General features: G+C 31.1%; 59 protein-coding genes and 2 pseudogenes (2 of these 61 cut by a window edge). 49 read left to right on the top strand and 12 right to left on the bottom strand.

Going from position 1 to position 57671, the window contains the following annotated elements:
• The 7 genes from B4H69_RS07855 to B4H69_RS07885 all read left to right on the top strand — a co-directional run.
• Positions 1–1209 carry the 3' portion of a glycoside hydrolase family 3 protein gene (locus B4H69_RS07855; protein WP_244957955.1) on the top strand. It extends 546 nt beyond the left edge of the window, so 1209 of the gene's 1755 nt are visible here — the last part of the coding sequence; the start codon falls outside the window, past its left edge; the stop codon is at positions 1207–1209.
• A 44-nt stretch (positions 1210–1253) separates the two neighbouring features.
• Entirely contained in the window at positions 1254–2336 is a 1083-nt protein-coding gene (locus tag B4H69_RS07860) for a serine hydrolase domain-containing protein (RefSeq protein WP_244957954.1), read from the top strand.
• A gap of 23 nt (positions 2337–2359) precedes the next feature.
• Positions 2360–3496: an N-acetyl-alpha-D-glucosaminyl L-malate synthase BshA gene (gene bshA, locus B4H69_RS07865; protein WP_180904859.1), complete on the top strand. Its 1137-nt coding sequence runs from the start codon at positions 2360–2362 to the stop codon at positions 3494–3496.
• A 47-nt stretch (positions 3497–3543) separates the two neighbouring features.
• A complete protein-coding gene (locus B4H69_RS07870; protein WP_180904858.1) occupies positions 3544–4713 on the top strand; it encodes a hypothetical protein in 1170 nt (389 codons plus the stop codon).
• Between the two features lie 54 nt (positions 4714–4767).
• Positions 4768–5376, top strand: a complete 609-nt coding sequence (locus tag B4H69_RS07875; protein ID WP_280045345.1) for a hypothetical protein — start codon at positions 4768–4770, stop codon at positions 5374–5376.
• Between the two features lie 189 nt (positions 5377–5565).
• Complete coding sequence (lon, locus tag B4H69_RS07880) at positions 5566–8004, top strand: endopeptidase La (RefSeq protein ID WP_180904856.1); 2439 nt, start codon at positions 5566–5568, stop codon at positions 8002–8004.
• Between the two features lie 86 nt (positions 8005–8090).
• On the top strand, positions 8091–9869 hold the full coding sequence (locus tag B4H69_RS07885) for a WG repeat-containing protein (protein ID WP_180904855.1): 1779 nt from the start codon (positions 8091–8093) through the stop codon (positions 9867–9869).
• A gap of 46 nt (positions 9870–9915) precedes the next feature.
• On the opposite strand, the gene B4H69_RS07890 is transcribed toward B4H69_RS07885, so the two are convergent.
• From B4H69_RS07890 to rlmD, 4 genes are read right to left on the bottom strand one after another with little or no spacing between them, the layout of a single operon-like run.
• Entirely contained in the window at positions 9916–10155 is a 240-nt protein-coding gene (locus tag B4H69_RS07890) for a hypothetical protein (protein WP_038332337.1), read from the bottom strand.
• A 15-nt stretch (positions 10156–10170) separates the two neighbouring features.
• Positions 10171–10857, bottom strand: coding sequence for a DUF6048 family protein (locus tag B4H69_RS07895; RefSeq protein ID WP_180904854.1), 687 nt, complete (start codon positions 10855–10857; stop codon positions 10171–10173).
• Positions 10811–11428 (bottom strand): DUF6452 family protein, encoded by a 618-nt coding sequence (locus B4H69_RS07900; protein ID WP_180904853.1) that lies wholly within the window; start codon positions 11426–11428, stop codon positions 10811–10813. Before B4H69_RS07900 ends, B4H69_RS07895 begins: the two co-directional genes overlap by 47 nt.
• Before the next feature lie 16 nt (positions 11429–11444).
• Positions 11445–12863 (bottom strand): 23S rRNA (uracil(1939)-C(5))-methyltransferase RlmD, encoded by a 1419-nt coding sequence (gene rlmD, locus B4H69_RS07905; protein WP_280045346.1) that lies wholly within the window; start codon positions 12861–12863, stop codon positions 11445–11447.
• Positions 12864–13283: 420 nt separating this feature from the next.
• Between rlmD and cysD the strand changes: the two genes are divergently transcribed.
• The 6 genes from cysD (at position 13284) to B4H69_RS07935 (ending at position 21271) form a co-directional block, all read left to right on the top strand.
• Positions 13284–14192: a sulfate adenylyltransferase subunit CysD gene (gene cysD, locus B4H69_RS07910; protein ID WP_180904851.1), complete on the top strand. Its 909-nt coding sequence runs from the start codon at positions 13284–13286 to the stop codon at positions 14190–14192.
• 51 nt (positions 14193–14243) lie between these two features.
• Entirely contained in the window at positions 14244–15479 is a 1236-nt protein-coding gene (locus tag B4H69_RS07915) for a sulfate adenylyltransferase subunit 1 (RefSeq protein WP_180904850.1), read from the top strand.
• A gap of 197 nt (positions 15480–15676) precedes the next feature.
• Positions 15677–16489: a uroporphyrinogen-III C-methyltransferase gene (cobA, locus tag B4H69_RS07920; RefSeq protein WP_180904849.1), complete on the top strand. Its 813-nt coding sequence runs from the start codon at positions 15677–15679 to the stop codon at positions 16487–16489.
• The gene (locus B4H69_RS07925) at positions 16479–18137 is read left to right on the top strand and encodes a diflavin oxidoreductase (RefSeq protein ID WP_180904848.1); all 1659 of its coding nucleotides are present in this window, start codon (positions 16479–16481) and stop codon (positions 18135–18137) included. The genes cobA and B4H69_RS07925 overlap by 11 nt, the downstream gene beginning before the upstream one ends.
• 19 nt (positions 18138–18156) lie before the next feature.
• Positions 18157–19809 carry an NADPH-dependent assimilatory sulfite reductase hemoprotein subunit gene (locus B4H69_RS07930; protein ID WP_180906849.1) on the top strand — a complete coding sequence of 551 codons (1653 nt, stop codon included), beginning with the start codon at positions 18157–18159 and terminating at the stop codon, positions 19807–19809.
• 19 nt (positions 19810–19828) lie between these two features.
• A complete protein-coding gene (locus B4H69_RS07935; RefSeq protein WP_038332322.1) occupies positions 19829–21271 on the top strand; it encodes a TSUP family transporter in 1443 nt (480 codons plus the stop codon).
• Positions 21272–21329: 58 nt separating this feature from the next.
• Here B4H69_RS07935 and B4H69_RS07940 read toward each other — a convergent pair whose 3' ends face one another.
• On the bottom strand, positions 21330–22112 hold the full coding sequence (locus B4H69_RS07940; RefSeq protein WP_180904845.1) for a hypothetical protein: 783 nt from the start codon (positions 22110–22112) through the stop codon (positions 21330–21332).
• A gap of 354 nt (positions 22113–22466) precedes the next feature.
• On the opposite strand from B4H69_RS07940, the gene B4H69_RS07945 reads away from it, so the two are divergent.
• From B4H69_RS07945 to B4H69_RS07955, 3 genes are all read left to right on the top strand, one after another.
• A complete protein-coding gene (locus B4H69_RS07945; RefSeq protein WP_291046670.1) occupies positions 22467–22622 on the top strand; it encodes a hypothetical protein in 156 nt (51 codons plus the stop codon).
• A gap of 63 nt (positions 22623–22685) precedes the next feature.
• On the top strand, positions 22686–24386 hold the full coding sequence (locus B4H69_RS07950; protein ID WP_291075572.1) for a tetratricopeptide repeat-containing sensor histidine kinase: 1701 nt from the start codon (positions 22686–22688) through the stop codon (positions 24384–24386).
• Between the two features lie 14 nt (positions 24387–24400).
• On the top strand, positions 24401–25066 hold the full coding sequence (locus B4H69_RS07955) for a response regulator (protein WP_219035053.1): 666 nt from the start codon (positions 24401–24403) through the stop codon (positions 25064–25066).
• Here B4H69_RS07955 and B4H69_RS07960 read toward each other — a convergent pair.
• Together B4H69_RS07960 and B4H69_RS07965 are read right to left on the bottom strand one after the other, a co-directional pair.
• Positions 25063–25599, bottom strand: a pseudogene (locus B4H69_RS07960) (LysR family transcriptional regulator); the annotation flags it as partial. The gene B4H69_RS07955 and the pseudogene B4H69_RS07960 overlap by 4 nt on opposite strands.
• A 12-nt stretch (positions 25600–25611) precedes the next feature.
• Complete coding sequence (locus tag B4H69_RS07965; RefSeq protein WP_280045352.1) at positions 25612–25998, bottom strand: hypothetical protein; 387 nt, start codon at positions 25996–25998, stop codon at positions 25612–25614.
• A gap of 92 nt (positions 25999–26090) precedes the next feature.
• Here B4H69_RS07965 and B4H69_RS07970 point away from each other — a divergent pair, with 92 nt between their 5' ends.
• Positions 26091–26705 (top strand): NAD(P)H-dependent oxidoreductase, encoded by a 615-nt coding sequence (locus tag B4H69_RS07970; protein ID WP_180904839.1) that lies wholly within the window; start codon positions 26091–26093, stop codon positions 26703–26705.
• A 48-nt stretch (positions 26706–26753) separates the two neighbouring features.
• On the opposite strand, the gene B4H69_RS07975 is transcribed toward B4H69_RS07970, so the two are convergent.
• The 3 genes from B4H69_RS07975 to B4H69_RS07985 form a co-directional block, all read right to left on the bottom strand.
• Positions 26754–27410 carry an SCO family protein gene (locus B4H69_RS07975; protein ID WP_180904838.1) on the bottom strand — a complete coding sequence of 219 codons (657 nt, stop codon included), beginning with the start codon at positions 27408–27410 and terminating at the stop codon, positions 26754–26756.
• A complete protein-coding gene (locus B4H69_RS07980) occupies positions 27403–27699 on the bottom strand; it encodes a YHS domain-containing protein (RefSeq protein WP_180904837.1) in 297 nt (98 codons plus the stop codon). Before B4H69_RS07980 ends, B4H69_RS07975 begins: the two co-directional genes overlap by 8 nt.
• Positions 27700–27868: 169 nt before the next feature.
• Positions 27869–28174, bottom strand: a complete 306-nt coding sequence (locus B4H69_RS07985; protein WP_180904836.1) for a hypothetical protein — start codon at positions 28172–28174, stop codon at positions 27869–27871.
• Between the two features lie 254 nt (positions 28175–28428).
• On the opposite strand from B4H69_RS07985, the gene ppk2 (B4H69_RS07990) reads away from it, so the two are divergent.
• The 4 genes from ppk2 (B4H69_RS07990) (at position 28429) to rplS (ending at position 31358) form a co-directional block, all read left to right on the top strand.
• Positions 28429–29235, top strand: a complete 807-nt coding sequence (gene ppk2 / locus B4H69_RS07990) for a polyphosphate kinase 2 (RefSeq protein WP_375730949.1) — start codon at positions 28429–28431, stop codon at positions 29233–29235.
• Positions 29236–29252: 17 nt separating this feature from the next.
• Positions 29253–30071: a polyphosphate kinase 2 gene (gene ppk2, locus B4H69_RS07995; RefSeq protein ID WP_180904835.1), complete on the top strand. Its 819-nt coding sequence runs from the start codon at positions 29253–29255 to the stop codon at positions 30069–30071.
• A 17-nt stretch (positions 30072–30088) separates the two neighbouring features.
• Entirely contained in the window at positions 30089–30892 is an 804-nt protein-coding gene (ppk2, locus tag B4H69_RS08000) for a polyphosphate kinase 2 (protein ID WP_180904834.1), read from the top strand.
• A 115-nt stretch (positions 30893–31007) separates the two neighbouring features.
• Positions 31008–31358 (top strand): 50S ribosomal protein L19, encoded by a 351-nt coding sequence (gene rplS, locus B4H69_RS08005; RefSeq protein WP_019975296.1) that lies wholly within the window; start codon positions 31008–31010, stop codon positions 31356–31358.
• Positions 31359–31437: 79 nt separating this feature from the next.
• Here rplS and B4H69_RS08010 read toward each other — a convergent pair whose 3' ends face one another.
• A complete protein-coding gene (locus B4H69_RS08010; RefSeq protein WP_180904832.1) occupies positions 31438–32304 on the bottom strand; it encodes a cupin-like domain-containing protein in 867 nt (288 codons plus the stop codon).
• Positions 32305–32388: 84 nt separating this feature from the next.
• Positions 32389–33630: an NAD(P)/FAD-dependent oxidoreductase gene (locus tag B4H69_RS08015; protein ID WP_180904831.1), complete on the bottom strand. Its 1242-nt coding sequence runs from the start codon at positions 33628–33630 to the stop codon at positions 32389–32391.
• An 88-nt stretch (positions 33631–33718) separates the two neighbouring features.
• Here B4H69_RS08015 and B4H69_RS08020 point away from each other — a divergent pair, with 88 nt between their 5' ends.
• From B4H69_RS08020 to B4H69_RS08155, 28 genes and pseudogenes are all read left to right on the top strand, one after another.
• Positions 33719–35224, top strand: a complete 1506-nt coding sequence (locus tag B4H69_RS08020) for an HAL/PAL/TAL family ammonia-lyase (RefSeq protein ID WP_180904830.1) — start codon at positions 33719–33721, stop codon at positions 35222–35224.
• A 10-nt stretch (positions 35225–35234) separates the two neighbouring features.
• Complete coding sequence (locus tag B4H69_RS08025) at positions 35235–36350, top strand: WG repeat-containing protein (RefSeq protein WP_291093427.1); 1116 nt, start codon at positions 35235–35237, stop codon at positions 36348–36350.
• Positions 36351–36372: 22 nt separating this feature from the next.
• On the top strand, positions 36373–37104 hold the full coding sequence (gene fabG, locus B4H69_RS08030) for a 3-oxoacyl-ACP reductase FabG (RefSeq protein ID WP_291093429.1): 732 nt from the start codon (positions 36373–36375) through the stop codon (positions 37102–37104).
• A gap of 5 nt (positions 37105–37109) precedes the next feature.
• Positions 37110–38336, top strand: a complete 1227-nt coding sequence (locus B4H69_RS08035) for a beta-ketoacyl-[acyl-carrier-protein] synthase family protein (RefSeq protein WP_180904827.1) — start codon at positions 37110–37112, stop codon at positions 38334–38336.
• 1 nt (position 38337) lies between these two features.
• Complete coding sequence (locus tag B4H69_RS08040; protein ID WP_114999643.1) at positions 38338–38586, top strand: phosphopantetheine-binding protein; 249 nt, start codon at positions 38338–38340, stop codon at positions 38584–38586.
• A gap of 5 nt (positions 38587–38591) precedes the next feature.
• The gene (locus B4H69_RS08045; RefSeq protein WP_180904826.1) at positions 38592–39461 is read left to right on the top strand and encodes a lipid A biosynthesis acyltransferase; all 870 of its coding nucleotides are present in this window, start codon (positions 38592–38594) and stop codon (positions 39459–39461) included.
• A gap of 50 nt (positions 39462–39511) precedes the next feature.
• Positions 39512–40423, top strand: coding sequence for a dialkylrecorsinol condensing enzyme DarA (locus tag B4H69_RS08050; protein ID WP_180904825.1), 912 nt, complete (start codon positions 39512–39514; stop codon positions 40421–40423).
• Between the two features lies 1 nt (position 40424).
• Positions 40425–41564: pseudogene (locus B4H69_RS08055) on the top strand (beta-ketoacyl-ACP synthase III).
• A gap of 3 nt (positions 41565–41567) precedes the next feature.
• Positions 41568–42008, top strand: a complete 441-nt coding sequence (locus B4H69_RS08060) for a hypothetical protein (protein WP_180904824.1) — start codon at positions 41568–41570, stop codon at positions 42006–42008.
• Positions 42009–42012: 4 nt separating this feature from the next.
• Positions 42013–42468, top strand: a complete 456-nt coding sequence (locus B4H69_RS08065; RefSeq protein WP_180904823.1) for an ABC transporter permease — start codon at positions 42013–42015, stop codon at positions 42466–42468.
• Positions 42465–42869, top strand: a complete 405-nt coding sequence (locus tag B4H69_RS08070) for a hypothetical protein (protein WP_180904822.1) — start codon at positions 42465–42467, stop codon at positions 42867–42869. The genes B4H69_RS08065 and B4H69_RS08070 overlap by 4 nt, the downstream gene beginning before the upstream one ends.
• Entirely contained in the window at positions 42853–43854 is a 1002-nt protein-coding gene (locus tag B4H69_RS08075) for a BtrH N-terminal domain-containing protein (protein ID WP_180904821.1), read from the top strand. The genes B4H69_RS08070 and B4H69_RS08075 overlap by 17 nt, the downstream gene beginning before the upstream one ends.
• A 6-nt stretch (positions 43855–43860) precedes the next feature.
• Positions 43861–44586, top strand: coding sequence for an ABC transporter ATP-binding protein (locus B4H69_RS08080; protein WP_180904820.1), 726 nt, complete (start codon positions 43861–43863; stop codon positions 44584–44586).
• A gap of 1 nt (position 44587) precedes the next feature.
• The gene (locus tag B4H69_RS08085; RefSeq protein ID WP_280045355.1) at positions 44588–45865 is read left to right on the top strand and encodes an ABC transporter permease; all 1278 of its coding nucleotides are present in this window, start codon (positions 44588–44590) and stop codon (positions 45863–45865) included.
• Positions 45840–46277: an acyl-CoA thioesterase gene (locus B4H69_RS08090; protein WP_180904818.1), complete on the top strand. Its 438-nt coding sequence runs from the start codon at positions 45840–45842 to the stop codon at positions 46275–46277. Before B4H69_RS08085 ends, B4H69_RS08090 begins: the two co-directional genes overlap by 26 nt.
• Positions 46277–47398 carry a beta-ketoacyl-[acyl-carrier-protein] synthase family protein gene (locus tag B4H69_RS08095; RefSeq protein ID WP_291093438.1) on the top strand — a complete coding sequence of 374 codons (1122 nt, stop codon included), beginning with the start codon at positions 46277–46279 and terminating at the stop codon, positions 47396–47398. The genes B4H69_RS08090 and B4H69_RS08095 overlap by 1 nt, the downstream gene beginning before the upstream one ends.
• Positions 47391–47930, top strand: a complete 540-nt coding sequence (locus B4H69_RS08100) for a 3-oxoacyl-ACP synthase (protein WP_180904816.1) — start codon at positions 47391–47393, stop codon at positions 47928–47930. Before B4H69_RS08095 ends, B4H69_RS08100 begins: the two co-directional genes overlap by 8 nt.
• Positions 47931–47959: 29 nt before the next feature.
• The gene (locus B4H69_RS08105; RefSeq protein ID WP_180904815.1) at positions 47960–48217 is read left to right on the top strand and encodes a phosphopantetheine-binding protein; all 258 of its coding nucleotides are present in this window, start codon (positions 47960–47962) and stop codon (positions 48215–48217) included.
• Positions 48217–49413 carry a beta-ketoacyl-[acyl-carrier-protein] synthase family protein gene (locus B4H69_RS08110; protein WP_180904814.1) on the top strand — a complete coding sequence of 399 codons (1197 nt, stop codon included), beginning with the start codon at positions 48217–48219 and terminating at the stop codon, positions 49411–49413. Before B4H69_RS08105 ends, B4H69_RS08110 begins: the two co-directional genes overlap by 1 nt.
• Positions 49410–50399: a beta-ketoacyl synthase chain length factor gene (locus B4H69_RS08115; RefSeq protein WP_180904813.1), complete on the top strand. Its 990-nt coding sequence runs from the start codon at positions 49410–49412 to the stop codon at positions 50397–50399. The genes B4H69_RS08110 and B4H69_RS08115 overlap by 4 nt, the downstream gene beginning before the upstream one ends.
• The gene (locus B4H69_RS08120) at positions 50396–51166 is read left to right on the top strand and encodes a polysaccharide deacetylase family protein (protein WP_180904812.1); all 771 of its coding nucleotides are present in this window, start codon (positions 50396–50398) and stop codon (positions 51164–51166) included. The genes B4H69_RS08115 and B4H69_RS08120 overlap by 4 nt, the downstream gene beginning before the upstream one ends.
• Entirely contained in the window at positions 51156–51782 is a 627-nt protein-coding gene (locus tag B4H69_RS08125; RefSeq protein WP_394368123.1) for a LolA family protein, read from the top strand. The genes B4H69_RS08120 and B4H69_RS08125 overlap by 11 nt, the downstream gene beginning before the upstream one ends.
• The gene (locus B4H69_RS08130) at positions 51760–52383 is read left to right on the top strand and encodes a DUF3261 domain-containing protein (protein ID WP_180904810.1); all 624 of its coding nucleotides are present in this window, start codon (positions 51760–51762) and stop codon (positions 52381–52383) included. The genes B4H69_RS08125 and B4H69_RS08130 overlap by 23 nt, the downstream gene beginning before the upstream one ends.
• A 56-nt stretch (positions 52384–52439) precedes the next feature.
• Positions 52440–52811 carry a 3-hydroxyacyl-ACP dehydratase gene (locus B4H69_RS08135; RefSeq protein ID WP_038332261.1) on the top strand — a complete coding sequence of 124 codons (372 nt, stop codon included), beginning with the start codon at positions 52440–52442 and terminating at the stop codon, positions 52809–52811.
• The gene (locus tag B4H69_RS08140; protein WP_180904809.1) at positions 52811–53293 is read left to right on the top strand and encodes a hypothetical protein; all 483 of its coding nucleotides are present in this window, start codon (positions 52811–52813) and stop codon (positions 53291–53293) included. The genes B4H69_RS08135 and B4H69_RS08140 overlap by 1 nt, the downstream gene beginning before the upstream one ends.
• 3 nt (positions 53294–53296) lie before the next feature.
• Positions 53297–54481 carry a DUF2062 domain-containing protein gene (locus B4H69_RS08145; protein WP_280045356.1) on the top strand — a complete coding sequence of 395 codons (1185 nt, stop codon included), beginning with the start codon at positions 53297–53299 and terminating at the stop codon, positions 54479–54481.
• The gene (locus tag B4H69_RS08150; RefSeq protein ID WP_180904807.1) at positions 54474–56903 is read left to right on the top strand and encodes an MMPL family transporter; all 2430 of its coding nucleotides are present in this window, start codon (positions 54474–54476) and stop codon (positions 56901–56903) included. Before B4H69_RS08145 ends, B4H69_RS08150 begins: the two co-directional genes overlap by 8 nt.
• Positions 56904–57081: 178 nt before the next feature.
• On the top strand, positions 57082–57671 hold the 5' portion of the coding sequence (locus B4H69_RS08155) for a lysophospholipid acyltransferase family protein (RefSeq protein WP_347881518.1). The gene runs 460 nt beyond the window's last position; the window shows 590 of its 1050 coding nt (coding positions 1–590); the start codon lies at positions 57082–57084; its stop codon lies off the right edge, out of view.

The raw sequence follows: 57671 nt of genomic DNA on the forward strand, positions 1-57671 counted from the left end.
TCAAATCCTGATCGCGTTGCAGAAAAAGGAATTGCTTATATGGATGGAATGCGTGCACAAAACGTGTTATCGTCTGCAAAACATTTTCCTGGACATGGAAATACAGACCAAGATTCGCACAAAGTTTTACCTTTAATTCCAGATAATAAAGCAGATTTAGAGAAATATCACATTGCACCTTTCAAAAAAATGATTGATGCAGGTGTACAGTCAATTATGGTGGCACATCTAAATGTTCCAGCTTTAGAACCAGATCCAAAAATGCCTTCAACGTTGTCAAAAAATATCATTACAGATTATTTGAAAGGCGAGTTACAATTCAAAGGAATTGTGATTACAGATGCCTTGAATATGGATGGTGTGGCAAAAATGTTTCCTGCTGGTGATGTAGACTACAGAGCATTTGTGGCTGGAAATGATATTTTGTTGTTTTCGCAAAATGTACACGTTGGGAAACAAAAAATTATTGATGCAATTAATAAAGGTCAGATTTCTGAAGCGCGTTTAGAAGAAAGTGTGAAGAAAATTTTGATGGCGAAATATATTACAGGTTTAAATGAGGTTAGAACTTTAAATCCTACAAATGTGTTAGAAGATTTAAATTCTCCAACAAATTTAGCTTTAACAACAAAGATATTTGAGAAAGCTTCGACAGTTGTAAAGAATGAACACAAACTTTTACCAATTAAAAAATTGAATCAAAAAATTGCTTTTGTTCCGCTTGAACAAACAGATTATGATCAATTTTTGACACATTTACAAAAATATACAAATGTTGAGTTAGTGAAGATTTCAAATCCAAATCAAATCAATTTATTGAATGATTATGATGTGATTATTTCTGGAGCGTTTTTATCGAATGAAACGGTTTACAAACCTTATAAATTGTCCGATAATTCGAAAGCAATTTTGAAAGCGTTACCAAAAGACAAAAAGAAAATCTTTTCGTTATTCACAAGTCCTTACGGGTTGAAAGATTTAGATTTATCAAATTTAGACGCGGTTACAGTTCATTATCAAAATACAAAAGATGCGCAAGCAGCTGCTGCACAAGTTATTTTTGGAGCAATTGATGCAGATGGAACGTTTCCAGTAGATATCAATCAAAATTTGAAAGAAGGACAAGGAATTGTAACAAAACACATCAAACGTTTGGGATTTACTGCACCTGAAAATGTGAATTTAGGAAAAAAAAACTCTCAGAAATAGATAAACTTGCCGAAGAAGCAATTGCAAATCATTACACGCCTGGAATGCAAATTCTAGTCGCAAAAGATGGAAAAATCGTTTATGATAAAAGTTTCGGAACACAAGATAAAAATTCTTCAAAAAAAGTGAAGTGGACAGATTTATATGATGTCGCTTCGGTAACAAAGGTGACGGCGACGTTGCCTTTGTTGATGTTGGAGGTAAACGAAGGAAAATTAAACCTCGATCAAACAATTGGAGAAATTGATAATGATGCGAAGAATTCGAACAAATCTTCTTTAAAAATTCGTGAAGTATTAGCGCACCAGGCTGGTCTTAAACCTTGGATTGGTTTTTACAACGAAACTGTCAATGTAAAAAATGCACGATTATATTTAGATTTCTATTCGAGAAAGCAAGACGAAGAACATCAAATAAAAGTTACAGATAACATTTATATTATCAATTCTATAAAAGATACGATTTACGAAGATATTTATAAATCATCTTTAGGTCGTAAATCATATGAATATTCAGATTTAGGCTATTATATTTTCAAGAAAAAATTAGAAAAAGATTTTGGGAAAAATCTGAATCAATTGACACAAGAGAAATTTTATCAATCATTGGGAATGTATCGCACAACATTCAATCCAAAGGAAAAATTTAGTTTAGAAGATATTATTCCAACCGAATATGACAAAACCTACAGAAATCAACTCGTTCATGGTTTTGTACACGATCAAGGAGCTGCAATGATGGGCGGAATTGCTGGTCATGCTGGTTTATTTTCCAACTCGATTGATTTAGCAAAATTGATGCAAATGTATTTGAATGGAGGCGAATATGGTGATGAGGTTTATTTGAAGCCAGAAACTGTGGCGGAATTCACCAAACAACAATTTCATGGGAATCACCGTGGAGCTGGTTTTGATAAAATGCAACATATTTCTAAAGTTGGTCCATCAGTCGAAAGTTTTGGTCATACAGGTTTTACAGGAACTGTGGTTTGGGCTGATCCTCAGTATAATATTGTGTATATATTTCTTTCGAATCGTGTCAATGAAACTGTCGAGCCAAATTATCTTTCCATTAAAAAAGTGCGAGAAAATATTCGACAGGTAATTTATGAAGCAATTTTACCTTAAATTTGTCTAAATAAAAATCGCGAATGAAAATAGGAATTGTATGCTATCCAACCTATGGAGGAAGTGGAATTGTGGCAACAGAACTGGGAATGGATTTAGCGGAAAAAGGTCATGAAGTACATTTTTTTAGCACAAATGTTCCTGCGAGATTAAACATCAAATTACCAAATATATACTTTCATCGAATTCATGTCGAAACGTATCCATTGTTCCAATATCAGCCATATGATTTGGCGTTGAGTACAATTTTGTATGATAAAGTTTTGCATTACGAATTAGATTTGGTTCATGTACATTATGCGATTCCGCATGCGTATGCAGCGTATTTTACGAAGCAAATGTTGGCGCGAAAAGGCTATAAATTACCAATTGTAACAACCTTACACGGAACGGATATTACATTGGTTGGTAAACATCCTGTGTATAAAACGGCTGTTGAATTTTCGATTAACGAATCGGATGCCGTAACATCGGTTTCCGAAAGTTTGAAACAAGATACTTTATGTGCATTTGACATTACAAATGAGATAGAAGTTGTGCCAAATTTTATTGATAATGATCAATATTTACCAGAGAAATGTGTGTGTTGTCGTGATAATTTTGCGCAACCAAAAGAGAAAGTGATTTTGCATACTTCGAATTTGAGAAAGGTAAAACGTATTGAAGATGTAATTGGAACGTTTAATTTGATTCAGAAACAAATTCCATCGAAGTTGATTATTGCTGGGGAAGGACCTGAATGGGATATGGCGGATCAAATGATTCAAGATTTTGGGATTCAAGATAAAGTAAAAAGTCTTGGAATGGTAAGTGACTTGAATGATGTTTTGAAAGCCGCAGATTTATTCCTTTTACCATCCGAACAAGAAAGTTTTGGTTTGGCAGCGCTTGAAGCTATGGCAGCAAGTGTTCCGGTTATTTCGTCGAATGCAGGCGGAATTCCAGAAGTAAATATTGATGGACTTACTGGTTTTGTTTGCCCTGTAGGAGATATCGAAATGATGGCAGAAAAGGCAATCTATATCTTAGAAGACGATAAGCGTTTGGCAGAGTTTAGTCATCAAGCAAAAGAACAAGCAATACGATTTGATAAAACGAATATTCTTCCGCAATATGAAGAACTTTATCGCAAAGTCATCGCAAAATCTAAAATCGGGTAAATCCCGATTTTTTTTATTAGATTTATTCTTTTATTAAAACTGCATTTATGAAGAATAATATACAATTTAAACTATTCATACTATTCATATTTCTAACGAAATTTCTTTCTGCGCAAGACACTATTTATTATGATCAAGATTGGAAAAAAACTACAAAAAATAATAGTTCTTATTTTAGACCATTACCATTTAAAAAAAGTGGAAATGTTTATTTAGTAAGAGATTATTATAAAAACGGAAACTTACAAATGCAGGGTTATATCCTTAATAAGGATGATGATTCAAGTTTTGTAGGAGATGTTTTTTATTATAGAATGGATGGATTAGATAAAAGGGTGACAAGTTTTATCAATAATTCTAAAACTAAAGAACTAATTTATTATAATAATCAAGGAAAGCTATGGCAAAAAGTTTTATATAATGATGCAGGAGAAATTTCAAAAATTGAGATTTTTAAGGATGAAAAAATAGTTACTTCAGGGATAATCGAAAATAAAAAATTAGAAGGTAATTTTATCAGAATTCCATCAGATTTTTATTTAACTCCTGAGATTATTAAAAATGGACCAATTATGATTGGAGGTTCCTCAAATCCAGAATTTCGTACACTTCATAACTTTTCTCAAATTATTTTCTGGGAAAATGGGAATAAAGCTAAAGAGGTTAAATACAGTAGGAAATCAGATGCTTTATTTGATATTTCGACTACGTATTGGGATGAAAATGGTGTATTAGTTCCTGAAGAATCTATAGATCGAAAAGGTTATACAACTAATGTGTATTTTACATATTATTTAAAAAACGGATTTGCAAAATCGTATGAGATTAAAAGAAAATCATATGCGAAAACTTTCGTTACTATAGAAAATTATGATATGGATGGAAATTTAATTCAGAAATTAATTTATAAAAATGAAAGACCTTATGATGGGGTTTTTGTTGATTATAAAGATGGAGTATTTTTAAAAACAGCTACGCTAAAGGAAGGGATTTATATTGACGAACTTATCGTTAAAAATCGTGATAATATAGAATTATCGAGAGGGATTTATAAAGATGGTAAACCTTTTTCAGGTACGTTTATAACAGATGTATACGGTGAAAAAGGTTTCTCTTATTATCTTATAAATAATTATGTTGATGGTGTAATTAGTGGTAAACAACAAGAATTTGATATCTATTTTAAATTATTAAAAGAATATGAGATTAATAGTTAAAAGAATAAAAATCGGTTAATTTTCTATTTTTATACTTTCAAACTAACTCAATCTATGTTACAAAAAGTCACTTTTCCTAATCCATTTGGATTTTCAAAACCTACAAAAGAAGAAGTTTTATCATTGCAAAAGAAGTATAATTTTTCTGATGAATATGCGACTTTTTTATTGGAGCAAAATGGATTTAATGATTTACTCTTTTTTGATGCCGATTATAACAATTTTACTATAAATTATACTGGCGAAGAACCTTGGCAAATGTTTGGTGGTTTATATGGCTTGAATTCTGATTCAGGTTATTATGATTTGATAGAAGCGCAAGCTTATACTATTTTCGAATCGATATTTTTCAAAATTGGAACAGATCCTGGAGGAAATGAATTTGTTGAGGTTTTACAAGGCGATAAAAAAGGTTGGATTGGTTGCATCGATCACGATTTATATATTACGCATGATACGTTAAACTCATTTCTCGAAGAAGTTGAAGAAGAAACAGATTACGAAAATTTGAACCAATTATCGCTCGAAGAATTGACTGAAATCTTGATTTCTGAAGATTTTGGAATGATGAATTTTCATGCAAAATCAATGCATCAATTCCTTACAGATTGTTTTATAATTAAAGATCAAACCATCTTGATAAAAGATTTAGAAGCAAAATAATTATTTATCCTCATTATAAACCTTTATTGAAAAACTGACAATATATTTTATTGGCACAACGTTTGTCTTATTAATACTCGCTTTTCTAAACGCTTCAAACAAGAACTATATCGTAGTTTTTTTGAAATTATGAAAAGCTTTCGTCAGTTAAAAATAGTTTTACTGACACTTTGAACGTACAAAAAAATTATGAACATAGACAATTTGTCATTAGCACAAGTAATGGAAGAAGAAATCGAATTAATTCCTTTGATGAGTAAAGACGAAGAAAGTAAGCTAAATAAGCAAGATATTTCTTCGGTATTGCCTATTTTATCGTTAAGAAACACTGTCTTATTTCCGGGTGTGGTTGCGCCAATTACCGCGGGTAGAGATAAATCTATACAACTTTTAACACAAGCTTACAAAGAAGATCGCATTATTGGAGTGCTTTCGCAGAAAGAAATTGCTGTGGAAGATCCTACACAAGACGATTTGTATACAGTTGGTACAGTTGCTAAAATCATGCGAATGATAAAGTTGCCAGATGGAAACATTACGGTGATTTTGCAAGGGATGAAGCGCTTCAAAGTCAAAGAATTTGTTTCAGATGATCCTTATTTCAAGGCAGAAGTAGAAATTTTGACAGAAAAAGTTCCAACTTCACGCAACAAAGAATATCCAATTATTATTGAATCAATTCGCGATTTAGCTTTTCAGATTGTAGAAGAAAATCCAATGTTGCCTTCGGAAGCTGCAGGAGCTATAAAAAGTATTGAAAGTAATACGTTTTTAATCAACTTTGTCGCGTCTAATTTGACGTTAAGTTTAGATGAAAAACAGTTGTTGTTAGAGATTTCTGATATGAAACTTCGTGCAATGGAAGTGATGCGTTTTATGAATGTTGAGCTTCAGAAACTGGAGTTGAAGAATACAATTCAGAATAAAGTTCGCAAAGAATTAGATCAACAACAAAAAGAATATTTCTTAAATCAACAAATCAAATCGATTCAAGAGGAGTTAGGAGGAAATTCGACAGAAGAAGAAATCAATGAAATGCGCAAACGTGCTTTAACGAAAAGTTGGAGCGAAGAAGTAGCGAATCATTTTGATAAAGAAATTAATCGTCTTTCTCGTCTAAATCCGCAAATGCCAGAACATAATATTCAGCGCAATTACCTTGAATTTATGTTGGATTTACCTTGGAATACCTTAACGAAAGATAACTTTGATATCAAGCATGCAAAGAAAATTTTAGATCATGATCATTATGGTTTAGAAGATGTAAAAGAACGTATTTTGGAGCATCTTGCAGTCTTGAAATTGAAAGGAGATATGCGTTCGCCAATTCTTTGTTTATATGGACCTCCGGGTGTTGGTAAAACATCGTTAGGGAAATCTATTTCAGAAGCGATTGGACGCAAATATGTACGTATGTCGTTGGGTGGTTTACATGATGAATCAGAGATTCGCGGTCACCGTAAAACCTATATAGGAGCGATGCCAGGACGAATTTTACAGTCAATTAAAAAATCTGAATCGTCTAATCCAGTTTTTGTTTTAGATGAGATTGATAAAATGACAGCGAGTGCGCATGGAGATCCTTCATCAGCAATGTTAGAGGTTTTAGATCCAGAGCAAAACTCAACTTTTTATGACAATTTCTTAGAAATTGGCTACGATTTATCGAAAGTATTTTTCATTGCGACTGCCAATAATATTGGAGATATTCCAAGTCCGTTACGCGATCGTATGGAGATGATTAATATTGCAGGTTATACAATCGAGGAAAAATCTGAAATCGTAAAACGTCACCTTTTACCAAAACAATTAACAGAACATGGCTTGAAAGAGAAAGATGTTGTGTTAGGTAAAAAAGAAATCGAATATTTGATTACGGGTTATACACGCGAATCTGGAGTTCGTAAATTGAATCAAAAAGTTGCGAAATTAGTTCGTTCGGCTGCAAAACATATTGCGTTGGAAGAAGAATTTAATGCTAAATATTCAATTGAAGATATTTCGAAAATCTTAGGCCCTTCTATTACGCCAGACCAATACGAGAACAACGAAGTTCCGGGTGTTGTGGTTGGTTTAGCTTGGACAAGTGTTGGAGGAGATATTTTGTTTATCGAATCTATTTTATCGAAAGCGAAAAATGGAGGGCTTTCGATTACAGGAAACCTTGGAACTGTGATGAAAGAATCTGCGACAATTGCGTTAGAATATATCAAAGCGCATGCGGATGAATTAGGTATCAAACCAGAAGTGTTCGAGAATTATAAAGTCCATATTCACGTGCCAGAAGGAGCAACGCCAAAAGATGGACCATCTGCCGGAATTACAATGTTGACGTCTTTGGTTTCGTCTTTTACACAACGAAAAGTGAAAGCAAAATTGGCAATGACAGGAGAAATCACACTTCGTGGAAAAGTTTTACCAGTTGGTGGAATTAAAGAGAAAATTTTGGCGGCGAAACGTGCAAATATCAAAGAAATTATTTTATGCGAAGACAACCGAAAAGATATCGAAGAAATTAAAGCAGAATATGTAAAAGGAATGACTTTCCATTTTGTAAAAGAAATGAAAGAAGTTTTGGAAATCGCTTTAACAAATCAGAAAGTAAAAGGAGCAAAGGTTTTGGATTAATGTGAAATCTTCTCAAAACAAAAAAAAGGAACTCAATTAGAGTTCCTTTTTTTTTGTATATTAATCAAAGAATTAATACTTCGAATATGCGTGTAGCTTTATTATTTATCTTAATATTCTTATCTGAACTTTGTTTGTCTCAAGTACAAAATAAAACGGAGATTTATTCAAGAATTTCTGAAAATGATTATTGGGGTTATGTTGATAATAGAACAAAAGAAATAAAAATTCCACTTGGTAAATATAAATTTATGAATCCTCTAGATCAAGAAAATATGATTCTTGCTAAGAAAGATGATAAAGAAGGTTATATTGATATTAATGATAATATTTTAATTCCTTTTATTTACAATGATCTAAGTGTTTTTTCTGATAATGGTTTAGCAATTGCTCAAATTAAAGATAAGTTTGGTGCAATAAATAGAAAAGGAGAGGTTGTAATTCCATTTATTTATGATCGATTAAATTATTTTTACAAATCAGGATTAGCAGTAATTATAAAAAATGGAAAATATGGATTTGTAGACAAAACAGGAAAAGAAATTGTGTCATCTATTTATAATTCTGTTGATCAATCTATGAATGATAGTATTTTATTTGTAAAGAATAAGGAAAAATGGGCAATTTTTAATAATGAAGGAAAACAATTAACTGATTATATATTTGATAATCATGCAGAGGAGGTTATTGTGAAACCTAAGAATAGTTTTGGAAATGGAACTACATATTTTATAGATGGTTCTATGAAATTGTCGAAGAATGGTAAAATTGGATTTTTAGATAAGAATTTAAAAGAAGTATTAGAGTTTGGGAAATATGATAATATTTTAATTTTCAATCAAAAAGGTTTAGCAATAGTTGAAGATAAATCTAAATATGGAATTATAAATTCTAAAGGACAAATTGTTTTAGATATTATTTATGATTCAATTTCAAATGATGGATTTTATGGAAATAAATTAGAAACTTATGTTATCAAAAAGGAAGGTAAATTAAAATTACTTTCTAAAGATTTAATTTCAATTTCTGGTGACAAATGGTTGAAAAGTATAAATTTTCGAGAAGCTGTTGTAGAAAATGATCAATATATTTTATTGTTTGAAGTTGAAGACTTTAATAAGAAAAAAGGAATATTAACTTCTGATGGACGAGAATTGGTGAAAATAGAAAACGAAGACGTTTTTTTAGTAAATGAAAATAAAATTGCTGTGATAAAAAAGAATAAAAAGATTTATTTGTTCAATATTATTCAAAAAACACTTTCAAATACTGAGTTTACAAATTACTATCATTCAACTGATGAGGGATTTATTATTTTAAAAAAGAATAAATTATTTGGAGTTGTTGATACTTTGGGAATTACTAAAATTCCACCAATTTATGGAGCAATAGAAGCTGTCTATAATAGACAAAATAATTTTATCGTTAAAAAAAATAAGAAATTTGGAATTATAGATATTAATCAAAAAATAATTGTTCCAATAGAATATTCTTCTATTTCTAATTGGGTAGAATATGGACCTGAAGAACATATTGTTACTAAAAATGGTTTATCTGGTTTGATAACTCGAGAAGGAGAGGTTTCAATACCTTGTATTTACAAAGATTTTAGTTATGCAAACGGTTATTTTTTTGTTAGTAAACAAAATAAATTTGGAGCTGTAGATAAGTCGAATAATCAGTTAATTCCATTTGAATATGATGAATTGAAATTTAATTGGAGTGATTTTTATTTTAATTATGAGAATAAACCAATTACTATAGCTGTTATAAAAAAAGGAGAGAGAATGTTAATTGATCTGAAAAATAATATAATTAAAACGAATTTATCTCAAGAAGAATGGGATAAGTTTGGATTGTATTAGCCAAAAAGGAACTCTAATTGAGTTCCTTTTTTTTTTGTATATAAATCTATAACCAAATAAAGTTTTTAGCTTTTTCACTTTCTGGATCAAACCATTCATCACTTATTTCTTGAAAAATTGGTTTTCCATTTTGATCTATTTTGATTTGAATCAAATCTCCAATAGGTGCTCCATGTAAATATCTTAATCGACCTAAAGAATCGAATTTTATTTTGTTATCATGAAGTAACTTTTCATATTTTGGAAAAAGAGAAATGTTATCTTTTGTTATTCTAATTTGATTCATAACAAAGTTTTAATCTTACTTTATTTTATAAGCAATTCCCCAAAAAACGGGCATATTAAAAGGACCGCTGTATTTTCCGTAACCTGGAATAACCAAAGGATCAATTCCTTGATCTTTTTTACCACCAATATAAGCTGCAGGATGCAAAGCTAATTCACCATAAAAATTTTTGAAAATCTCTACACGTCCACCAACCACAGCTTCTATCCAATAACTGCTTACATTCGCTTTTGGCAAACTTCCTGTTCCTGTAATCTCATTCGATTGTAAATCTCTAATCGGATAACTATTGATGGTTTGCGAATATTTAGAATACGCAATTCGTCCACCAATGTAAATTCCGTTCGATTGATTTTCTACATCTTGCGTTATAAACCAGTTTGCACCAAGTTTTGCAAAAACGCCGTCAACATCAACATTCCAATTGATTTCATTAAACTTATTTTTCTCGAAACCAGCTTCTATAACAGCATGCCACTTATTATTGATTTGATAAGAAGCATAAGCGCTAACACCTTTTTTATCGTTGAAAGCAGAAACAATCGGATTGAAAACATCTACACCGATAAAAATATCATGGTGTTTTTTCTTTGGAATAGAATCTGTAACGGAAACTTTTGTCGAATCAGTTTTATTTTCTTGACCAAATGCAAAACTAATTGCGCTCGTTAGCAAAAAGCTTAATAACAGTTGTCGAACCATCTTTAATTTCAGTATTTACAGTTTCTATTTTCTTTATCCAATTTCCAGCTCCATTTGCAGTTTTCGTCACCAATTTTACATCAACTCCTTTAAAAGTTAATCCAAAACCACAAGCTTTAGAAGTATAGCCATTTCCAAGTGTATCGTATTTTAAAATCAATCGATCACGTTTTGCAGGGATTGTTCTGATGACTTTACCCGTTATAGAATCTTTTACATCTATATCTGGACCTTGCGCTATAGTATAATAAATTTCTTTTTTTGAATTATTACGCAAAGCAATTCCGAAACTCGTTTTTCCTAAAGCAGAATTTTTTTCGATTAAGACAGTATCTTTACTCGTTCCTGTAGCTTCTCTAATTCCTTTTGTAATCGAATCATTATAAACATACGCCCAATAATAAATCGAATCTTCTAAAGGAACATTTGTTCCATCATAATACATATCAGCAACCATGCGAGGAACATCACCTTCGTCAGTACAAATATCATCGTCTTCGCAACTATAAAATGCTAAAGAAATTATAGAAGCGAAAATTGAATAAGCCAGAAAACGTTGAATATTTTTCATTTTTTTTGATTGAATTTTAAATTCGCTCTAAAAGTACAATATTTTCTACATGATGTGTTTGCGGAAACATATCAACTGGCTGAACTTTAACAATTTTATATTGATCTTTCATCAATTCTAAATCGCGCGCTTGTGTAGCAGAGTTACACGAAACGTAAACAACACGTTTTGGATTCATGAACAAAATATTTTCAACCACTTTTTTATGCATTCCATCACGTGGAGGATCAGTAATAATTACATCTGGAATTCCGTGTTCGTTGATAAAATCTTGATTCAATACATCTTTCATATCACCACAATAGAAATCGCAATTATCAATTCCATTGAATTTTGCTGCCGCTTTTGCTGCATCAATCGCTTCTTGAACAGATTCTACACCAACTACTTTTTTAGCTTTTTTCGAAACGAATTGCGCAATTGTTCCAGTTCCTGTATATAAATCGTACACTAATTCATCTCCAGTTAAATCTGCAAAATCACGTGTTAATTTATATAATTCGTAAGCTTGTTCTGGATTGGTTTGATAAAAAGATTTTGGACCAATTTTGAAATTCAAATCTTCCATCTTTTCCATAATATGATCTTCTCCAGCAAAAACTTCGATATCTAAATCATAAACAGAATCGTTTTGTTTCGGATTAATTGCATACAATAAAGAGGTGATTTCAGGGAATTTATCTTTCAAGTTTTGTAAGAAAGCTTCACGATTTTCTTTTTCTTCACGGAAAAATTGAACTAAAACCATTACTTGTCCATTCTGAGAAGTACGAATCATTAATGTTCTTAATAAACCTTCTTGATTTTTTAAATCGAAGAAATCTAAGTTATGTTCTAATGCAAAACGTTTTGCTTCAACACGAATCGCATTCGAAGGATCACGTTGTAAGTGACATTTTGTAACATCCAAAACTTTAGACCAAGCACCAGGAATATGGAATCCAACTACGTCACGGTCGTCAAATTCTTTCCCAGACTGAATTTCTTCTAACGTTAACCAACGTGCATTAGAAAAAGTAAATTCTAATTTATTACGGTAAAAATATTGTTCTTTAGAACCTAAAATTGGAACAATTTCAGCATCTAAATCTTTGAAACCTCCAATACGAACCAAATTGTTAACCACTTCGTCGTGTTTAAATTTAAGTTGCGCATCATAGCTCATATCTTGCCATTTACAACCACCGCAAACACCAAAATGCTCACATTCTGGCTGAACGCGATAAGGAGATTTTGCGTGAATTTCGATTGCTTGTCCCTCTAAATAGCTGCTTTTTTTCTTCAAAACGTGTACATCTACAACGTCTCCTGGAATCGCACCTTTTATCAGAACCGTTTTTCCTTCCTCTGTTTTACCAACTGATACACCTTTTGCACCAGCACGTAAAACTTCTATATTATTTAATATGATTTTTTGTTTCGCTTTTCTTGACATTTTGCAAAGGTAAGGAAGTCGTCGAAATATTCAATTTTTTATCTTTTTTTGGAATCAATCTTTGTATTTTAAATAATATTTTTATTTTTACAATATAAAATCTATCGGTTTTATAGATTATTATTTTGTTTGATAAATTTATTTAGAATAATTTTCATAAAATAGTGTAAAAAATAGGTTTGTTATTTAAATTATTCTATTAATTATGTTTATTTAGAAAAATAATATAATTTTGAAATCAGAAATGAAACAAGAAAAAATGAAAAATTTAGTATTTAATATGTCAATGTATATGTGTCGCTCTTTACAAGAGGAGGAATATGTTGTGATGTATTAATTACGAAAATAATAATTCATGAACTCCTCCAAAATTTTGAGGAGTTTTTTATTGTCAAAAAATAAGTTAGAAAGTTAGAAAGAATGTCAAGTCAAGAAAAAAATTATTTAAATCAGCTAGAAGACGAAGCAATCTACATTTTGAGAGAAACAGCTGCTCAATTTGAGCGTCCAGCATTGTTATTTTCAGGAGGAAAAGATTCGATTGTTTTGATTCATTTAGCTTTGAAAGCCTTTCGTCCAGGGAAATTTCCTTTTCCTTTGGTGCATGTAGATACAGGACACAATTTTCCTGAAGCGATAAAATTTAGAGATTATTTGGTCGATAAAATTGGCGAAAAATTGATTGTTGCCTCTGTAGAAGATGCTATAAAAAAGTATAATCTGAAAGAAACTGCTGGTCGTTTTCCTTCTCGTAATGCCTTGCAAACGTATGCGTTGTTAGATGTAATCGAAGAAAATGAGTTTGATGCATGTATTGGAGGAGCGCGTCGTGATGAAGAAAAAGCACGTGCAAAAGAACGTATTTTCTCGGTTCGTGATGATTTTGGTCAATGGGATCCGAAACTTCAGCGTCCAGAATTGTGGAATATTTTGAATGGAAGAATTGAAAAAGGACATAATGTACGTGTTTTTCCGATTAGCAATTGGACAGAATTAGATGTTTGGAATTACATCAAACAAAATAACATCGAATTACCAAATTTATACTTTGCTCATGAACGCGAATGTATTGTTTACAATGATAAATTAATTGCGACTTCAGATTTTATTCAGCCAAATGCAGATGATAAAGTTGTGATAGAAAAAGTACGTTACAGAACGGTTGGTGATATGACGTGTACAGCGGCTGTACCTTCGGATTCTTCTACGATTGACGATATCATTACTGATATTATTAACACAAGAATTAGCGAAAGAGGACAAACTCGTTTGGATGATCAATTGTCAGAATCAGCGATGGAAGACCGTAAAAAACAAGGTTATTTCTAAGTCAAAATTTTTTTAAACAAAACTCTATAATATCTATAGGAATTAAGTAAAATGAATACATTAAAATTTATAACAGCAGGAAACGTAGACGATGGTAAAAGTACTTTAATAGGGCGTTTACTTTACGATTCGAATAGTATTCACACCGATCAATTGGGTGTTTTAGAAAAACGTAAATCAAATGAAGACGACGAAATTGATTTGTCTTTGATTACAGATGGTTTACGTGCCGAGCGCGAACAAGGAATTACAATAGACGTAGCGTATAAATATTTTTCGACTGCAAAACGAAAATTTATTATTGCTGATGCGCCTGGACATGAGCAATATACACGAAATATGATTACAGGTGCTTCAAATTCAGAGTTGATTATTATTCTGGTTGATGCACGAAAAGGAATCACTTCTCAAACAAAACGTCATGCAAGCATTGGTTCGTTAATGGGAATTAAAAAAGCAATTATTGCGATTAACAAAATTGATTTGGTTGATTATTCGCAAGATATTTTCGAAAAGATAAAAAATGATTTTCAACAAATTCAAGATCAATTGAATTATGATGAAGTAACTTTTATTCCAGTTTCTGCTTTGGTTGGCGATAATATTGTCGAAAAATCTGCGAAAACGCCTTGGTATAATGGTGAAACATTATTGCATCAATTGGAAACAGTTTCGATTGAAACAGATAAAAATTTAGCAGCGCGTTTTCAGGTTCAATGGGTAATTCGCCCAAAAGATGAAGAACATCACGATTATAGAGGTTATGCGGGACAAATTTTGAGTGGAGTTTATAAAGTTGGGGATTCTATTAAAGTTTATCCATCAAATATCGAATCAAAAATTGTTAAAATAGAACGTCATTTGGAAGAAGTACAACATGCTGAAGCAGGAGAAAATGTTGTGATTCATCTCGAAAATAATATAGATATCAGTAGAGGAGACTCAATTGTAAAAACTTCCGAAGAACCGCAAACGACAAACGAACCAAAGGCTTGGATTTGTTGGTTAGACAATAATGCATTGCAACAAGGAAAAACGTACGTTTTGCAGCATCGTTTTCATTCGGTTCGTGCAAAAATCAAAGCAATCGATCAACAATGGGATATTAATAATTGGGAATTTATTCCATCTGAAGAAATCAAGTTAAATGATATTGGACAAGTGGTTTTGAAAACAAATCAACCTTTATTTTTCGATTCTTTTAAAGAAAATATTCATACAGGAAATGCCATTTTGATTGACGAAACAACGAAAAATACAGTCGCTGCTTTGATGTTTATTGATTAAAATTCGTCAGTTCGAGTGATTTTTAGAAATGAAATGTATAAAAATTGTATCGAGAACTAAGATGAATTTTATTTTCCATAATTTTTTATCGATACAAAATTCCACTCGAATTAATGGTTTCATTGATAAAATTATCTAAAAGCACAAAGGTTTAATATATCAACTCAATCTTATCAATCAACTAATTTATTACAAACATGCAAACAACAATAGGAAAAGTAATTTTGGCTGGCGCTGGTCCTGGAGATCCAGAATTGGTGACGCTCAAAACATTAAATTATATCAAAAAAGCAGATGTTATTTTGACAGATCGCTTGGTTTCTCCAGTGTTAATAGACGAATATGCGTCGAAAGATGCGTTGGTTATTTATGTCGGAAAACAATGTTCGAAAGGCATTCATACGCCCCAAAAAGATATCAACGATTTGATGATTGAGTTTGCAATGCAAGGAAAATTAGTGGTTCGATTGAAAGGAGGTGACGCTTCACTTTTTTCTAATATTTTGGACGAATTAGAAACCTTGAAAAAAAATCATGTTCCGTACGAAATAATTCCAGGAATTTCGGCTGCTTTTGGTGCTGCTGCTTACACAGGAATTCCGTTGACAGCACGCAATCATTCGAAAGGAGTTCGCATGTTGACGTTGTGCGATTTGAAATCTATTGAAGATAAACAATGGAAAGATTGGGCAAAAACGTCTGATACATTGGTTTTTTATATGAGTGGACAACGTTTACAAACTTTAGCCGATCAGTTAATTTTGAATGGAATTGATACCGAAAAAGGTTTAGCAGTTATTCAACAAGCGACAACTCCAGATCAGAAAACACAAGTTTTTACTTTCGAAAATATTGTAGAAAACCATTTACCGACCTTCGATTTTGTACCAACTTTAATTATCGTAGGTCATGTTGTCAATTTGCATCAATCATTCGCTTGGTTTGATGAACAGCCAACTTCTAATTCATATTTTGATAACCATAAAACAACAATTTCTTATGCTAGCTAACGAAAAATTGAACTTAGTAAAAAGTTTAGTAAAAGAATTATCACGTGACGAAATTATTTGGACAAATGGTTATTTGGCTGGATTAGTTGCGAATCAGACACAAGATGAGCCGAAAGAACAAAAGGTTTTAACCTCAATCAAACCTACAATAATCTATGGAACTGAAACAGGAAATGCGAAGAAATTAGCCAATCAATTGCTTGGAATTTTTAAGAAGAATAAAATTCAAGCCAAAGCAATTGATGCGTTTCAATATCCACTCGAAAAAATTGAAAAAGAAGAGTTTTTAATTCTAATTTTTAGTACGCAAGGAGATGGAGATTTACCTCAAAATGCGCAAAAATTCTATGATAATTTGAGCAATTCTGACCTAAAATTGAATCAAACAAAGTTTGCTGTTTTTGGTCTGGGCGATACGTCTTATCCGTTTTTCTGTAAATCAGGAGAAGAAATCGATGAATTATTTGGAAAACTAGGCGCACAACGCGTTTTCGATTTGGTAAAAGTAGATTTAGATTATCAAGAAATTGCCGAAAATTGGTTTGCGGATATTTTAAAAACTATTCAATCAGAAGGAAGTTCAATGGTTGTACAACCTCAAAAATTGCAAAGTTCTTCTACGCAAAAAAAATCGTATGGAGGAATTGTAAAGCATAAAGTTATTTTGAACGATAGAGGTTCGAATAAAGAAACCTATCATATCGAAATAGCAGTTGATGAGCAAGTCGATTACGAACCAGGTGATGCTTTGGGTGTTTATCCAAAAAATAATCAAACCGAAATTTTAGAGATTGCAAAGCTTCTCAATGAAGAAAATCGCGCTCAAGAACTTGAAGAAAAAAATATTAGAGCACTTTCTAAAAAATCAATCGATCAATTTGCAACAATTTTGAATGTAGAAATTCTCGAAACTAAAATTGATTTAATTGATTTGTTGATAAAATATTATTCGTCTGAATCTACAATAAAATTTGATGATATTTTAAATCTTTTGCATCCAATTGCACCACGTTTATATTCGATTTCATCATCGAATGAAGCACATGATAATGAAATTCACTTAACGGTTAGTCTGAATACTTTTTTAGTTTCAGATCTACAAAAAACTGGATTATGTTCTCAGTTTTTAGCAGATTTTGAGCAAGGTAAATCCATAGAATTTTACATTCATAAAAATAAAAACTTCAAACTTCCAGATGAAAATCAATCGGTGATTATGATTGGTCCGGGAACAGGAATTGCACCTTTTCGTAGTTTTTTGACACATCGTGATGCGATTGGTGCAGAAGGTAAAAACTGGTTGTTTTTTGGTGAGCAACATTTTGTTTCGGATTTCTATTATCAAACTGAAATTCAGGAATGGCTTTCGACAGGAGTTTTAAGCAAATTAGATACAGCTTTTTCGAGAGATCAAAAACATAAAATTTATGTACAAGATCGAGTGAAAGAACAAGGAAAAGAGCTTTACAATTGGTTAAAGGATGGTGCTTATTTGTATGTCTGCGGTCAAAAAGACGGAATGAGTACAGATGTAGAAAGTGCTTTGATCGAATTAATTGCAAAAGAATCAAATCAAGATGAGGTTTCAGCGAAAAATTTTCTAGAACAATTAGAAGAAGAAGGTCGCTACCAAAAAGATGTCTACTAATCAACCAACAATTAACAAAATGAGTATAGAAAAACAATCTCCTATAGAAGGAATTAAAATAAAAAGTGACGGACTTCGCGGTACGTTAAAAGAGAGTATAGAGCTGGATAATCACACTGGAAATGTACGTGCAGATGACGAAGCTTTGGTGAAATTTCACGGAATGTATGTGCAAGATGATCGTGATAGACGAGAAGAACGTGCAGAAAAAAAGTTAGACAAATTGTATTCATTTATGATTCGTTTGCGTATTCCGGGTGGAATTATTGACGCTGATAAATGGTTGGCAATTCACGAAACTTCTGAACAATATGGAACAGGCGTTTTGAAAATTACAACGCGTCAAACCATTCAATTGCACGGAATTTTGAAACATCAATTGCGTCCAACTTTACAATCGTTTGACCAAGCAAAGTTAGATTCTATCGCGGCTTGTGGCGATGTAAACCGAAATGTAATTGCGAGTTCTCATCCGTTGGTTTCGCCAATTCACGCTCAAATTCATACATATGCAGATAAATTATCAAAACATTTGTTGCCTAAAACACAAGCGTATTATGAGATTTTTGTGGATAATGAAAAGATTTACGAACGCGAAACAGAGAAAGATGATTTGTACGAAGATCGCTATTTACCTCGAAAATTTAAAATTGCAATTGCTATTCCGCCAACTAATGATGTAGATGTTTTTGCAAATGATTTGGGACTGATTGCGATTATCGAAAATAATGAATTGAAAGGTTTCAATATCGCTGTTGGTGGAGGTTTGTCTACAACTCACGGAAATCCAAATACATATTCGCGTTTAGCAACCGAAATTGGTTTTGTTGATTCTGAAGAAAAAGTGTTGAAAGTTGCTTATGAAGTGTTGACTATTCAGCGTGATTTTGGGAATCGTGGCGATCGAAAATTAGCGAGACTAAAGTATACAGTTGATAAATTAACGGTAGATGGTTTCAAGTCTGAATTAGAAAAACGTGTTGGTTTTAAATTAGAGCCTTCTCAGCCATATCAATTTACGGAGCGTTCTGATATTTATGATTGGCGACAAGTGAATAATGGAACGTGGTATTACACTTTATTTGTGGAGAATGGAGTTGTACAGCCTAATCAGAAAGCATTTTTACATGAATTGGCTTTATTAAATATCAATAATTTCATTTTTACAGCGAATCAAAATTTATTGTTAGGTGAAATTTCGACTGAGAATAAAGCTAAAGTTGAACAGCTTTTAGAAAAATATTTTATTCACAAAGATATTAGTGAGCTTCGAAAAAATTCGATGGCGTGCGTGGCTTTACCAACTTGTCCATTGGCTTTGGCGGAAGCACAGCGTTATTTACCAGAATTAGTGACTAAAATAGAGCCTTTGTTAGAAAAACATCAACTTCAAAATGATGATATTTCTATTCGTATGACGGGCTGTCCAAATGGTTGCGGTCGTTCGTATGTTTCGGAAATTGGTTTTGTAGGGACTTCTGCTGGACATTATAATTTGATGTTGGGAGGCGATCGATATGGTGTTCGTTTGAACAAAATTTACAAAGAAAAAGTAAATGAAACTGAGATTTTGAATGAGTTAGACCAAGTTTTCGAAAGTTATACAAAAGAAAAAATAGACAATGAAACATTCGGAGATTTTACCTATCGAAAATATTTTTCGGTTAATTAGTTAAATCGCTTTAAGAACAATGAAAAATAATTTATTCCCGATATTTTTAAAAACAGAGCATTTGCGCTTCCTGATTGTTGGCGGAGGAAATGTAGGATTAGAAAAGGTTTCGACGCTAATCAAACAAAATCCTTCGGTCAATTTGAAAGTTGTAGCAAAGGAATTTAAACAAGAATTGAAAGATGTTTTTTCACAATATCCATCAATTCAATATGAAACTCATGCGTTCGAATCGAGTGATTTGGAAGATGTAGATTTAGTGATTGTCGCAACTGATAATAAAGAAACTTCGAGAGAAGTGAAGCAAAAAGCAAATGCAAAAGGAATTTTAGTTAATGCAGCTGATCAGCCAGATTTGTGCGATTTTTATTTAGGTTCGATTGTGAATAAAGGTCATCTTAAAATTGCGATTTCTACAAATGGACAATCTCCTGTTATGGCAAAACGTTTGAGAGAATATTTTTCTGATGTTATTCCAGATTCAATTGATGAAAACATTGAAAGTTTAAATAAAATTAGAAATAATCACAAAGGAGATTTTAATCAAAAACTAACTGATTTGAATCATTTAACTTCTTCATTTGAAGGAAAAAAATCGACAAAAAAATACAAACGTTTAGTAACCGAAATTACATTGATATTTTTTGCATTATTCTTAGGATATGCTTTGTCATCAATCGTGAGTTTTTCGGAAGCGAAAGATTTTGTGATTCACATTCCAAATGTTTTTTATATTATGTTGGCGGTTGGTTTTTTCGCTCAAATGGTCGACGGAGCCGTTGGTTTGGGATATGGTGTAACCTGTTCCACAAGCATGATGTTATTTGGCGTTAATTTGCCTTCAATAAGTGGTAGTATTCATACTGCCGAAATGTTTTCGAGCGGAATTAGTGGTTTTTCGCATTATAGATTTGGAAATGTAAACAAAAAATTATTATTGGCATTGGCTATTCCAGGCGTTATTGGAGCAGTTTCGGGATCATTATTATTGGTTTATTTGGGAAACAAATACGAAACCATTACTTACGGAATTTTAGCTTCGTACACGTTAATCATCGGAATTCGATTAATTATTTTAGCATTCAGAAAAAAAATCGAACGCAAAAAAGTAAAACGAGTTGGGTTTTTAGGATTTGCAGGAGGATTTTTAGACGCCTTTGGTGGAGGTGGTTGGGGACCTGTCGTGACATCAACTTTATTAGCAAAAGGAAAAAAATCGAACTTAGTAGTAGGAACAGTTAGTTTAGCCGAGTTTTTTGTGACACTCTCTGCATCGTTGACTTTTTTTGCAGCTTTGGGCGTAAGTCATGGTTTTATCATTGCAGGTTTAATAATTGGAGGAGCTTTAGCAGCGCCAATTGCAGCGAAATTAGCAGGCAAAATACCTCAGAAAGTAGCTATTTTGGCTGTAGCTTTTTTAGTGATCACATTTAGTATTCGTATTCTTTTTAAAATTTTCTAAATTTTATATATCATTTCTAACAATCAAAACACTCTTCATCTCGCATGTTGAGTGTTTTTTATTGTTCATTATTTAAGACATATTTAGTTAAAATATATTTTGTGACAGGTTTCAATGTTTTACCATTTTCGGGATGTAAACCGTAATTTGTATAAAATTCTACTTCACCATTTTTCTTTGTATACCAAACTTTATCAAGTGCATTTTCAAAATTTAAAGTATCAGGTTTTGTGATTTTCTTCAATTGAAAAACAGTTTCGTTATATGGAACAGCATTCATTTGTGGAGAAGTTTCTTCGCATTCGATTTTTTCATAATGATTTTCTTTCCAAATCATACAAGACGAATTTTGATTGAATGAATTAAGAAATAATCCTCCACTAGCCAAAATAGTTGCAATGCCACTTCCAGCAATTATTTTATTTCGTTGAAGTTTTATTTTCTCAAAGAAATTATTCTTTTTTGATGGAAGATTAATTATTGATTCTTCTTCAGAAATATTATCATCTATTATTGGTTCTACCGATGCGATTTCTTCTACATTAACTTCTTTTTCATCACTTTTTGTCAGCTGATTTTTTTGATTAAAATCTCCAAAACTTTCATAATCGATATAATGTGCAAGAATATTTAATAAATCAGGACTTATTTCCTTCTTTAAATTATTTTCTTTCACGAAATCATCAAAATGTCGAGAGAAAGATTTGCTTGTTATAGGATAATTATAATCATCTGAAATTACTTTTTCTAAATGAACAGACATTCCATTTTTACTTGAACTCCCACATTCATTTTTTGCTTTCTCAAAAACTTTTTCGAATAGATCTTTTTTCGTAGACATTTCACTTTTAATTCTTTTACAAAGTAGACAAATTTTGGACAAAATAAATTACGGTTTCCCGTAAAACGGGCTGTCCAATAATTGTCCAAAACTTGTCCATTGTTTGTCTAACAGCGACTTTGTGTTCTGTATTTACTTTGCAATAGAAATCAAAACAAAAACAAAAAACTTGATTTCTGAAAACGTAGTCTCGAAAATAGTTGAGGTGATTTGAAGGGAAGCATTTTTCCTGAATTGTTCTCAAGACTACAAAAAACTTCCTACTAAAGAAGCGCTTCTTTTTTCTCGTGTACACTACTCGCAATCTGTTTTGTGAGGAAGAGCACCTATATCAAAAAATTAAAAATTTAAGCTATGTTAGAATTATTATTCGCTTTATTGGGATTCTTTTTACCAAATCAAAATGCAAACACAATTTCACAAGATCAACATCCAGTTGTACAAACTTCATCAGATAGTATAGACGGTGATACAAATGGAGAAAAAGGGGATGTTCCTGTGAAAAAATAAATCATCAACGGATAGAGTAATCTATCCGTTTTTTGTTTAGCTTTAGGTTGTAAATATGGAGATTTGAGAAAAATTTTATTTTTTTATTTTATACTTTTTATTATTTCATGTCAACAGTCTAAAAACAAAGAGATTGAGCAGGATAATTTAGATAATAAAGCTTATGATAAAGCATGGAAGTTTTATGAAAAACAAGAGAATGATAGTGCTTATGTTTATTTTAATAAAGCATATTCAGAATTTATAAAACTGAATAACAAACATCAAGCATCAAAATGTATGATAAATATGGCTTTTATTTCTAAAGATCAAGGAGATTGGTTTGGAAGCCAAGAATTAATTATTTCTTCGGTAAAATTATTAAACCCTAAAATAAGTGAAGAAAAAGAAACACTTTCTAGTGCATATAATATTTTAGGGCAAACTTCTCATGATTTAGGAAATTTTAATGATGCTATAGATTATTATCAAAAAGCAATTGATTTTTCTAAAGAAAAAGATGTTTATATTATCAATCAAAATAACATTGCAAATAGTTATCGTTACGATAAGCAGTATGATGAAGCGATAAAGATTTACCAAGAATTACTAAAAGATAAGAATACAATTGAAAATCCAAAAGAATATGCGCGAATTACTGATAATTTAGCATATACCAAATGGTTAAAAGACAATAAGTCCAATGTTATAAATGAATTAAATAAAGCGTTAAATATTAGATTAAAGGAAAATGATTTGTGGGGACAAAATGCAAGTTATGCGCATTTAACAGATTATTTTTCAAATTTAGATTATAAAAAAGCCTTGGACTATGCTAATAAAAGAAAACAAATTGCTTTCGAAAATAAGAGTGCGGGCGATAAATTAGAAGTTTATCAACAACTTATTTTATTAGACAATCCTACAAATGCAAAACAATATTTTGAAGCTTATCAAAAGCTAAACGATAGTATTCAGTTAGAACGTAACAGAGCGAAAAATCAATTTGCGTTGGTGCGTTATGATTCGGAGAAAAATCGTGCAGATTTTTTGAATGCTGAAGCAGAGAATGAAAAGAAGAAAAATGATATTTTAAAACTTTACATTCTAATCGGTTTATTGATCGTTTTGTTTGTTTTTGGATATTTTTTGTACAGAAAAAGAAAGCAAAAATTAGAGCAAGAGAAAGTTTTGTTGCAACAAGAAAAGGTTTTGGAAGTCAAAAAAACAGAACTGAAATATTCTAAAAAAGTACACGATAAAGTGGCGAACGGAATTTATCATGTGATGTCTGATATTGAGAATAAATCAGAATTTAATCGTGATCAAATTTTAGATAAATTGGAGGTGGTTTATGAAATTTCGCGCGATATTTCCTATGATAGGATTGATGAAAATCAACAAGAAAATTTTGCAGAAAAATTAGCACAATTGATAAGTTCTTATGATTCGGAACAAGTCAAAATATATTTGATTGGAAATGAAAAAGAACTTTGGAGAAACGTAAAAGATTATGCTAAAACAGAGGTTTTCTTAGTGATGCAAGAATTGTTGACGAACATGAAAAAACATAGCGAAGCTTCACGAGTTATACTAAATTTTAAAGAAGAAAACCAACAAATTATTATCAATTATTCAGATAATGGAATTGGGATTTCGGACTTAAAACCTAAAAATGGTTTGCAAAATACGGTTTCACGTATTTCTAATCTAAACGGAGATGTTATTTTTGAAACTGAAAATGTGAATGGTCTAAAAATTAAGATCATATTTCCAATTCAATAACCTAAATAAAAAGTATGTTTAAAAAAGTATTAATTGCAGAAGATTTTGAGAGTTTTAATATTTCGATTCAGAAAGTTTTAAAAGATTTACATGTAGAAAATCCTGATTATGCTTTTTATTGTGATGATGCATTCTTGAAAGTGAAAAAAGCATTGCACGACAATCAACCTTATGATTTATTGATTTCTGATTTGTCTTTTGAAGAAGATCACCGCGAGCAAAACTTGAAAGGAGGAAGAGATTTAATTGAAGCTGTAAAAGCAATTCAGCCAAATTTGAAAATGATTGTTTTTTCGGTAGAAAAGAAAGCGGATATGGTGGATAATCTTTTCAAGGAATACCATATAGATGGGTTTGTGGCGAAAGGAAGAGAAGATTCGAAAGAGTTGAAAAAAGCGATACAAACTGTTTTTGCGGGCGGAATGCATTTGGAATTGGACATGAAACGTAGTATCAAACAAAAAAATACGTATGAAATAACTTCGTATGATGTTACGTTAGTTTCTTTGCTTTCGAATGGAATTTTGCTAAAAGATATTTCAAATCACTTAAAACAAAATAATATCAAACCTGCAAGTCTAAGTAGTGTAGAAAAGAGATTGGGCTCATTAAAAGAGTCGCTACAAATTACAAGTAATCATCAATTGGTTGCGTTTTTCAAAGATTTGGGAAGTATTTAACCCAAATCTTTACACCATTTATCTACAAAAATCTGTTGCAATTGCTCAATTTCTTTTTCGTAAATCGTATTTTTTCGTGAACCAAAATAGAGTGTATTTTCCAACGGTTTTTCACCTTGCCAAACCAATTTTATTTTACCAGAATTTAGTGCTTCTTGACATAAAAAGTCGGGAACAATAGAAAAGCCATTTCCATCGCTCAAACAACGAATAATAGAACTGATATTTGGGACAATATAATTTGGTTTGAAATCTGGATGTTCTTTAAAATTTTCTTTCCAAAAATGTTGCTCCGCAGCAGCTAATTTTTGAATCGGTTCTAAAATAAAATTATACAAAATTTTTCCTTTTTCAGTCGGAACCATTTTTCGCGCCGATCGATCAAATAATTTGTAGCCTGTATAGGCTTCTAACGAATTGAGATGTAAGATAACACCAGGTTGTGAAATAAATAATTGTTGTGCAGCAGCAGATAAAGTTCCAGTTTCGTAAATTGCTTTAAACGTTCTGAACCATTCAAGATTTGATTGCTTAACTTCTAAATTTTAATTTTCATCATAAGGTAAATCGTCAGGATCTACATCAATATAATCGGGGTTTGGTAAGGTCGAAAGTCGATACGCTTTTATTGTTTTCAAATCCAATAAATTTGCTTTTACAACATGATGCATTCCGTCCATCAATTTTCCATCAGGACAAATAATTATTGGATAATTTAAGTCTGAATCATTAACCAATTTTATATGTTGTGTGATAGAACGACATGTCGGAGAATCTCCTTCTTCATTATACCAATAGGTTTCTTCAAACTCTTTTATTTTAGTCAAATCAATATTTTCGATTTCTAATTCCTTTGTTAGAGAAATTAGATTGTCTACATCCCACGCATATAATTTGTTATCAATTGTTCTAAAATGATATTGTTTTCTCATTCTATAATAATTATGATACAAATATATAATTTGAGTTATTTTAATAATAGAAAAACTTGTCGGAATTTTGTCTTATCAAAAAAGAAAATACAATGAAAAATGTTTTTATCATAAACGGCGGTCTTAAATATGCACATTCAGGCGGAAAGCTAAATCATTCTATTACAACTTGGTCAAAAGAAGTTTTAAAAGATTTAGGATTAAATATTCGAATAACAGATATTAATGATGAATTTGACCCAAAAGAAGAAGTTGAGAATTTTAAATGGGCAGATTTGATTATTTATCATGTGCCAATTTGGTGGTTTCAAGTTCCTTTTCGATTAAAGTTTTACATAGATGATGTTTTTACAGCAGGACACAATAATGGAATGTACGCAAGTGATGGCCGTTCACGAAAAAATCCTGCAATTAATTACGGAAAAGGTGGATTGATGCACGGAAAAAAATATATGGTAACAAGTACTTGGAACGCGCCAGAAGAAGCTTTTACGTTAGAAGGTGAATTTTTTGAGCAAAAATCTGTTGATGAAGGTGTTTTATTTGGATTTCATAAAATGAATGAATTTACAGGAATGACAAGATTGAATAGTTTCCACTTTCATGATATCGAGAAAAATGCAACGCTAGAGCGGATTGAAGCTTATCAAAATGAATACAAATCATTTTTGAAAGCTGAAATAGAGGATGAGTTTGCTGTGATTTAGAAAATTATAATTAAAACAAAACCCTCCATTTTAGGAGGGTTTTAAATTTTATTCTGCAAGAAGTTTTTTAATATCTTCTTTTAAAAATTCTATTTCAGGATGGTATTTTCCACCAAGAGAAGGTTCTTTTCCTTCAGGGTCTTTATAATTCAGTCCCGAATAAAACAACATTGGAACACCCATTTTATCATATCGACTTCTGATATTTCCTTGTTTATCAACCAATGCAAGTTTTCCACTATGATTTAGACCTTCGGCAGTTGTTTCATCTTTTCCAACATAAATATTGAATTTATCCGAAAGTTGTTCAATATTTTCTCGATTCGAAGTTAAATAATGCCAATTCGGAGATTTTACACCAATTTGTTTTGCATATTCTAACAATCGAGCAGGTGTATCTCGTTTTGGATCAATCGTAACCGAAATAAAACCAAGGTTTGCATCATTTATTTCATCTTCTATCGAACGTAAATTATGGCTCATCACAGGACAAATCGTTGGACAACTTGTAAAGAAAAATTCTACAACGTACACTTTTCCTAACATATCACGATTTGTAATCGTTTGATTATTTTGATTCGTCATCGAAAATTCTGGAACTTTCATTACGGTGTAAAGTTCGTCTTTTGGCTTATTTTTTAACCAAAAAACAGTTCCAATAACGCCTAAAATAATAACAATAACGGCTATTAATTGTTTATTCATGAATATGTTTTTCTGGATTTTTTAGAAATTCTTCTTTGCACATTGTCGAACAAAAACCATACGTTTTTCCTTGGTAATTAGCTGTATCACTCAAATGTTCCGCAGTTTTCATTCCGCAAATTGGATCAACTTCGTTCACAACCGCAACATCCAATTTAGTTGCTGCTTTCATTTCTTCGTGAGAAACATGTTTTACTTCAAAATTCTCTTGTTTTGGTTGCTCTTTGTTACAAGAAAATAATGCAAACCCTACTACGATTAAAGTGAATATATTTTTTAAGTTTTTCATTTTAAATTGTTTATTTGTTTTTAATTAAATTAAAATTCGTCAATTCGAGTGATTTTTAGAAATATTACTTCGATAAACTAAGTACAAGTATTTCTAAAAATTGTATCGAGAATTAAGATGAATTTTATTCGAATTGACGGTTTTTTTCATCGAAATCTAGAAATAAAAACTAAACAATTGGCGGATGAAAAACTAAACGAATAATATAATCAGAATTAATATCTAGATAATAATCAGTTGATAATTTATTTTTTTGCGTAAAATATTTTTTTGGAGAAATAATTTGTTTTTGAGGAACAATCGCATCTAAAATTTTGACCGAATTTTTGACAAAATGATTTTCTGACTGATTCTTTTCACTTTTCGAAATTTCATCTTTCAAATAGCAAAAACCATTACAAAGTAATTCAGGTTTTTCTCGATTTTCACAAAGTTTATTTGCGATTTCTTTATAATTCAAAACATAATCTATCATCGGCATTAAAGGACGAAATGCGATAGAAAATATGAGTGATATGAAAAATAGTATGCGCAAAAAACTAATTTATTGACAAATTTAACCAAATTGATTGAGGTTGAATATGATAAAATTTATGATTTTAAAAGAAAGATTTATCATAATCTTCACTTTTATGTTCTGTAAAATTTTTACCTTAAAAAAGATTTTACAATCTATAAATATTTATGAAAAAAAGTAAGATTTTAGATTTTACAACAACCGAAGAACTAATGCATTTTTTAGTTGAAAATCAAGAAGAAAATCCTCTCTATAAAAATGTGATAAAGAAGTTTGAATACGAAAATGAGTTACTAAAACTGCAATCAGAATTAGTAAATCTTCAAAATTGGATTTCGACAGAAAAGAAAAAAGTTGCAATCATTTTCGAAGGGCGAGATGCTTCAGGAAAAGGAGGAACAATTCGCCGTTTTCGCGAGCATCTTAATCCGCGTTCTATGCGTGTTGTTGCATTGAATAAACCTACAGAAGTCGAGCAAAATCAATGGTACTTCAATCGTTATATCAAAGAATTACCAAATGCTGGGGAAATTGTTTTTTTTGATAGAAGTTGGTACAACAGGGCGGTTGTAGAGCCAGTTATGGGGTTTTGTACAGAGCAACAATATGAGCAATTTATGGTGCAAGTTTCGGAATTTGAACATATGTTGTACGAATCAGGGACATATATTATCAAATTGTGGTTTTCTGTGACGAAAGAGGAGCAGCAAGCACGTTTTGATTCGAGGTTAAATAATCCGCTTAAAAAATGGAAATATAGTCCAGTTGATGCTAAAGGACAGGAACTTTGGGACGAATTTTCGCATTATATCAATCAAATGTTTACGCGTACGCACAACTCTTTTTCGCCTTGGATTATTGTCAATGCAAATGATAAAAATACTGCAAGATTAGAAGCTATTCGTTATGTGCTTTCTTTGTTTAATTATAAAGGAAAAGAGGATGCTGAAGTAAATTTGATGGTGGATCCAAATGTGATTGAGCGTTATTATCGAATGGTAAAAGAACTAAATCATTAATTTTAGATAGTAAGAAAATGGAGTTAAAACCGAAAGATTTAAAATTAATCGAAACAAAAAAAGGTCTTGTTGGACTTTTGCAATCTGATCATGGGAAATTGAATTTTGCGAAAGCCTTGCGTACTGTAAAATATGAAAATAGGATAGAGCAATTACAAGAAGAATTGATAAAATTACAAACTTGGGTAGCCGAAAATAAACGGAAAGTAGTGATTGTTTTTGAAGGCCGAGATGCAGCTGGAAAAGGTGGCGCAATTCGTCGAATTGTAGAACATTTAAACCCTCGTGAGCATAGAATTATAGCACTTCCAAAGCCTAATGAAGTAGAACGTGGACAATGGTATTTTCAACGTTATGTTCGTCAACTTCCTCGTGAAGGAGAAATAGTCTTTTTTGATCGTTCTTGGTATAATCGTGCTGTTGTAGAACCTGTTAATGGTTTTTGTTCTAATGACGAATACGAAACGTTTATGAACGAAGTGAATGATGTCGAAAAAATGTGGATTAATTCAGCAATATATTTGATTAAAATTTATTTTTCGATTACAAAAGAACAACAAGCAAAACGTTTTGCAGATATTGTAAATTCACCAACCAAACGATGGAAGTATAGTTCTGTTGATCAAAAAGCGCAAGATTTATTTGATGTTTATTCCGCTTATAAAGATGTAATGTTTGAGAAAACAAATACAGATGTTGCTCCTTGGAAAATCATTGATGCCAACAAAAAGTACAAAGCTAGAGTAGAATCGATGGAATATATTTTGTCTAAAATACCTTATGAAGATAAAAATAAACGTATTTTGAAACATCAAAACTTAGAAGAAGAAAATTAATCATCAAATCTATAATTATGGCCGAATTTGATTTAAACGATTTAGAAAAAATAAATAATAAGCAAGAAATCATTGATTTTTTGGTTAAACATGATATTATAAAAGAAAAGAAGTTCAAAGAACAACTTGCTTATGAGAAAGAACTGAAGGAACTTCAAGAAAAATTGTTAGAAATACAATCTAAAGTTATTCAGGAGAATAAACGTGTATTAATTATTTTCGAAGGTCGAGATGCGGCTGGAAAAGGAGGAACAATTTCGAGAATAACAGAATTTCTAAATCCAAAAAAATATCGTGTTGAAGCATTACCAAAGCCGACCGAAATAGAACAAGGACAATGGTATTTTCAACGATATTTTAAAGAATTACCAAATGCAGGAGAAATCGTTTTTTTTGATCGTTCTTGGTACAATAGAGCGGTTGTCGAGCCAGTTTTTGGATTTTGTACAGAAGATCAACATTCAAAATTCATGAAACAAGTTGTAGAAGTAGAGAAGCTTTTGCAAGATGATGGAATTATTCTGATTAAAATTTTTCTTTCAATTTCGAAGGAAGAACAAGCAGAACGATTACAAGAGCGAAAAGATGACGAAATGAAACAGTGGAAATTAGGAGCATTGGATCAAAAGGCACAAGAGTTATGGGACATTTATACCAATTATATCGATAAAATGTTTCAACAAACAGGAACAGAAAGTTCGTCTTGGCTAGAAATTGTGACAGATGATAAAAAAGCTGCTCGACTTTTAGCGATGAAATCAATCATTGCTAAATTAGAAAATAAAACTTTTGAAAATGAATTAGTAAAAATTCATTCATAAAAGAAAGAGAATCATTTGTATAATCAAGATTTTTGATTAATTTTGCACCCACATTGTTCAACCTCTGACGAAAGACGTTTAAGTTGCTCAATTCTAATAAATTGAAATTATAATAATGGAAAATTTAGTAAAATACGTACAAGAGAAATACGTAGCTAAAAAAGAGTTCCCAGCTTTCGCAGCAGGTGATACTATTACAGTTTATCAAGAAATTACAGAGGGTGGAAAAACTCGTGTTCAGTTCTTTAAAGGGGTTGTTATCCAAAGAAGAGGACAAGGAACTACAGAAACTTTCACAATCCGTAAAATGTCTGGAGATGTTGGTGTAGAGCGTATCTTCCCAGTTAACATGCCAGCGTTACAAAAAATTGAAGTAAACAAAAAAGGTAAAGTTCGTAGAGCTCGTATCTTCTACTTCAGAGCATTACGTGGTAAAAAAGCTCGTATCAAAGACGCTGCTTACTAAAAACTGCTTTTTTAGGAAAAATATAAAATCCGTTCGATTATCGAACGGATTTTTTTATTTTAATAATTTTTTAAAAATCTTATTTCTCTATCCCATAATACTTATGACTTTTCTTTATCGCCCATTTTTCTTTGAAGTTAATCCATTTTCCTTGAAATAGTTTACGCATTAATTTATCGGTGTAACGCATAATAAAAACATGATAAACTGTATTCATTACTTGGAAAAACTCATTAGGAAAAGCACGTAAAGACATTGAGAATCCTGCTTCTAAATAGCGATTATAATGCCAATAACCACGCGGGATAAATAGCGCATCACCGTGATTCATGACAAAATCAAAACCTTTTGCGTGTTTTAAAGCAGGGAATTTTTCGTAATCGGGATGATCATAATCGATTTCGTAAATGGTATGTACCGAAAGTGGTACTTTATATAAAGCTTTGGATTGTTTTGGATCAAACAATAAAATTTGTTTATCTCCTTGAAATTGAAAATGAATAAAATCGGTCATATCTACATCATAATGCATCAAAACTTTTGCTTCACTTCCTCCAAAAAAAAGAGTAGGTAAACGCTCAAAATACTTTAAACCAAGATCAGGGTAAGTAAAATTTTTGAGTAATTCGGGAATTTTATCTTTGATAATAAAAAAGAAAATTCTTAAATCAGAGGGCTCTTTTTTGATTAAATCCACATACTCATTAAACTTCATATGCGTTGCAGGAGTATCCGAGCTTTTGTTAGCATCAGCAGGTTTGCTGTCATATAAAGGCACAATTTGTTCTCCAGCTTTTTCTTTGATATAATCGAGATTCCATTTGTCAAAATCCTTCCAATTCTTCGCATAACCTTTCAATAACAAAGGTTTTCTTTTTTTGAGATAATTTTTGATAAAATCTTCTTTCGAAATTGATTCAACTGTATCAATAGCTTGAAATTGCATACGTTTTAAAGTATTGGATTACTCAAAAATAGAGAATCTATCTGAATTAAAAACAAAAAAGCCAACATATTGTTGACTTTTCATTTATTCTGTTTCTTTAACCATTCGAATCAGATGCGCCATATTCCGGATGACGCTATAATGTTTTTTAACAAATGGATTTTCTTTGTTCCAAACATATCCTGCTAAAACAGCACAAATTTTTTCTTTGACATCAGGATTTTCAGGTTGATGGAAAAATAATTCTTGCAAATTTCCGGTATACCATTCTTGTACATAAGTGGTAAAAACATCGATTCCTTCTTTCATATAATCTTCGTAATCGGTTTGCCAATCAACTTTTTCACCATTTATTTCTTTAATAGCAAGTTTCGCAGCTTTCAAACCACTTTCTGTTGCGAAACAAACGCCAGAAGAGAAAACAGGATCTAAAAACTCGGTACTATTTCCTGTTAAAACATAACCATCGCCAAACATTTTAGTTACCGCAGCAGAATAATTTTTTAACCAAATTGGATTAAATTCAAATGGTAAATTACCAAAGCGATTGACGTAAAAATCGGATTTTTGAATTGCATTTTGCAAAGCTTCCGTTGTATCTTGATTGGTTGATAATTGATTAATATAATCTGTTGGGCCAACGATTCCGACACTTGTTTTTCCATTCGAAAAAGGAATTACCCACAACCAAACTTTTGTTTCGATAATATCAAATGAAATCTGCGTTCCCTCTCGACCTTTAGGGCGACGAACATCATCAATATGCGTGAAAATTGCTGAATGAGGATTTAGTTTTGATGGGCTATCAATATTTAATAATCGTGGTAAAACACGACCATATCCACTCGCATCAATTAAAAATTTTGCATTGATTTGATAAGTTTCTCCATTTTGTTTTTTAACAGTTGTAATCGAGTTTTTTCCTTCAAATTGAACATTAATTACCTCTTCATTAAAACGTAAATCAGCACCTTTGTCTATAATTGCATCAGCTAAAGTCATGTCAAAATCAGCGCGTGGAACTTGCCAAGTCCAATCTTTTCCTTTACCAAATTTTTTACTGAAATCGAAAATACAAATCTGTTCACCTCGAATAAATCTCGCACCAGGTTTTACTTCGAAATTTTGTTTCTCTAAATATGGTAACAATCCAGCTTCTTCGAAATGATCCATAGAGCGAGGGATTAAACTTTCACCTACAACAATTCTCGGAAATTGAGTTTTTTCTAAAACAATAACTTTAATGTTTTTTTCTCTTAAATAGGCTGCTGCAACCGATCCCGAAGGTCCTGCACCGATGATTAAAACATCTGTATTTTCAATCATGACTTTTTGTATAGTTTTTTAATTATTTTTGCAACTGATTGAGGGAGTAAATAACCAAAATCGATAAATCTTTTACCTAATCAATAACATGACAAAATTAACAATTGACACTATAGAAAACATACTTTTTGAGAATAAAAAATTATTGCTCGATAAATCAACATTTGATCGTGTGGAGAATAGTTTTAAATTCCTGAAAGAATTTTCAAAAAATAAAATAATTTACGGCGTAAATACAGGTTTTGGACCAATGGCACAATATCGTATTGAGGATGAAAATACAATTCAGCTTCAATATAATTTAATCAGAAGTCACTGTACAGGAATTGGAGAACCGTTGACGTTAGATCAAACAAAAGCTGCGGTTATTGCACGTTTTAATACGCTTTCATTGGGATATTCTGGGATACATCCTTCAGTTTTAGTATTGATGCAAGAATTAGTGAACCGTGATATTTTACCTGTTATTTATCAACATGGAAGTGTAGGAGCGAGTGGAGATTTGGTTCAATTGGCGCATTTAGCTTTGACATTAATTGGAGAAGGTGAAGTTTTTTATCAAGGAGAAATCAAATCGACGAAAGAAGTTTTTGAACTTGAAAATCTTCAACCAATAGAAGTTCATATTCGCGAAGGTTTATCAATTATGAATGGAACTTCGGTAATGACGGGAATTGGAATGGTTAATTTGATAAAAGTAAATCAATTAATTAATCTTTCGATTACGTTAAGCTCGATGATGAATGAGATTGTTCAATCTTTTGATGATCATTATTCAAAACCATTGAATGAAGCTAAACAACATGCTGGTCAACGTTATATAGCGAATAAAATGACCGATTTTTTGAATGACAGTAAATTAGTCAAAAAACGTGCTGATGAACTATATCAAGAGCGTACCGAGAAAATTTTTGAAGAAAAAGTACAAGAATATTATTCGTTGCGTTGTGTTCCTCAGATTTTAGGACCAATTTATGATACATGGAATGCCGCGAAAGAAGTGTTAGAAAATGAAATAAATTCGGCAAGTGATAATCCAATTATCGATGTAGAAAATCAAACTGTTCATCATGGTGGAAATTTTCATGGCGATTATGTTTCATTAGAATTGGATAAATTAAAATTAGCTGTTACGCGTCTATCAATGCTAAGTGAACGTCAATTAAACTATTTAGTTAATCCAAAAATCAATAATATTTTACCTCCTTTCGTTAATTTGGGAACGCTTGGTTTTAACTTTGGTTTGCAAGCTGCTCAATTTACGGCGACTTCTACAACGGCAGAAAATCAAACACTTTCTACGTCGATGTATGTGCATAGTATTCCAAACAATAACGATAATCAAGATATTGTGAGTATGGGGACAAATGCAGCGACGATTTGTGCAAAAGTGATTGATAATACGTTCGAAGTGTTGACGGTTCAGAGTTTGGCTGTAACGCAAGCGATAGAATTTTTACAAATACAAGATAAATTATCTTCGAAAGGAAAAGCTTTTTATGATTCGATTCGTAAAATTGTTCCTGCGTTTAAAGAAGATGAGGTGATTTATCCTTATCTTAAGGAAGTGAAAAATTATTTACTGAAATTTTAAAAATATATTGATGAGAAAATATCTTTTATTATCATTTTTAACTGTCTTTTTTGAAATATTATCTGCACAGAAATTAGCATTAGTAAAAACAAAAAATAAAATTGGATTTATTGGTGAAAATGGACAATATTTAATAGAACCTCAATATTCTGATGCAAAGGATTTTTCAGAAGGACTTGCTGCAATTAAAAAAGGAAATTTTTGGGGATTTATTAATAAAGAAAATCAGTGGGTAATAGAGCCTCAATATTCCAATGCAAAGAAGTTTAATTCAGGAATAGCAATGGTTGAGATTGATAAAAAATGGAGATACGTTAATACAAAAGGTGAACAACAAAATTATCCTTTAACTGATAAAGTATATGATTTTAATGAAGGTGTTGCATTTATCCGAAAAGGAGATTTGGTCGGTTTAATTGACTATAATGGAAATGTACTTGTTGAGCCAACATATCATGTTATTAGAACTTTTATAAATGGATATGCGAAAGTAGCATTGAACAAAAAGTGGGGTGTAATTGATACAAAAGGAAATTTGATTGTCAACTTAGAATATGATGATGNNGTTGGAGAATTTAATCAAGATGTTGTTTGGGTAAAAAAGGGAGCTGATTTTGGAATTGTTTCCAATAATCAATTTATAGCTATAGAAGGAGTAGATTTTATTGGGAATTTTAACTCTGCTTCATACACTTTTGCTCGAAAAAATCATAAGTTTGGTTTTATAAATAAAAAAGGAGAGTGGATAATAACACCTATTTTTTCTAATGCAAAATCATTTTCTAATGGGTTGGCTCCTATTGAAGATAAAGGTAAATGGGGATTTATTAATGAACAAGGAGAAGTCGTTATTCAACCAAAATATAATAATGCAGAAGTTTTTAGTGAAATAGGATTAGCTCCAGTAAAAGAAGGTAGTAAATGGGGATTTGTCAATAAAGAAGGTAAATTAGTCATTCCTGCTTTGTATGACATCTCTGTAAGTTTCGGATTTTCACAAAAAGATAAAGGGTTCAATGGTAAATTAGCTCGAGTAAAGAAGCAAGGAAAGTGGGCTTTTCTTGATGAGAATGGAAATGTATTAGCAGATCAATGGTTTGATAATGCTGAACTTTTTAATGATTAAAAAAAAATAGATTTTATAAAGCATGAAATGTGCAATTGTAACAGGTGGTTCTCGTGGAATTGGAAAAGCAATTTGTTTGAAAATTGCCGAAGAACATGATTATCATCTTTTGATAAATTATAATTCGAATGAAGCTGCTGCGTTAGAGACTTTGAAAGAAGTGGAAGCATTAGGTGGTACAGGAGAAATTTTAAAATTTGATGTGGCTGATGCAAATCAAACACAACAAGTTTTAACAGAATGGACAGAAAAAAATACAGATGCAATTGTAGAAGTTATTGTTAACAATGCAGTGATTACGAAAGACAATTTGTTTATGTGGATTTCGCAAGATGATTGGTCAAATGTTATTAATACGAGCTTGAATGGTTTTTACAATGTAACTCACTTTTTTATTAATCCATTATTGAGAAATAGATTCGGAAGAATTGTTAATATAGTTTCTGTTTCTGGATTGAAAGGAACGCCAGGACAAACCAATTATTCTGCTGCAAAAGCTGCTGTAATAGGAGCGACGAAAGCATTGGCACAAGAAATAGCAAAACGTAATGTAACGGTGAATGCTGTAGCACCAGGTTTTATCGAAACGGATATGACAGATGAATTGGATCAACAAGAATTAAAAAAGCTGATTCCAGCCAATCGTTTTGGAAAAGACGAAGAAGTTGCCGATTTAGTAAGCTTTTTGGTTTCTAAAAAATCGAGTTATATCACGGGAGAAGTTATTAATATAAATGGAGGAATTTATTCTTAGATAAAATGAGCCAAAGAGTCGTAATAACAGGAATGGGTATCTATTCTTGCTTAGGAACATCATTAGAAGAAGTAACAGAATCTTTACATCAAGGAAAATCAGGGATTATTTTTGATGAAGAACGCAAAGAATTTGGCTTTAAATCTGCTTTGACGGGAACTGTTCCAGCACCAGATTTGAAACCTTTTTTGAATCGTAGACAACGAATTACAATTGGTCAAGAAACGGAGTTTGCGTATATGGCAACTTTAGAAGCATTGAAAAATGCTAATTTGACGGAAGAATATATCAAGACTAACGAGGTCGGAATTATATATGGAAACGATAGTGTTTCGAAAGCAATTATTGATGCAATAGATATTGTTCGCGAGAAAAAAGATACAGAATTAATTGGTTCTGGAGCTATTTTCAAATCAATGAATTCTACTATAACGATGAATCTTGCGACAATTTTTGAGTTGACTGGAATCAATTTTACAATTAGTGCAGCTTGTGCGAGTGGTTCGCATTCGATTGGTTTAGGTTATATGATGATCAAAGATGGTCTGCAAGAGATGATTATTTGTGGAGGAGCGCAGGAAATCAATAAATATGCAATGGCAAGTTTTGATGGTTTGGGTGTTTTCTCTGAAAATGAAGAGCATCCTGAGAAAGCTTGTCGTCCTTTCGACAAAAACCGTGATGGTTTGGTGCCGAGTGGAGGTGGAGCAACATTGATTTTAGAAAGTTATGAATCTGCTGTAAAACGTGGTGCGCCAATTATTGCTGAGGTTTTGGGTTATGGTTTTTCATCAAACGGTGGACACATTTCTACGCCAAATGTAGATGGACCAGCAATTGCGATGAACAGAGCGCTGAAACAAGCAAAAATTTCGGCTGATGAAATTCAGTATATCAATGCACATGCGACTTCTACGCCAGTTGGTGATGCAAACGAAGCAAAAGCGATTGACCAAGTTTTTGGAAAAACGAAACCTTTTGTAAGTTCTACAAAATCGATGACGGGACACGAATGTTGGATGGCAGGAGCAAGTGAGATTATTTATTCTAACTTAATGATGATGAATAACTTTATTGCACCAAATATTAATTTCGAAGAAGCAGACGAAGATTCAGCTAAATTAAACATTGTTAAAGAAACCTTAAATAAAGAATTTGATGTATATTTGTCGAATTCTTTTGGATTTGGTGGAACAAATTCTGCCTTAGTAATTAAAAAATTTAACTCCTAATATGGTGAAAAGTCAAATCGCTGAAAAATTAAACGCTATCTTAATTGATGAATTTGAGGTTGATCCTTCTGTGATTTCAGAGGAAAAAAATATTAAAGAATCTTTAGATTTAGATAGTTTGGACTATGTTGATTTAGTGGTAATCATTGAATCTAATTTCGGTGTGAAATTAATTAAAGAAGATTTTCAAAATATGATAACTTTTGAAGATTTCTACGCAATTGTAGAACAAAAGTTAGAAAATAAATAACAGATATGAAACAATGGGATGGTCGTTCTAAAGGAACGGTCCTGGGATACAAAATATTTGTCAATGTTATGAAAAAGCTCGGAATTAAGGCTGCTTACTCAGTCTTAATTTTTGTAGCTTTTTATTATTTTATAACGACTTATAGCAGCAACAAATCTATTTACGAATACTTTCGTTATCGATTAAATTTTTCGGTTCTCAAATCAATTTTAAGTGTTTACAAAAGTTACTATACTTTTGGACAAACTTTGATTGATAAAACAGCAATTAATGCAGGTTTGCGTAACAAATATTCGTACGAATTTGATGGAATAGAATTATTGAAAAATCTATTGGGTCAAAAACAAGGTGGAATCTTAATTAGTGCGCATGTTGGTAATTTCGAAGTAGCTGAACATTTTTTTGCTGACATCGATTTTGATTGTCAAATCAATTTAGTTACAACAGATTTAGAACGAAATGTTATCAAAGAATATTTAGAAAGTATTTCGATGAAACCTTCGGTAAAGTTTATCTTGATTCAAGAAGATTTATCACATATTTTCGAAATTAATAATGCGCTTAGTCGAAACGAATTAATTTGTTTTACGGGAGATCGTTATTTTGAAGGAAATAAAACGATGTCAGAAGTTCTTCTTGGAAAAGAAGCAAATTTTCCTGCAGGACCATTTTCTATTGCTTCTCGCTTGAAAGTGCCTGTCGCTTTTGTGTATGTTATGAAGGAAAAAAATCTACATTATCATTTATATGCGCGTCAAGCAAATTTCAAACATCGTGATGCAAATGCACTTTTGAAAGAGTTTTGCGTCAATCTTGAAACTATTGTAAAAAAATATCCTTACCAATGGTTTAATTATTTCGATTTTTGGAAGTAAATTAGAGCAGAATATGAATTTTCAAACCACTAAAAAACCTAAACCTTTACATGAAATGCAAAGTATTAGTTGTTTATTACTCGCAGTCAGGACAGTTAAAAGAAATTGTCGATCAAACAACATATGATTTAGTTCAAAACCAAGATATTAATTTAACGAAATACAAAATAGAAATGGAAGAGGAGTTTCCTTTTCCGTGGGATTTTTATTCTTTTTTTAATGCTTTTCCAGATAGTTTTCTTCAAAAAGATAAGAACATTAAACCAATTCCGACAGAAATCTTGAATCAGAAATATGATTTGATTTTACTGTATTATCAAGTTTGGTTTTTATCGCCATCTATTCCAATAAATTCGTTTTTAAGGGATAAACAAACACAACAAATTTTAGAAAATTCTAAAATAATTACAATTAGTGGTTCGCGAAATATGTGGTTCTTGGCACAGGAAAAAATCAAAACAATCTTGAAAGAACGCCAAGCAAAATTAGTTGGAAATATTGCATTGGTCGATCATACGCCAAATTTAGTAAGCGCCATGACAATTGTAAATTGGATGTTTTCGGGCGTTAAAAAACGAATGTTCAATTTATTGCCTTTGCCAGGAATTAGTGAAAAAACTATTCAGGAAAGTAGAAGATTTGGTAAAATTATTCTAAATTCAATCCAAAATAATAATTACTCTAATCTACAAGAAAACTTAATTCAATCTGGAGCCGTTGAGGTAAAACCTTTTTTAGTTTCTGTGGATACAAAAGGAAATCGAATGTTTAAAGTCTGGTCTAAAATTATTGATTCTAAACAAGGTATACAGCGAGAAAAGTATTTGAAATTCTTTTATTATTATTTAATTTTAGCTATTTGGATAATATCTCCACTAGTAAATTTGTTATATATTATATTTTATCCGTTCAACTATTTTAAATACAAAAAACAGGTAAAATATTTTCAAGGAATAGAATAATATGCAAAATGTATATATAACGAAAACGTCGAAGTTTTTGCCAAATCAACCAATTTCAAATGATGAAATGGAAGATTTTTTAGGAAAAATTAATCAAATTCCTTCAAAAGCTCGTAGAATCGTTTTAAGAAATAATGGAATCAAAACGCGTTATTACGCTCTCGATAAAACTGGAAATGTCACACATTCTAATGCCGAATTGACGAGTAATGCAATAACAAATTTATTTGATGCACAGTTTACAAAAAATGAGGTAGAAGTGTTGTCGTGTGGGACTTCAACGCCAGATTTGTTGTTGCCTTCTCATGCAGCGATGGTGCATGGTTTATTGCAAAATAATGTTTCGATAGAGTTAAATTCTTCTTCGGGAGTTTGTAATTCGGGAATGAATGCGCTGAAATTTGGCTATCTTTCAGTAAAGTCGGGTAATTCTAAAAATGCAATTTGTTCAGGTTCTGAGCGAGTTTCTACATAGATGAAAGCTGAAAAATTTGAGCATGAACTTGAGAATTTGAAAGAATTAGAAGAACAACCAATTATAGCATTTAAAAAAGATTTTTTACGTTGGATGTTATCGGATGGTGCCGCAGCTTTTTTATTGCAAAATCAACCAAACGAAGATTCTATTTCGCTTAAAATTGAATGGATGGAATCTTATTCTTACGCGCACAAATTGGAAACGTGTATGTATGCCGGAGGTGATAAATTACCAAATGGAGAAATGAAACCTTGGAGCGATTTCTCTTCGAAAGAATGGTTGAAAGAATCCGTTTTTTCATTGAAACAAGATGTCAAAATTCTGAATGATAATATTTTGATAAAAGGTGTAGAAAGCATGAAAGCTGCAATGGATAAACATCAATTATCTTCAAATGAAATTGATTATTTATTGCCGCATGTGTCGTCAAATTATTTTGTTCAAGGTTTATATGACGAATTTTGTAAGAAAGACATTCATATTCCGTTAGAGAAATGGTTTATGAATTTAAGCAAAGTTGGAAATGTGGGTTCAGCGTCTGTTTTTTTGATGCTTGACGAACTTTTTCAAGACGGAAACCTTAAAAAAGGAGATCGTATTATGCTTTGCGTACCAGAAAGTGGTCGTTTTTCGTATTCGTACGCTTATTTAACAGTCGTTTAAAAAATGAATAAAATACAATTACCCAATCATACGATAGAATTTATCAAACAATTGATTCCACAACGCGAACCAATTATAATGGTAGATGCTATTTTTGAATATGAAGAGGGAAAAGTTGTTGGAGGCTTAACGGTCAAAAACGATTCGATTTTTGTCAAAAATAATCAATTGATAGAATCTGGAATTTTAGAACACATGGCACAAACAGTTGCTTTGTATACAGGTTATCAATTTTATATTCGAAATGAATCGGCTCCAACTGGATATATTGGCTCGATGAAATCAATAGAGATTAATCGTTTGCCAAAAGTGAATGAAAATTTAACAACAACAGCAACTATTTTGCACGAAGTAATGGGAGTGACTTTGGTTTCGATTGAAACAAAGATAGAAGGAGAAGTAATTGCAAAAGGAGAGATGAAAACAGTGATTGCAGAAACATAATTTTATGAAAGTAAATCAGCAAATTGATATTCAACAATTTCTTCCGCATCGTGAACCAATGCTTTTTGTAGACACGATTTCTTGGATTGAGAAAACCTATGTTGAAGCTTTATTTACGATAAAATCGGATCAATTATTTATTCAGAACGAATATTTTACTGAAGTCGGTTTATTGGAAAATATGGCGCAAGTTTGTTCGACAATTATCGGACAAAACTATTTTATCAATTTTTCTGATGTACACAAAGGCGATGTAATCGGCTTTATTAGTACGATTAAACAAGCCGAAATTATGCAATTACCAAAAGTTAATCAAACCATTATAACAAAAGCAACGTTGTTAGAAGTTTTTGATTACGATGAATTTACAATTAGTTTGATGCAAGCAAAAGTTATCTTGAATGACGAAGTAATTGCGATAGCTACAATGAATTTAATGCTTCAAAACCATAAAAAATGAAACAATCAGAAGTACCACAAGATAAAGGACATCTCAAGGATTTCAACGAAGTTTATTACGCAATTGATGAACAGGGAGAGTTTTCTCAAACATTGAGTGCGGGTTGGGAAGCAAAAAATATTGTTCAATCCGAAACTTTAAAAATTTTGGATGAACGCACAGAGGAAGCAAGACAAAAAGTAATGGATGGAAAAGCAAGTCCAATTTTATATTTCATGGAATTGAAACGCATGGATTGGGAAATTTTGTCTAATTATGTCGGAATTTGGAAGATTTTTGTCAAAAGACATGCAAAACCAACTGTTTTCTCAAAATTAAAAGAATCAACACTAAAAAAATATGCCGAAGCTTTTGAAATTTCGGTTGATGAATTAAAAAACTTTGATGGAAACCATAACTGATTTTAAACATTTTCAATCAGCACATTGCGAAAATGGAGTTGCCTCCAACTTATTAAAAAATAAAGGAATTGAGATTTCAGAACCGATGATTTTTGGGATTGGTTCTGGTCTTTTTTTTGTGTTTTTACCTTTCTTAAAAGTTAATCATGCGCCTGCGATTAGCTATCGTCCAATGCCAGGAATGATTTTTAATCGTGCAGCTAAGAATCTTGGTATAAAGGTTAAACGTCATAAATTTCGCTCTACAAAATCAGCTCAGACTTTCTTAGATGAGCAACTTTTAGCCAATCGACCTTGCGGTTTACAGGTTGGTGTCTACAATTTGACATACTTTCCTGAAGAATATAAATTTCATTTTAACGGACATAATTTAGTTGTTTTCGGAAAGCAAGATCAAACGTATTTAATCAGTGATCCTGTGATGCAAGAAACGACAAAATTGACTGAAAATGAGTTAGAAAAAGTTCGTTTTTCGAAAGGAGTTTTAGCACCAAAAGGACATTTATATTATCCTGAATTTATTCCAGAAAATATAGATTTTGAGAAAGCAATCAAAAAAGGAATCAAGAAAACGTGTCGCGAAATGTTAGCGCCAGTTCCGATTGTTGGTGTTCGTGGAATTAGAATGGTTGCGAAACGAATCAAAAAAATGCCAAAGAAAATTGGGAACGCAAAGACAAATTATTTTCTGGCACAAATGATTCGAATGCAAGAAGAAATTGGAACAGGAGGTGGTGGTTTTCGATATATTTATGCTGCTTTTTTACAAGAAGCTTCGCAAAAATTGAATCAACCAAATTTGAATGATTTTGCCTTAGAAATATCTGAAATAGGAGATAAATGGCGAGATTTTGCTCTGAATGCATCAAGAGTTTATAAAAAACGGAACAATTCGCAAGATATTTACGATGTGATTTCGGATCAATTATTGGAATTAGCCGATTTGGAAGAATCGTTTTTTAAACGTTTAAGAAAAGCAATTTAGCCACAGATGATTGAAATTGAAAAACTATATAAAAAATATAAAAATTCTGATGTTTTTGCGTTAGAAGATTTTTTTTTGACGATAAAACAGAACGAAATTCACGGTTTACTTGGTCCAAACGGAGCAGGAAAAACAACCTTGATGTCGATACTTTCTGGATTGATTAAACCAACTTCTGGTAATGTTGTGATTCAGAATTTAAATCAAAAAACAGATTTAAAAAAGATTCAGAAAATCATTGGAATTGTTCCGCAAGAATATGCATTGTATCCAACTTTGACGGCAAGAGAAAATTTAGAATTTTTTGGGAAAATTTATAAAGTTCCTTCAAAAGAATTACACGAAAAGATTCATCTTTTGACTGAAAAAGTAGGAATGAATAAGTTTTTAGATATAAAAATTGATTCTTTTTCGGGAGGAATGAAGCGTCGTATTAATTTATTGGCAGGAATTCTTCATCAGCCAGAAATTCTCTTTTTAGATGAACCAACTGTTGGCGTTGATATTCAATCAAAAATTGCGTTATTGGATTATTTACAAGAATTGCATCAGCAAGGAATGTCGATCGTTTACACATCGCATCACATGGCAGAAGCCGAAGATTTTTGTACGCAAGTTACGATTATGAATCAAGGAAAATCGATTGTAACAGCTGAACCGAAAGAATTAATCAAGCAAGTAAATGCGTATAATTTGGAGGAAGCTTTTGTTAATTTAACTAAATTATCTTGATATGTTGAGCCAACTTTTAGCATGTATTAAGAAAGAAATTTTGTTACTCATTCGCGATATTGGCGGATTGGTGATTCTTTTTATTATGCCTTTGATTTTGGTTATTACGGTGACTAAAATTCAGAAAAGTACTTACGATTCTTTTGCAGAAGCGAGTATTCCGGTGCTATTTATTGATCATGATCAAGATAGTATTTCCGCACTTGTAAAAAAACATATTTCAAATTCAGGAAATTTAAAAATTGTAACTGAATTAAATGGAAAAAAATTAACGGAAGATGAACTAAAAACTGAAGTTTTTAAAGGTAAATACCAAGTAGGAATTGTAATACCAGCGCGATTGTCAAAAGATTTGAATTATAAAATCAATCAAAATGTTGAGAAAATTCTGAACGAATTTGCTTTTGATAGCACGCAAGTGAAATATAATCAACAAGTTAATCCAAAGACGATTAAATTATACTTTGATCCCGCGACTTCGCTGGCTTTCAAAGAAAATGTGTCGAATGTTTTGGATAAATTAATTACAGATACCGAGAATAAAAGTATTTACAAAGCATTTCAACAAGAAATGGGATCTGATGATTTAGGCTTTCAAAATGAGAAGTTTATTCATTTTCAAGAGATTGTTCCTGAAGATTCTAAATCAGTTTTGAAACCAAATGTTACACAACATAATGTGCCAGCATGGACATTATTTGCGATATTTTTTATCGTAGTTCCGCTGTCAATCAATATTGTAAAAGAGAAAAGTTTAGGAACACACATTCGATTATTAACAAGTCCAATGCCTTATTCTGTGCAAATTATAGGTAAAACGATTACGTATTTAATCATAAGTTTACTACAATTTACCATGATTTTATGTGTCGCTAAATTAGTTTTTCCATTAATTGATTTACCAGGTTTCAAAACGGATGGCATATTATTTTCGATTTACGGATTAACTGTATTCGCTTCTTTAGCAGCAATTGGATTAGGACTTTTAATTGGTACAATTGCGAAAACTCAAGAACAATCTGCACCTTTTGGAGCGACTTTGGTGGTTATTTTAGCTGCAATAGGCGGTGTTTGGATTCCAGTTTTTGCGATGTCAGATTTTATGCAACATTTCGCGAAAATATCACCGATGAATTGGGCACTTGATGGCTATTATAGTTTAATCCTGAGAAATCAATCTTTTCTTCAGATAGTTCCGAATATTATTTTGTTAACTTTGTTCTATATTATTACCTTGTTTGCCGCTATATATTATGATAAGTTCAGAAGAGAAGATTAAAACATTAGTACATAATTCCAATTTCGCAGTACGATTTAATGAAACCGATCCGTTGGGAATCGTGTGGCATGGGAATTATATTACGTATTTTGAAGATGGAAGGGAAGCTTTTGGGCGTCATTTTGGGATTAGTTATTTGGATATTCAGAAAAGTGGATTTGTAACACCAATTATTAAGTCGATTTGTGAACACAAATTTCCGTTGAAATATGGTGATATATGTAGAATAGAAACGACTTTTGAAGATACTTTGGCAGCAAAAATGATTTTTAAATTCAAGATTTTCAATCAAGATGAAAAGTTAGTTTGTATTGGAGAAACAATTCAAGTTTTTTTAGACAACGAAGGAGATTTAATGTTAACATTACCACCATTTTTTGAAGAATGGAAGAAAAAAGTAGGATTGTTGTAATGGAAAAAGTTTACATTAATCGTGCGAATATTTTAACGCCTTTCGGAAATTCTATTCAAGCGAATTGGAATGAATTAGTGAAAGGAAATTCTGCTGTTTCTGAAATTGATTCTTTTGGACATTTAAAAAATTTTTATGCTGGAAAAATTGATGATGAAATTTTCTTAAATTTAAAAGAGCAAGTTGAAGATAATCAGATTTATACTCGATTAGAATTATTTGGGATTTTAGCTTTTCAATCTATTATTGATAAATCCAAAATTTCACAACGAACTGCTTTTGTAATTTCAACAACAAAAGGTAATATTGATCAACTTTTTGATTCGTTAGAAAAAGCTTCAATTCCAAATTTTGCAAAGAAGATTGCAAACTATTTTGGATTTAAAACTGAACCAATTATTGTTTCAAATGCTTGTGTTTCGGGAGTTTTAGCGGTTAATATAGCAAAGCGTTTCATCGAAATGGATGAGTTTGATGATGCATATGTTTTGGCTTTGGATGAGTTGACAAATTTTGTTTTGACAGGTTTCAATTCATTTCAAGCAATGGATTTTGAGTTGTGTAAACCATTTGACAAAGATAGAGTAGGTGTGAATTTAGGTGAAGCTGCCGTTTGTGTTTATCTTTCTAAAAATCAAGAAAAGAATAGTTTTCAGATTTTGGGTGAAGCTTCAATTAACGATGCAAATCATATTTCTGGACCATCTCGAACGGGTGAAGGCTTGGTGTTGAGTATAGAGTCGGCGATGAAGGAAGCGAATATTTTATCAAATGAAATAGATTATATTTCGGCTCATGGAACGGCCACTTTGTATAATGATGAAATGGAAGCAATTGCTTTTAATCGTTTACAAATGGAATCGATTCCGACAAATAGTTTTAAAGCTTTTTATGGACATACATTAGGCGCTTCTGGATTGTTAGAATTGATTATTTCGATGAAGCAATCACAAGAAAATTTGATTTTGAAAAGTCATAATTTCAATGAATTAGGAGTTTCAGTTCCATTAAATGTTTTGAAAGAAAATCTTCAAAAAGAAGTCAATATTATTTTGAAAACTTCATCTGGTTTTGGAGGAAGTAATGCTGTAATTATTCTAAAAAAAGTTCAGAATGACTAAAGTTGAGATTAAAAACGAACAAGTTTGGTTGAATGATGAACTTTATTTTGAAGATTCTTCAGGAGATTTTGGTATATTTTCGAAAAATTTCTTCAAATCTTTCGAGATTGATTATCCAAAATTTTATAAAATGGATCATCAGAGTGAATTAGCTTTTTTAGCTGCCGAAATTTTATTGAAAGATGAAAATACATTGAACGAAAATCAAGATATTGCATTGGTTTTTGCAAATCGAAATTCGAGTTTAGAATCAGATTTGAAAGATCAACAAAGTATTCAATCTACGGATGAAATTTTTCCGAGTCCAGCAGTTTTTGTTTACACATTAGCAAATATTTGTTTGGGTGAGGTGAGTATTCGTCATCGATTGAAAACCGAAAATGCTTTTTTTATTTCGGAAAATTTTAATGAAGAACAATTAAAAAAGTATGCGAATTATTTAATTCAAAAAAATAAAGCAAAGAAAGTTGTTTTGGCTTGGATAGATTATTTACAAGGTGATTACGAAGCGAAAATGTACTTAATAGATTAAAAACAATATTAGTTAACAATAAAAATACTATGGAAAATTTAATTAACGATTTGAAAGTTAAAATCATTGAAATTTTAAATCTTGAAGATGTATCAGTAGAGGATATCAAAAATGATGATCCTTTATTTGGAGATGGTTTGGGATTAGATTCAATCGATGCTTTGGAGTTGATTGTTTTATTGGATAAAGAATATGGAATCAAAATTACAGATCCAAAAGAAGGAAAAACGATCTTTCAATCGGTAGGAGTAATGGCAGATTATATTGAGAAAAATAGAACAAAATAATGCATAAAAAAGTTGCAATAACAGGAATGGGAATTATTTCGGCAATTGGTAAAAATGTCGAAGAGAATTTCGATTCATTAATTCATCAAAAGCATGGCTTATCACGCCTCGAAAATTTTGATTCTATTCATAAAAATGAAATTTTTGTAGGAGAAATTAAATTATCGAACGATGAATTAGCAACTTTTTTAAATTTATCTCCAGAGAATAATTTCTCTCGAACAGTGATGTTAGGACTAATTGCTGTGAAAGAAGCTCTGCAAAATGCAGGAATCGAAAACGTAAATGAAGTCAGAACTGGATTGATTTCTTCGACAAGTGTGGGAGGAATGGATAGGACAGAAAATTACTTTTTGGATTATGAAAATTTGCTTGAAAAACAAAAGTACATTTCGAGTCATGATGCTGGCGCTTCTTCCAATCAAATTTCAAATGAAATCGGTTTGAAAGGCTTTGTTTCGACAATTAGTACTGCTTGTTCTTCGGCTGCGAATGCGATTATGTATGGCGCGCGCTTGATTAATTCAGGTAAATTGGATCGAGTGATTGTTGGCGGAACGGATGCATTGTCAAAGTTTACCATGAATGGATTCAAAAGCTTGATGATTCTGAGTGATGAATTTAATCAACCTTTTGATGAAAATAGAAAAGGTTTGAATCTTGGTGAAGCAGCTGCTTATTTGGTTTTAGAATCAGAAGAATTTGTTCGAAAATCAAATAAAAAAGTCCTTGGTTATTTGATTGGTGCAGGAAATTCGAATGATGCATTTCATCAAACAGCTTCTTCTGAAAATGGAGAAGGAGCGTATTTGGCGATGAGAAAAGCATTTGAATCAGCAATTATTCAACCAACTGAAATCGATTATATCAATGTTCATGGAACTGCAACAAACAATAATGATTTAACAGAAGGACGAGCTTTGAAGAGAATTTTCGGAGAAAATGTACCAAATTTCAGTTCTACAAAACCATTCACAGGTCATACATTGGCTGCTGCTGCGAGTGTAGAAGCAGTTTTTAGCTTGTTGAGTCTTCAACATAATCTTGTTTATCCAAATCTTAATTTTCAATCTCCGATTGAAGAGTTGAATATCTTTCCTACCACAAAACTGGTAAAGAAAAATATTAAATATGTGTTATCAAATTCGTTTGGTTTTGGAGGAAATTGTTCAACTTTAATTTTTTCTAAATCATGAAAGAAGTATTTGTAAACGGATTAGGTTTTGTAAATTCGCAATTTATAGATGAAATTACGAATGATTTTCTTCCTTTAGAAACTTCCATTACAAAGGCAAAATCACCTTCTCTTAAAGATATGATTTCGCCAGCGATGAGCCGTAGAATGGCTTCTGGAGTAAAAATAGGAATTTATTCTTCTCTAAAAGCTTTGAATGATGCAGGAATTGAACAACCAGAGGCAATAATTACAGGAACGGCTTTAGGTTGTTTGGTAGATTCTGAAAAGTTTTTGACAAATATTATTCAAAATAAAGAAGAGTTTTTAACTCCAACGGCTTTTATTCAATCTACGCATAATACGGTTGGCTCTCAAATTGCTCTGCATCTTGGTTGTAATGCATACAATTTTACGTATACAAATGGTTTTAATTCCTTTGAAAATGCGCTTTTAGATGGTTTTTTACAAGTAGAAAATCAAGAAGCAAATAACGTTTTGGTTGGTGGAATTGATGAAATTGGAGAACGAACGTATCAATTGTTACAATTAATTGGTGAAATAGAATCAAAAGATAATCAAGGAATTAAATATAGTGAAGGCGCACATTTTTGTGTTTTATCTAATAAGAGAAATGAAAACTCTTATGCGAAAGTTTTAGATGTTTTTATTTTAAATCAATATGAAGATTTGTATTCCGAAATTCTAAAATTTATTCAATTGAATCATATGAATTTAACCGATATTGATACGATTATTTCTGGTGAAAATTTATTGAATATTAATGATTTAAATAAAATAGAGTTATTTGAATACAAAGAATTTATTGGAGAGTTTGGAACTTCTTCTGCTTTCGGATTTGTGTTAGGATGTGAATTGCTGAAAAATCAAATTTTACCAAATCAATTCAAAATGAATGATGTAAAAGCTGAAAGTTATAAAAATGTACTTTTGGTGAATGGGCATAAAGGCCAGGATTTAAGTTTAGTATTGCTTCAATCGATATGAACAGAGTTGCTACAATCCTTTTTGTAATTATACTAATCTGTTTATCAATTGGTTGTTTTACAAAAGGTTTGTCTTTTTTTTATTTATTGATACCTTTTTTTGTTTGGTTAACATTGACAATTTTTGGTGCTTTTGAAATTCGATTCAACTATTTTTTGAAAGCTTATTATCGAGGGAATAATCATACTGAAAAAATAATTTCTCTAACTTTTGATGATGGACCAACAGAATTTACGCCGAGAATTTTATCGATATTAGAACAAAATAATGCAAAAGCAACTTTTTTTTGCATTGGTAAACAAATCGAAAATTATCCTGAAATTTTTCAAAAAACTCATCAGTCAGGGCATTTGATAGGAAATCATACTTTTCATCATTCTTCTAAAAATGGTTTTTATTCTGCTGAAAAAATTGTTGAAGAAATCGTTTCTACCAATCAACTTATTAAAGAAAAAATAAACGTTACAACTAAAATTTTTAGACCACCTTTTGGTGTAACGAATCCACATATAGCAAAGGCTTTAAATAAAACACAACATAATGTAATTGGTTGGAATATTCGTTCTTTGGATACGGTTATCAATGATGAAAAAAAATTATTGAACCGAATTACTCGTCAAATAAAGCCTGGTTCTATTATTTTGATGCATGATACTTCGGACAAAACGGCGAATGTTTTAGAGCAATTATTTGTATTTTTACAAAAGGAAAATTATAAAGTAGTTCCGTTAAATGAACTCTTGAAAATTGATGTATATGAAAACTAAAATCTTCATTTTATTTGCTTTTTTTCACTTGACAATTTTTGCGCAAGAAAGTAAAATGAGTAATGTTGAAATTGAAAATTTCAAAAAAGATATTATAACTGATTCTAAGAAAATACAGACGTTGACGGCTGATTTTACACAATATAAAGTGATGAGTTTCTTGGATAAACCAATTGTTTCGAAAGGGAAATTGTATTTACAAAATCCGAAAGCGATGCGTTGGAATTATACTCAACCGATTGATTATAATGTGATTTTTAACAATGGAAAAATCTATATTAATGATGAAGGAAAAAAATCGAGTGTAGATTTGCAAGGAAATAAAAAATTTGAAAAATTAAATCAATTAATTGTAGGAAGTGTAAGTGGAAATTTGTTTGATACAAACGATTTCATTATAACTTTTGCGAAAACTGATAAATCTCGAATTGCGAAATTGCAACCAAAATTAAAGGATGTAAAAAAGTACATCAAAGAAATTCAGTTGACATTTTATTCTGGTCAATCAACGGTTACAGAAGTTAAATTAATTGAACCTTCGGATGATTACACAAAAATTTTATTTACCAACAAATCTTTAAATAAAACAATCAATGCGTCTGTTTTTAATCCTTAGTTTTTTCATTTTAACTTCTTGTGGTACGGCTTACAAAATTGCTGATATACAAGAACAACAAAAGGATGAAAGGGAGTTTTTGAACCCATATTTTAGTTCAATTGATAAAGAATATAGTTACCGTTTCAAGATTACGTTCATGAAAAAGGAAATGAAAGGTAATTTTGTTGTGAAAAAATTGGGTTATAACTCGCATCGTGTGGTAATGACGTCTGATTTTGGGAATACGTTATTTGATTTGTCAGTCACAGACCACGATTATACCTTGAATTATGCGATGCCAGATTTGAATAAAAAAATGGTTGTAAAAACTCTTGCAGATGATTTACAAGCTATTTTTAAAAATGATTTTCAAGTTGATGAGCGTATAAAAACGACAAATCAAACGATTTTAAAATCAAAAGAAGTGAGTTTAATTTTTGCTAAGAATGAATCAAATTATTTTCAAGAATTGGTTCATTTAAAGAATAATAAAATAAAAACAATTAACCAATTTTCGACAGATTTAACAGATTTTCCAGAACAGATTTCAATTAAACATAACCACTTCAATTTAAGTATTACACTTACAAAAGTAAATATACAATTAGAGGAAGAATAAACTAACGTACAAATCATCTTTTTTTAGATTATATTTGTAATTCAAAACTATTACAAATGCTTATTCCTAATCTATATACCATTAAAAATACTGAAAAAATTGATGAAAATAATTTTAAAGTTCAAATTGAATTGAATCCAAATCATCAAGTTTTCGAAGGTCATTTTCCAAATAATCCAATTACACCTGGTGTTTGCATGATGCAGATTATAAAGGAAATAACAGAAGGTTTTGTTTCGAAAGATTTGTTTTTGTCTAAAGTTTCGAATGTGAAATTTATGGCGACAATAAATCCGTTTATCAATCCTATTTTGGATTTGAGTTTGAATGTTGTTTGTGAAAATAATGAAGTGAAAGTGAAAAATTCTTCATTTTTTGAAACGACAAATGCGTTGAAATTTAGTGCAATTTATAAAGTTTTGGATTAATGAAAACTCTATTATCTATCTTTTTATCGGTTTCATTTTTCTTTGGATTAACTTTATCCGAATTGAGAACAGATTTTGAAAACGCTTCGAAATCATCAAATAATGTATCTATTTTGTATAATAAATTAGATGATTATTCGGGTGATAATCAAACAATTATTGCATATAAAGGAGCCTCTAAAATTCTGAAAGCAAGGTATATAAAAGATAAAGAAACAAAGAAACAATATTTTACGGATGGAGCAACTTTGATCAATAATTCGATAAAAAAGGACTCGAAAGATGTTGAAAACCGTTTAATTCGATTGATTGTGCAAGAGAATATTCCAAAATTTATCAAGTACAATCAAAATATACAAGAAGATAAAACATTCATTGTCGAAAATTATAGTTCTGCACCAAAAGAAGTAAAAACTTTGGTGAAATCTTACGCTAAAAAATACAATACTTTTACAGCGCAGCAGCTGAAAAAACTAAATTAATCAATGGATTTTTCGATTATTCGACATAAAATAGACGAACAAAAAGTTTGTGTACTTATTCCGACTTACAACAATCATAAAACATTGAAACGTGTGATTGATGGAGTTTTGGAGTACACGAATCAAATTATTGTTATAAATGATGGATCGACGGATTCTACTTCCGAAATTTTAAAAGATTATCAGAATCAGTTTATTGTAGTTGAACTCTCTGAAAATAAAGGAAAAGGTAATGCACTACGTATTGGTTTTAAAACTGCGCGAGAAAAAGGCTACCATTATGCATTGACAATCGATTCGGATGGTCAACATTTTCCGCATGATATTCCAAATTTTATTACAGAATTAGAGCAAAAAAATAAGCCTGTTTTAATTATTGGAAGTCGTCAAATGGAGCAAGATGGCATTCCGAAGAAAAGTAGTTTTGGAAATAAGTTTTCTAATTTTTGGTTTTGGTTTGAGACAGGAATTAAGCTGAATGATACACAATCTGGTTATCGTTTGTATCCATTGAAATTTATTCCGAAAAAGTTTTGGACAAATAAATTCGAATTCGAAATTGAAATCATTGTACGAACAGCTTGGAAAGGAATTGAGGTAACGAATATTCCAATTGATATTTTGTACGATCCAAACGAACGTGTTTCACATTTTCGTCCATTTCAAGATTTTACGAGAATTAGTATTCTGAATACTTTTCTGGTTTTTTTGACGATTTTTTACATCAAACCACGTAATTTTTTCTTCAGTTTCAAAAAAAAAAATATTCGAACATTCATTAAAGAGGATATCTTAGGAAGTAATGATAGTAATAAAGTAAAAGCGCTTTCAATTGCTTTGGGGATTTTCCTTGGAATTGCACCATTTTGGGGCTTTCAAACTTTTTTATCCATTTTTTTAGCATCAATGTTTCGCCTAAATAAAGTCATCAGTTTCTTTTGTTCCAATATTAGTATTCCGCCAATGATTCCGATAATTATTTATCTTTCTTTGTTGACAGGTGGATTTATTTTGCAGGACAATTTTCATTTGGATTTGAGTTTGGTTTCTTTCGAAATTATTAAGAAAAATCTTCTTCGTTACATTGTAGGAAGCCTGGTTTTAGCAACTTTTTGTAGTATTGTTAGTGGAATTGTAAGTTATTTTTTATTAACTTATTTCAGTCAAAAGACAATTAAGAATGCATAAATTTTTCTATAACATATTTTTAAAAATCAGAGCGAATAAATGGTTGAGTGTATTATTTTTTATTCTCTTTTTAGTTGGTTGTGCTTTTTTTGCAAATCGACTAAAATTTGAAGAAGATATTACGCGAATCATTCCGAAAGATGAGAAAAATGATGCAATAGCAAAGGTTATTGCTCAATTAAAATTTACGGATAAAGTTGCGGTGATTATCGAAAAAGAAAAAGCTGGAACATTGGATGATATGACGGCTCAGGCAACTGATTTTTTAGATAGTATTCAACCGTTAAATAACTATTATAATGACATTCAAGGGCAGTATGATTTAGATAATTTTGCTTCGACTTTTGATTTTGTTCATCAAAATTTACCACTTTTTTTAGAGAAAGAAGATTATAAAACGTTAGAGCGAAAATTGTCTAAAGATTCGATAGCTTCTATTGTTGAAAGTAATTATAAAAGCTTGATTACCCCGACTGGAATTGTTTCGAAAGAGTTTATGTTGAAAGATCCGCTTGGATTGACTTTTGTTGCGTTAAATCGTTTAAAAGAAAAGAATTTGACGGATGATTTCGAGGTTTACAATGGATTTATTGTAACGAAAGATCATTCGAAATTATTTCTTTTTATCAATCCTAAATTTTCAGGAAGTGAAACAGAACATAATACCGAATTTGTCAATCGTTTAGAGGAAATTCAACAACATTTAAATCCTGAATATAGCGGGAAATCAACATTAAGTTATTTTGGTTCAAGCTTTATTGCAGTTGCGAATGCAAAGCAAATTAAACAAGATATTATTACAACTGTTTTGATTTCGATGATTACATTAATGGTGATTTTAATGGTTTTTTATCGAAAAATTTACATTCCAATAATTATTTTTATTCCTTCCGTTTTTGGTTTTTTCTTTGCTTTGGCACTTTTGTATTTTATTCAAGGTACAATTTCTGCAATTTCATTGAGTATTGGAGCAGTTTTATTAGGAATAACGATTGATTATTCGTTGCATATCATGACGCATTATAAGCACAATAGTGATTCAAAGACTTTATTTAAAGAGATTACAAAACCGCTTATCATGAGCTGTACAACTACAGCGATTGCATTTTTGTGTTTACTTTTTGTGAAATCGGATGTGTTGAAAGATTTAGGAATTTTTGCTGGAATAACAGTTATTGTTTCTGGTGTTTTTTCTTTATTGATTATTCCACATTTATATCATCCAAAACAAGATGCGATTGAAAATAATTCTTCAATAATCGAGAAGTTAGCGTTCTTTTCATTTCATAATAACAAGATATTGATTGGTGCTTGTGTTCTTTTGATTATTGTGAGTTGTTTTACGTTTAATAATGTCAATTTTGATAAAGATTTATCTAAATTGAATTACGTTCCAACCGACCAAAAAATAGCCGAACAAAAGTTAGAGACTTCGTCTAATTCTATCTCAAAATCATTGTATGTTGTAAATTATGGAAATAATGTCGAAGATGTTTTAAATCAAAATATAGCGTTAACAAATAAGTTGCAAAAAGCAGAAGGTAAGGATGAGATTTTAAGTTATAATTCCATTCAATCGTTAGTTTTGCCAACTTCTGTTCAACAAGAAAAAATAAAAGACTGGGAAAATTTCTGGAATTCAGAGAAAGTGAATTTTGTGAAGAATGAATTTATCAAGGATGGAAAAAAATATGGTTTCAAAGAAGAAATTTATAATCAATTTTTCTCAATTTTTGATAAAGCATATCAACCTTTAAAATTAGAAGATTATCGCGCGTTTAATCCATCGCTTTTTGAAGAATTTGTTTCGCAAAAAAATGGTTTTTATACGATTTCTACTTTAGTCAAATTAAAGGAAGAAAGCCGAGAAAATTTCATCAAACAATATCATAATAAAGAAACAATTGTAATTGATCGTAAACAGTTAAACGAAAACTTTTTAGGAAACCTAGTAACAGATTTTAATAATCTTGTCAACTATTCGTTTATTGCTGTTTTATTAATATTGTGGTATTTTTTCCGACGTATCGAATTGGTGATTATTAGTGCGATTCCTATCGCATTATCAGGTTTGGTTACAGCTGGATTGATGGGACTTTTTGATATTAAACTTAATATTTTTAGTAGTATTGTTTGTACGTTGGTTTTTGGTCATGGTGTCGATTTTAGTATTTTTATGACGAGTGCTTTACAAAAAGAATATACGACTGGAAAAGATGAAATGCCTACTTATCGAACTTCGATTTTGTTAGCAGTTATCACGACAATTTTAGCAATTGGAGCGTTAATTTTTGCTAAATCCAGCTTTAAAATCAATCGCATCAGTTTCTTTGGTTGGAGTTGTAGCAGCACTAGTGATTACATTTATTTTCTACCCAATTTTATTTCGATTTTTTATTTCGAATCGACCAAAACAAGGTAAAAGTCCAATGACGTTGTGGTTGGCAATACAAAGTGGAATTTTCTTTATTTATTTTGGATTATTTGGTACAATAACGTCTTTGATCCTTCGATTTTTGATGCTTATTTTACCAATCACGAAAGAAAAAAAATATAAACTTTTTGGTTGGGGAATGTCAACTTTTATGAAATCTGTGTTGATGTTAAAACCAACGGTTGTCAAGAAAATTATTAATCCAAATCAAGAAGATTTTAAGAAACAGTCAATCATAATTGCGAATCACACTTCGTTCTTGGATACGTTGGCGATTGGAATGTGTACGCCTAAAATTGTTTTTTTGGTAAATGATTGGGTTTATAAATCGCCGATTTTTGGTGAAGCTGTGAAAATGGCTGGTTTTTATCCCGTTTCAAATGGTGTTGAAAATAATATTGAAGAGATTAAAACTCGAATTGGGAATGAGTTTTCGTTGATGATTTTTCCTGAAGGAACGCGTTCTCGAACAAATAATATCAATCGTTTTCACAAAGGTGCATTTTATTTGGCGGAGAAATTGCAACTTGATATTTTACCAATTTATATTCATGGGAATTCTGAGATTATTCCGAAAGGAGAATTTTTAATTTTTGATGGACATATTTATTCAATAATTGGTAAAAGAATTGCTTGGAATGATGAAAATTATGGATCAAATTATTCGGAGCGAACGAAAAAAATCAGTAAAGAATTTAAAGTTAATTTTCAAGAAATTCGAAATCAACATGAAGATGAAAATTATTGGAAACAGAA

The sequence above is a fragment of the Empedobacter sp. UBA6745 genome (genome assembly GCF_002453775.1).
In the GTDB taxonomy this organism is placed as follows: Bacteria; Bacteroidota; Bacteroidia; order Flavobacteriales; family Weeksellaceae; genus Empedobacter; species Empedobacter falsenii_C.

Bases quoted from the DNA above. Each gene is read 5' to 3' on its own strand.
- B4H69_RS07935 (WP_038332322.1), top strand. From the start codon at position 19,829: ATGAAAAATAATTTATTCCCGATATTTTTAAAAACAGAGCATTTGCGC.
- B4H69_RS07890 (WP_038332337.1), bottom strand. From the start codon at position 10,155: ATGAATCAAATTAGAATAACAAAAGATAACATTTCTCTTTTTCCAAAA.
- B4H69_RS08070 (WP_180904822.1), top strand. From the start codon at position 42,465: ATGAAACAATCAGAAGTACCACAAGATAAAGGACATCTCAAGGATTTC.
- B4H69_RS07895 (WP_180904854.1), bottom strand. From the start codon at position 10,857: ATGGTTCGACAACTGTTATTAAGCTTTTTGCTAACGAGCGCAATTAGT.
- B4H69_RS07945 (WP_291046670.1), top strand. From the start codon at position 22,467: ATGTTAGAATTATTATTCGCTTTATTGGGATTCTTTTTACCAAATCAA.
- B4H69_RS08125 (WP_394368123.1), top strand. From the start codon at position 51,156: ATGAAAACTAAAATCTTCATTTTATTTGCTTTTTTTCACTTGACAATT.
- ppk2 (WP_180904835.1), top strand. From the start codon at position 29,253: ATGGAGTTAAAACCGAAAGATTTAAAATTAATCGAAACAAAAAAAGGT.
- B4H69_RS08085 (WP_280045355.1), top strand. From the start codon at position 44,588: ATGTTGAGCCAACTTTTAGCATGTATTAAGAAAGAAATTTTGTTACTC.
- B4H69_RS08035 (WP_180904827.1), top strand. From the start codon at position 37,110: ATGAGCCAAAGAGTCGTAATAACAGGAATGGGTATCTATTCTTGCTTA.
- B4H69_RS07970 (WP_180904839.1), top strand. From the start codon at position 26,091: ATGAAAAATGTTTTTATCATAAACGGCGGTCTTAAATATGCACATTCA.
- B4H69_RS08090 (WP_180904818.1), top strand. From the start codon at position 45,840: ATGATAAGTTCAGAAGAGAAGATTAAAACATTAGTACATAATTCCAAT.
- B4H69_RS08075 (WP_180904821.1), top strand. From the start codon at position 42,853: ATGGAAACCATAACTGATTTTAAACATTTTCAATCAGCACATTGCGAA.
- B4H69_RS08140 (WP_180904809.1), top strand. From the start codon at position 52,811: ATGAAAACTCTATTATCTATCTTTTTATCGGTTTCATTTTTCTTTGGA.
- B4H69_RS07900 (WP_180904853.1), bottom strand. From the start codon at position 11,428: ATGAAAAATATTCAACGTTTTCTGGCTTATTCAATTTTCGCTTCTATA.
- B4H69_RS08150 (WP_180904807.1), top strand. From the start codon at position 54,474: ATGCATAAATTTTTCTATAACATATTTTTAAAAATCAGAGCGAATAAA.
- B4H69_RS08080 (WP_180904820.1), top strand. From the start codon at position 43,861: ATGATTGAAATTGAAAAACTATATAAAAAATATAAAAATTCTGATGTT.
- B4H69_RS07875 (WP_280045345.1), top strand. From the start codon at position 4,768: ATGTTACAAAAAGTCACTTTTCCTAATCCATTTGGATTTTCAAAACCT.
- B4H69_RS08130 (WP_180904810.1), top strand. From the start codon at position 51,760: ATGCGTCTGTTTTTAATCCTTAGTTTTTTCATTTTAACTTCTTGTGGT.
- B4H69_RS07885 (WP_180904855.1), top strand. From the start codon at position 8,091: ATGCGTGTAGCTTTATTATTTATCTTAATATTCTTATCTGAACTTTGT.
- B4H69_RS08135 (WP_038332261.1), top strand. From the start codon at position 52,440: ATGCTTATTCCTAATCTATATACCATTAAAAATACTGAAAAAATTGAT.
- B4H69_RS07870 (WP_180904858.1), top strand. From the start codon at position 3,544: ATGAAGAATAATATACAATTTAAACTATTCATACTATTCATATTTCTA.
- B4H69_RS08065 (WP_180904823.1), top strand. From the start codon at position 42,013: ATGAAAGTAAATCAGCAAATTGATATTCAACAATTTCTTCCGCATCGT.
- B4H69_RS08105 (WP_180904815.1), top strand. From the start codon at position 47,960: ATGGAAAATTTAATTAACGATTTGAAAGTTAAAATCATTGAAATTTTA.
- B4H69_RS08050 (WP_180904825.1), top strand. From the start codon at position 39,512: ATGAAATGCAAAGTATTAGTTGTTTATTACTCGCAGTCAGGACAGTTA.
- rlmD (WP_280045346.1), bottom strand. From the start codon at position 12,863: ATGTCAAGAAAAGCGAAACAAAAAATCATATTAAATAATATAGAAGTT.
- B4H69_RS07975 (WP_180904838.1), bottom strand. From the start codon at position 27,410: ATGAATAAACAATTAATAGCCGTTATTGTTATTATTTTAGGCGTTATT.
- B4H69_RS08100 (WP_180904816.1), top strand. From the start codon at position 47,391: ATGACTAAAGTTGAGATTAAAAACGAACAAGTTTGGTTGAATGATGAA.
- B4H69_RS07965 (WP_280045352.1), bottom strand. From the start codon at position 25,998: ATGAGAAAACAATATCATTTTAGAACAATTGATAACAAATTATATGCG.
- B4H69_RS07860 (WP_244957954.1), top strand. From the start codon at position 1,254: ATGCAAATTCTAGTCGCAAAAGATGGAAAAATCGTTTATGATAAAAGT.
- B4H69_RS08120 (WP_180904812.1), top strand. From the start codon at position 50,396: ATGAACAGAGTTGCTACAATCCTTTTTGTAATTATACTAATCTGTTTA.
- bshA (WP_180904859.1), top strand. From the start codon at position 2,360: ATGAAAATAGGAATTGTATGCTATCCAACCTATGGAGGAAGTGGAATT.
- B4H69_RS07955 (WP_219035053.1), top strand. From the start codon at position 24,401: ATGTTTAAAAAAGTATTAATTGCAGAAGATTTTGAGAGTTTTAATATT.
- B4H69_RS08110 (WP_180904814.1), top strand. From the start codon at position 48,217: ATGCATAAAAAAGTTGCAATAACAGGAATGGGAATTATTTCGGCAATT.
- B4H69_RS07925 (WP_180904848.1), top strand. From the start codon at position 16,479: ATGCTAGCTAACGAAAAATTGAACTTAGTAAAAAGTTTAGTAAAAGAA.
- B4H69_RS08010 (WP_180904832.1), bottom strand. From the start codon at position 32,304: ATGCAATTTCAAGCTATTGATACAGTTGAATCAATTTCGAAAGAAGAT.
- B4H69_RS07915 (WP_180904850.1), top strand. From the start codon at position 14,244: ATGAATACATTAAAATTTATAACAGCAGGAAACGTAGACGATGGTAAA.
- rplS (WP_019975296.1), top strand. From the start codon at position 31,008: ATGGAAAATTTAGTAAAATACGTACAAGAGAAATACGTAGCTAAAAAA.
- B4H69_RS08060 (WP_180904824.1), top strand. From the start codon at position 41,568: ATGAATAAAATACAATTACCCAATCATACGATAGAATTTATCAAACAA.
- B4H69_RS08015 (WP_180904831.1), bottom strand. From the start codon at position 33,630: ATGATTGAAAATACAGATGTTTTAATCATCGGTGCAGGACCTTCGGGA.
- B4H69_RS07985 (WP_180904836.1), bottom strand. From the start codon at position 28,174: ATGATAGATTATGTTTTGAATTATAAAGAAATCGCAAATAAACTTTGT.
- B4H69_RS07940 (WP_180904845.1), bottom strand. From the start codon at position 22,112: ATGTCTACGAAAAAAGATCTATTCGAAAAAGTTTTTGAGAAAGCAAAA.
- cobA (WP_180904849.1), top strand. From the start codon at position 15,677: ATGCAAACAACAATAGGAAAAGTAATTTTGGCTGGCGCTGGTCCTGGA.
- B4H69_RS08020 (WP_180904830.1), top strand. From the start codon at position 33,719: ATGACAAAATTAACAATTGACACTATAGAAAACATACTTTTTGAGAAT.
- ppk2 (WP_180904834.1), top strand. From the start codon at position 30,089: ATGGCCGAATTTGATTTAAACGATTTAGAAAAAATAAATAATAAGCAA.
- B4H69_RS08115 (WP_180904813.1), top strand. From the start codon at position 49,410: ATGAAAGAAGTATTTGTAAACGGATTAGGTTTTGTAAATTCGCAATTT.
- B4H69_RS08095 (WP_291093438.1), top strand. From the start codon at position 46,277: ATGGAAAAAGTTTACATTAATCGTGCGAATATTTTAACGCCTTTCGGA.
- B4H69_RS08145 (WP_280045356.1), top strand. From the start codon at position 53,297: ATGGATTTTTCGATTATTCGACATAAAATAGACGAACAAAAAGTTTGT.
- fabG (WP_291093429.1), top strand. From the start codon at position 36,373: ATGAAATGTGCAATTGTAACAGGTGGTTCTCGTGGAATTGGAAAAGCA.
- B4H69_RS08045 (WP_180904826.1), top strand. From the start codon at position 38,592: ATGAAACAATGGGATGGTCGTTCTAAAGGAACGGTCCTGGGATACAAA.
- B4H69_RS07980 (WP_180904837.1), bottom strand. From the start codon at position 27,699: ATGAAAAACTTAAAAAATATATTCACTTTAATCGTAGTAGGGTTTGCA.
- B4H69_RS07930 (WP_180906849.1), top strand. From the start codon at position 18,157: ATGAGTATAGAAAAACAATCTCCTATAGAAGGAATTAAAATAAAAAGT.
- B4H69_RS08040 (WP_114999643.1), top strand. From the start codon at position 38,338: ATGGTGAAAAGTCAAATCGCTGAAAAATTAAACGCTATCTTAATTGAT.
- ppk2 (WP_375730949.1), top strand. From the start codon at position 28,429: ATGCATTTTTTAGTTGAAAATCAAGAAGAAAATCCTCTCTATAAAAAT.
- cysD (WP_180904851.1), top strand. From the start codon at position 13,284: ATGTCAAGTCAAGAAAAAAATTATTTAAATCAGCTAGAAGACGAAGCA.
- lon (WP_180904856.1), top strand. From the start codon at position 5,566: ATGAACATAGACAATTTGTCATTAGCACAAGTAATGGAAGAAGAAATC.